Origin of the sequence: Mangrovivirga halotolerans, from assembly GCF_026241165.1 — a bacterium.
GTDB classification, from domain to species: domain Bacteria; phylum Bacteroidota; class Bacteroidia; order Cytophagales; family Cyclobacteriaceae; genus Mangrovivirga; species Mangrovivirga halotolerans.
This window is the reverse complement of the sequence record NZ_JAPFQN010000003.1, coordinates 461372-519042: the sequence shown is the minus strand read 5'-3', so window position 1 is coordinate 519042 and position 57671 is coordinate 461372. Positions and strand designations below refer to the sequence as shown.

Sequence of the window (57671 nt, the reverse complement as noted above, 5' to 3'; positions counted from 1 at the left end):
AACTCTTCTTTTTACTTTCTATAAGATATTAATAATTAATTAAACGTTTATCTTCAACGGCTTTTCCTTGTCTTATATTTATAGATAACAGAAGTAATAATTGTTGAGTAAACTATAGCAGATATAAATATCACTATCACATGCCCTATTTTCACTTCCTTATGCTCGGCCATGATGATTATTCTTATTATAAAAATCACCACTGCTATCACCAAAAATAATACTGTCATTAAACTACTACCTTTTTTCTTCACTCCAGTTTTTTCAAGTTTTAAGAACCAATAAAAAAATATTATAAGACCAATCGCAGTACTAACGTGTTGAATCATGTAGAATATTGGATATGAAGTTCCAAAAATGGGTATCCCCTTTTTAAGAAATGGAAAAACGCCTACCATAAATCCATTCCCATGAGTAAATGAATCCCAAACCACGTGTGTTAACGCACCAATCAAAACACTTACTATAATCCAAATTGCATTTTGTTTAAAATAGGACCACCACCTGAACTCTCTGTATTTCACCATTCTTTCAGATATAAAGGGTGGTGAGTTATCGATTATAAACTCTTTACACAACTGATGGTAAATAAAACAAAAAGCTATCCCTACAGGAAGATCAAAGTAGAATGCGCCTAAAAAGTCATGACTAAATTCACTTTTCAGACTCATTCGTATAAAATATTCAAAATCCGGAGTCATACTGCCTATTATCAGGCCAGTTAAACTTAACAGCTTAATTCCCCTTAATGGTAAAACAGCAATAGTATGTGATAAAGTAAACGGCATGTCTAATTTGTATCAATTGTTAAATTACAAATGAAATACTTAATAACAATTCATCATGATTATTAACCACTGAAATAAATATCATTTTGTTAATCTTTTTTTATTCAACATTTTTATAAAAATTATTCAATCAAAAAATACTATGTTGTTTTTTACTCTAATTAAACATCGGTTTCTGGAAGCTTTTCGCTCAAAAATCCTTTCCAAAAACCTGGCAATAATGCTTGTTATGGCATTTTTGTTTATTTATTTCAGTTCTGTATTTATATCATTAGGATTTTTTCTTGGAGATATATTAAGAGGTATTTATCCAGACAATCCAATTCTAACGAGCTTTTTTACAGTTATAGTTTACTATTACCTGGCAGAAATTCTTTTAAGATATTTCCTAATGGATATTCCGGCGGTAAAATTCCAGCGGTATATACTTCACCCATTTAAAAGAAAAAGCCTTGTTAATTCAGTATTACTTTCATCTGTTTTCGATGCTTTTTACTTGTTTCCTTTAATGATTTTTACTCCATTTATTTATCAGTATGACCTGGATAATAAATGGATGATTTGGGTGACTTTACTTATTATGAGCACAGGTAATCACTTTTTCGCTCTTTATCTAAAAAAGAAAGGTGGTTCGTCTCCATTTATCGGAATTATTTTATTACTGATTACAGCGGCTATTATCTATCTGGATTCGATTAAAATTATTCCGATTACGCCAAATATCGCTGAATATTTAACAAGAGCAACCGAGGAGCCACTACTATATTTAGTTACTTTATGTTATCCGGTTTTAGCATATTTAGTCTCATTCTTATGGATGTATAACCACGCATATCTGGATGAAATTTCTATTAAAAAGTCGAATAACGATCGCCTGACCACAAACCTTTCTTTTGGTAAGAAATATGGTAAGATTGGTCAACTGATGGAATTGGAAACTCGTTTGATTCTGAGAAATAAGCGAACCAAACAGCCATTATTTATTTCGTTTGTCTTCCTGTTATACGGACTTATCTTTTACACTAATGACACTTACAGTGAGCAGCAATGGATATTAGTATTCGCAGCCATATTTGTAACCTCTATGTTTGCTATGCAACACTTACAATTCACCTGGTCATTAGAAAGTAGTTATTTCGATCATCTGATAACAAATCCAATTTCTTTCAGTGAGTATATGGAAGCGAAATTCAGGCTTATTGCTGCTTATTGCGGAGGTTTGACTCTACTAAGTTTAGGATATGCTTTTCTTGATCCTGCATTAGCATATCACCACATATTCGCATATATATTTGCAATGGGCACCCTGGTTCCAATGTATTTCTTTTTCTCAACATTTAACTCCAAAAGAATTGATCTTGGAAAAGGAGCTAGCTTTAATTTTCAAGGTCAAAGCGGTCATCACTATCTTGCTATTATCCCGGTTCTTGCCGGTCCATGTATTCTCTTTTGGTTGATATCTTTGGTTTCATCTGAATTAATAGCATGGATATCGTTGGGAATGATTGGAGTGATAGGAATAAGCCTTCGGAAGTTATTTTTCAAAGCAATCGGAAAGAGACTTGAAAAAAGAAAATATATTATGTCAACCGGATTTAAAGAAAACTAAAATGGAAAATATAATTAACGCATTAAATATTAAAAAGCAATACGGAGATCAAACTGCTTTAAACATTGAATCTCTTACTGTTAAAAACGGCGAAATATTTGGCCTTGCAGGTAATAATGGCGCTGGAAAAACAACTTTATTTAGCTGCCTTTTAGATTTGATCAGACCCACTACAGGTGAAATCAGCATTAAAGATAAGCCTGTAAACAAAAATTCTGAATGGAAAAAAATTACCGGCAGTTACCTGGATGAAAACTTCCTGATAGATTTTCTAACACCAATGGAATACCTGAAATTTGTAGCTGGATCTCATGATGTTAATTCTAATGACATTCCTCAAATGCTGGAGCCATTTAAGAATTTCATGGGTGAAGAGTTATTGAACTCAAAAAAATACATTAGAGACTTATCAACGGGTAATAAAGTGAGAGTCGGAATTACTGGGGCAATGTTTTGGTCTCCTGAATTATTAGTTTTAGATGAGCCTTTTGCACATCTTGACCCGTCATCTCAAATAAAACTCAAAAATTTACTTAAAGAATACAATGAAAAAACCGGAGCTGCAATTTTAGTGAGTTCTCATGATTTAAGACATGTCACTGACCTGTGTTCAAGAATTGTTTTGTTGCATGAAGGTTTGATCAACAAAGACATCAAAACATCAACTAATACCCTGCAAGAACTCGAAGAATATTTCTCAGTTGGGTAAAAATTGAAATCTCAAAAAAATCATAAAAAGGCCTGATAAATTTCAGGTCTTTTTTTGTCAACTTTCTTGAAATCTAATTGTTACTTTGGTCACTTATTTTACTAAATAAACTGAGTAAATTTATTATAGTATAAAAAAAGAAAAAATTATAAATAAAATTTCAAACGATTGTAAACCTATTAAAAGGCAAAATCGTATTTATAATTGAAAATATACTATGGAAAATTATTGTTTAACTTTAAACAGTTGTAGTTATGAACATGTCCCTGCTTTCATACTCCAAAACAATCCTATCAAAAGTTAAGTGTTACCCAAATATCTACAAAAAAGAATATAAGAAAGCCATTAAAAATCTTGATCCTCATGAGGCAAGAGAACTTAAGGAATGGCTTCAGCAGCAAGAGGTTGAATTTGCTGAAATACCGGCCTGATTGAAGGCAAAACTTTAGAATTATCTAGCTATCTGAGACCTTTTTAAAAAAGTTAAAAAAATCAGGGCTGAATATTCAGCCCTGATCAATACTCTATATCAATTCGGCATCCAGGTTTATTTTAGCATCGAGTAGCTTCGATATCGGACAATTATCTTTAGCATCATTTACCATTTCAGTAAATTTATCATTTTCCACTCCAGCTACTTTAACCTTTGTGATAAGAAATACCTCTTTAATTGCACCATCTTCAAGAATTACCTGGGATTCAGTATTGATTTCTTCAGCTTCGAAATCATTTTCCTGTAACACAAAAGCAAGTTTCATTGAAAAACAGCCAGCATGGGCTGCTCCGACAAGTTCTTCCGGGTTTGTACCTTCCCCATCCTCAAACCTGGATGAAAACCCATAATTACTGTCTTTTAATACCCCGCTTTGGGTTGAAAGTTTTCCTTTACCAGTTTTACCAGCTCCCTTCCAGACAGCTGTAGCTTTTCTTTTAATTTTCATATCAATTTATTGGTTTATGATTGATTAAATAAATGCACTTTTTCCTGTGATAGCCCTGCCAACTATCAATGAATTAATTTCTTTTGTTCCTTCATAACTGTAAATCGCTTCAGCATCCGCAACAAATCTGGCCACATTATACTCTAGGAGAATTCCATTTCCACCCATCACTTCTCTTGCAGTACTAACTATATCCCGGGTTCTGAGAGTACAAAACACTTTAGCAAGACTCGCATGTTCATCTTTTAATTCACCATTATCCTGCATCTGCGACAATCTGTAACACATATTCTGCATTGCGGTAAGATTACTCAGCATCGTAACTAAATGATCCTGAATTAGCTGAAAGCTACTTATTGATTTCCCAAATTGCTTTCTGTCGTGAGTATATTGAACTGCATATTCATAAGCTCCTCGGGCACATCCTACCGCCTGCCATGCAACAGAGGCTCTTGTCATTCTCAAAACAGAAGCAAGGTCTTTAAATGAATTTGCTTTTTCGAGTTTTGATGAATCAGGGACCTTGCAGTTTTCCATCGTGATAGTGGCATTTTGCACTACTCTGAGAGCCATTTTATCCTTAATTTTTTCAGCTTTAAAACCCGGTGTATCTGTTTCTACTATAAACCCTTTCACTTGCCCATCATCTAAATCTCTGGCATAGATGATTACAATATCTGAAAATGTTGCATTACCTATCCATTTCTTCTGGCCATTTAAAACCCATGAATCACCTTCTTTCTTTACTGTAGTAGTCAATCCTCCCGCTACTGCTGAGCCTACTTCAGGCTCAGTGAGTCCAAAGGCTCCTATTTTTTCAAATTTCTGTAGTTTTGGCAGCCAATACTCCTTTTGTTCCTCTGATCCTAACAGGTAAATCGACCCCATACATAGTCCGCTTTGAACCCCAAAAAAAGTTGATATGCTTGTATCTGTTTTAGCCATTTCCATAGCCACAAAACCTTCTAAAAGAAAACTTTTACCCGGGCATCCGTATCCTTTGTAAGTCAAGCCACAGATATTTAAATCTGCGAGTTTGGGAATTAATTCTTTTGGAAACTCATCTCTTCGCCAGTAATCATTAATGATTGGGGCTACTTCCTGATGCATAAAATCCCTGACTTGCATCTGAATTTTTCTATCCTCCAGTGGTAATGTTGAATGTAAATTATAAAAGTCACCGTCTATCCAGGGTAATTCATTATTCCCATCCCCTCCTTTCAACATCTTCATCATTTGCTTGAGCTGGTTATCATCCAGCTTATCTAAAGCAGAAAGAGCTTCATTAAAATCAATTTTTTTTGCTAAAGCATTTACTTTATCAACATCCAGACTTTTAACAAGACGAATAATGGATTTGAATTTATTAAGCATAAGGTTTATTGATTTTTATGATAGAATATTAGATCAGAAGTTCTGAGTGATATACTATAATTTAATCCATAAAAATCAGAAATGTTTAAATTATCTTAAGTATTCCTACTACAAGAAATCTATTAGATATAAATCTTAAGTATAATTATTTGTTGATTTTGGGAAGGCGTAAAATAAAAGTACTACCTTCCTGAGGGTGAGATTCTGCAGTAAGAGTCCCGTTTAATTTTATAGCCAGATCATGACATAACATCAATCCTATACCCACTCCCTGAGTAAGGCCACTTCTTCCTGTTGCTTTCCATTTAAACAGGTTTTCTATTTGTTCGGATGGAATACCAAAACCAAAGTCCTGAACTTCAATAATTAACTCATCGTTAGTTTTCCTGGCATTAACATGAACGATGCTATTATCCTTACTAAATTTCATTGCATTGGATATGAGATTTCTCATAATAAATAAGAATGCATTCTTATCTGTTAGAAATTTCATTTCTTCTGGAACATCAAGTCTTACATCAAGTTGTTTTTGCCTGGCAAGGTTATCGAAAGAACTTACAGATTCAATTAGAATATCTTTAACTGTAAAGGATTCCGGAATTAATTGTTGGTCATCTATACTACTTTTAGCCCAATGCAAAAGATTCGTCAGCATTTCATCTGTTTGATCAAACCGCACTAGCATTTCTGCAGTAAGGAATTGTAATTCCCTGTCTGATATGCCACCCATTCTCATTAACTCCAACATTCCTTTAAGAGATTTTAATGGAGCCCTGTAATCATGCGAAATTATTGTAAATAACTCATCTTTAATCTTTACTAACTCCTGAAGTTCTTTGTTTGCTCTCACCTTTTGTCGATAATACAAGGAAAGAACGATGATAAATCCGATTAAAAGAATAATCAATCCTGCAAGAAGGAAATTATTTAGTTTGGTTCTTGCCTGAACTTCCCTTGCGAGATTCAATTCACTTACTTTATCTTCTAATTGTCTTGACAACTCCAGACTGGCTACCTTAAGTTTCTCATCTTTCAGGTTTAAAGAATCTCTTAAATTATTGTATTGCTCTATTACGAGCAATGCCTCTGGCAACATGCCTTTTTCTTTCAGTAGATTATACTTAACCTGGTAAAAATCCATTAATAAAGGACCTCCGGAATAAGATTGGGCAACTTCAATACCCGTATCTAATGTAGTAAGAGCTTTAGCTGTATCTCCTGTACGTGTATATAAATCAGAAGATTTTAGCAAAGTATATGCAATACCATAATTATCCTTGATGTGTTCCTTAATTTTTAAAGAAAGGTCGAAATAATATTCAGCAGAATCATAATCGTTCATTTTCAAATATGATTCTCCGATGTTATTATAAAGATAGGCCGTTCCTCTGCTATCATTGGCCTGTTCCATATACACTAATGATTTTTCAAAACTAGCAAGAGCTTTCTCCGGTTGGTTGATCGCCAGGTATAACAGCCCTTTGTTATTATCAATTCTTGAGATGTATTCATACAAATCTATCTCTCTGGCCAACCGTTCTGCTCTGTTATAGTAATCGAGGGCCAGTTCTTTTCTCTCCATCTGATAATAAAGTAAGCCTATAGCATTAGTGATCACCACCTGCCCCCTGACATCATTAATTTCTTCGTATGACCTTAGACCTTTTAAATATAATTCTGTAGCCTGTGAATAATTCCCAAGCATATAATTAAGATATCCCAAAGTCTGTAATGCAGCTGCCCTACCTTTTGTGTAATCCACTAAAATAGATTCATTCATAACTGCTTTAGAAATATCGAGGGAAGTAGATATATCTGATGATTTTATCTCCCAGGCATAAGCATTTAAAGAATCTATTGCTTCGATTTTCTCATCATAAGTAAGTCCTTCGAAGAATAAACGATCTATCTGAGTTTTTCCTTTATAGGGAAATACCGAAATAAAAAATATTAAAAGAAAATTTAAAAAAAATCTTTTCACAATTATTGTACAGGGGTCTTTCCTCCATCAACTGATAAACTCACTCCGTTAATATACGATGCTTTATTGGAAGCTAAAAATACAACAACATTTGCAATTTCCTCAGGATCAGCAAACCTACCTGCCGGAACTGACTTCATCATTCGGTCTTCCATTTCCATATAAGTGATTCGTTCGGCTTCAGCACGACTTTCGATTAAATTCTTTAACCTGTCAGTTTTAGTAAGGCCTGGTAGTATATTATTCACAGTAATGCCAAATCCCGCCAACTCTGCCGACAAAGTCTTTGACCAGTTAGCTACCGCTCCTCTTATGGTATTTGAAACGCCTAAACCCGGAATAGGTGCTTTTACAGAAGTGGAAACAATATTTATCACTCTGCCAAATTGTTGATTTTGCATATGAGGCAATAAAGCCTGAAGTAAAATCTGATTAACAATAAGGTGTGCAGAAAAGGCATTTTGATAAAGTGCCGGTTCCGATTCGAAAGCCAGACCGGGCGAGGGCCCCCCGGTATTATTAATGAGGATATCAATATTTTTCCCTTCGTTTAAATAGTTGTTCACCGCTTTTTCTACCAAATGAGGTTCATTGAAATCTGCTGAGATCACATCATGAACTTGCCCCATTGATGTGTCTAATTCTGCTGCAACTTTCTTCAACATTTCCTTATTTCGTGAAATAAGTGTTATAGATGCTCCCGAAGCAGCAAGGCCAATAGCAATTGCTTTGCCAATACCTCTGGAGCTTCCACAAACTAAAGCTCTGCGATCTTTAAGCAATATCTCCATGGATAAACTTTTTTATTCACAAATATTGTTATACGATATTAATATAAAAATACATATCTAATTAGTTTTTCGAATAAAGAATTAAACATTAGAATGAATAATCAAAATTATTAATAATATATTTGGCTTAATATGGAAATAATTGGAAGACTTGAATTGGTTGATCTCCCTGAATTACATTTAGAGAGAATTGAAGCTAAAATTGACACTGGGGCATATAGAAGTGCAATTCACTATAAAGATCTAAAGGTTGAAACCATTAATGGCAAAGAAACTCTGATAGTAACTCTTGATCTAATGGGAGATAAACCTATTGAAAAAAAATTCACTGACTTTAAAGTTACAAAGGTAAAAAGTTCCTTTGGTGATCGATTAAAGAGATACTTTATCAGAACTAAAATCAAAATTGGCACTAAGTCCAAAATGGTTGATCTCAGCTTTAGCGACAGATCAGATATGAGATTTCCAATTTTGATAGGAAGAAAAGTTCTGGCTAAAACATTCCTTGTTGATGTTTCAGCCAAACATTTACATACCCCTCATCACGATTAACTATTGGTTTCAATAAATTTGATGATCTCACCGGCAACATCTTTTTCTGTTGCCTTTTCGATTCCTTCCAATCCCGGAGAACTATTAACCTCAATAATAAGTGGGCCTCTTTCTGACTGAAGCATATCCACGCCAGCTACACCTAATTTCAAAGCTCTGGCAGCTCTTACCGCGGCGATTTCCTCTTCTCGAGACAACTCAATAACCTCAGCAGTACCTCCTCTGTGAAGATTTGACCTGAACTCTCCAGATTTACCCTGCCTTTTCATTGCTCCAACTACTCTCCCATCGACTACAAACGCTCGTATATCTGCTCCTTTTGCTTCAGATATAAACTCCTGAACTATTACCCTGGCCTTTAAACCATTAAATGCCTCCAACACTGAACTTGCAGCCTTTCTGGTTTCTGCCAAAACAACACCTAGTCCCTGGGTTCCTTCAAGCAACTTTATAATCAAAGGAGCTCCTCCAACCTGAGCGATAATAGATTCAACGTCTCTGGAATAATTGGTAAAGACAGTTTTAGGCAAACCTAATCCTGCACGGCTCAACACCTGAAAAGATCGTAATTTATCACGTGACCTAACCAAAGATTGGGAATCAACTGTAGTGAAAACATTCATCATTTCAAATTGTCGTACTACGGCAGTACCATAAAAAGTAACTGAAGCTCCAATTCTTGGAATTATTGCATCGACATCTTTTATCTCTTCTCCATTATAGAATATTTGTGGGTTTTTCTTTTCAATCAAAATATTACACTTTGTATGATTGATAACACGAGCATTGTGTCCACGGGCTTCTGCAGCCTCTACTAATCTACTTGTTGAGTAAAGAGATGGATTGCGTGATAAGATTACTATATTCATTGACAGGTTTTGTTTTGGCGGCAAAATTAACCGCACTTTTCAATTATCCCAGAAATTGGTTGTCTTTAATTTAATTAAGCTCTATGAGTTTCCAAAAGGTTCTTTTGAATACTAAATATTTTTTTTTGAATTCTGATAAATGAACTTTCACCATCAGTAAAATTTACCAACTCTTTAACGGGTATCCATTTCAATCCTTTTGACTCCTTATTGCTTTTTACCTCACTTAAATTATCAGTTATCCATAAAAACCTCAAATCAAAATGTTGATGTTCAGGCTCATTCTTATTTTCAGGAATAGTATGGATATCCAAGTCAAAAGGAATAATATCCATCAATTTCGAACTAACGGCATTGGTTTCTTCATGTAGCTCTTTCATGGATACCTCAGGCAAACATTTATTTCCATCTGCATGGCCACCAGGCTGCAACCAGCGATCCAGCTTTTTATGGTGGAGTAATAAGATCTTTTCAGCTTTTGAATCGATCAAAATTGCTGAAGCAGTAAAATGTGCTTTTAAAGATTCCCTGATGTAAGCTTTAGGTTCTTCGTAATGTAACCTAAGCATTCTTTTTAAATATTCCTTTTCCAATGGATCTATAACATTCATTTGATCCAGAGCCAGGGGAAGTTCAAACACCATATTAATTGATGATAATATTTGCTTTATTTAGTTTGGCATTTTCTAAAGGACCAACAATATTTCCTGTCATGTAGTTATTAAGATCCCCCTTCTCTACATTGACAAAATATTTATCAGCATCTAAATCTTTTATGGTAACTCTCCCTTTTTTATCAGTCTTGTAAACTTCTTTGATGTGATTTTCAGAGGCTTTATAATCCTCTTCATTTTCATACACCTTCACAGTTGCACCTTCTACCGGATTGCCCATCTCATCTAATACAGTCAGCTTTAATGAAGTGTTAAATATCTGATCTTCCGTATCAGCTGTATTGGTAAATGAAAAATTAGCAAATGAGATTGTCGCGAGAAAGACTATTAATAAAATGTTTTTCATAACCCTTATAATTAATTAATAATGAAATAGTTAGTTATTTTATAATTGTGTATATTAATATATAATTAATTTAATATTAAAAACAGGTTCAGTACAGAAGTTATTCATCGACCCACATGGAAACTATAAAAAAGCACTCAGACAATGTACTATCGGCACCTGATGCAATAATTACAGAAAATTTCTTATTCTGTTCTGCTCAGATCCCGCTCGACCATACTAATGGTCATTTATCAGGTAACGACATCGAAAGTCAAACATTGCAAGTAATGTTAAACTTAAGGGAAGTTCTTGAATTAAAACAGTTAAACTTCGTTGATCTGGTTAAAACGACAATTTTCGTTACTGATATTTCAGAAATTTCAAAGATTAAAAGAACGTATGAATCTTTCTTTAAACTTCAGCAACCAGTTTGTTCGGTAATAGAAGTAAACAGATTGCCAATGAATGCTAAAATAGCTATCGAAGCAATCGCTAAACTTTAAGACTCCCGGGTAAAGACCCATTCAGATTTTTTAGATAATTCTTCATCAAAAGAATATCCCATTCCCTCAAATGATTTTATTTGTTCGGGATCATAAATCTTATTCTTTATTATAAAATCAGCCATTTCACCCCTTGCCTTTTTAGCAAAAATCGCAATTACTTTTGCTTTCCCTCCTTTGATTTCTTTAAATACAGGTGTTACTATATCAGCCTCCAGCTTTTTCTTATCTATCACTTTAAAGTATTCATTGGAAGCCAGGTTAAGCAAAATTTTGTACTGATGATTTTTAAATTGCTCATTCAGTTTTTCTGTTGGCCTGTCTCCCCAGAACTTATACAAGTCCCGACCACGCTCATTCTCCAGCTTAGTTTTCATTTCCAGCCTATAGGGTTGAATCAAGTCCAGAGGTTTTAATAAGCCATATAAGCCAGATAATATCCTTAGGTGATCCTGGGCAAAATCAAAATCACTTTCTGAATAACTTTCCAGATCAAAACCAGTATAAACATCACCTTTAAATGCTGCCAGGGCTTGCTTGGCATTCTCCTCATTAAACGGAGTTTTGAATTCATCATACCTCTGAGAGTTTAACTCAGCGAGGTTTTTGGATATATCCATCAGTGATTCGAGTTCCGGAACAGAAAGCTTTTTGAGCTCTTTGACTAATTTTTTAGATTCATTCAAAAATTCAGGAACTGAGCTATCTATTTTAAAATCAACATCAGAAAAATCCTGTGTTTTCGAAGGAGATATTATCGTGATCATAAAAGTCTTTTTTATTTATTGTTCACAAAAATAACGGTAAAAAGCAGTTTGCTGTTTTGAAAATTAAACTTCAAATGAAAATTAATCTATCTCAAAACGGTTACACCACCCCGCTGTTTGTAATATTCTCCATCATCAAACTCACTTCTAAAGGTCGCCACGTATACATATGACCCAACTGGAACATCTTTACCATTATGGGTGGCATCCCATTCAAAATCTATATCATTAGTATAATATATCAATTCTCCCCATCTGTTGTAGATCACTAACTCAAAGTCATTTGGTGATACAAATCTCGGGAAGATCTTGAAGTTTTGATTATCTTCTATACTACTATTCGGTCTTATGGCATTAGGCGCTCCAAATGTTGGAGTACAATTATCAGCAACTAGTACTGAATCAGTAACTACGCAACCAAAAACATTTTCCATTGTCACAGAATACTGTCCTCCTGGCCTACCCACATCGGTAGTATATTCCGGAGAATTGGTTCCTACCGGAGTTCCCTGGTAAAACCATTCATAGGTTACAAATTCATTATCAAGATCTGCTATCAAGGTAGTTGTAGACAACTCAGGATTTTCTGCACCGATCTGCGAACAGATCTCAGCCCGATCCTGAAGCTCACTAGTTCCAACAGGATTTCTGTTGATTATAAAATTCTGTCTTAATGAGCAACCATTTTCATCAGTAGCTTCCACTGAAATAATTCCACCTTCTGCGCTAGTTATATATGTTGGCGCATTATTATCAGGAATAGGATTTCCATTCGTCCCAAACCATTTGTAAGTCAAATTAGATTTATTCAATTGTATGTTAAAAGTAATATCACTTCCATCATTACATTGAACAGTATTGCTAGCATCAAGGATTTCTAATGGTTCATAAACATCCACATCAGTAGAAACCTGATTTTCACAGCCTGTGGTTAAACTTATAGCTGTTAAATTATATTCACCTGAGGCAGCAGGGTCTGTAACAGTTAAAGAAGGACCAGTATTAGTTGTGCCATCAGGACGAGTCCATCTGAAGGAATAACTTTCTGTAGTTGGACTTGCTGAAGCCAATAAGACAACCTCTCCTTCACAAGCATTTCCATCCTGATTTATTATAGCAGCAGGGTTATTATTAACCTGGATAAATTCAGTATCGGTTACGGTACAACCTATAGCATCTGTCACTTCTACCATATAATCTCCCGATTGAGTTATTTCAATTGTTTGACTTTCACCATTTGGGAAAGCAACTCCGTCTCTAAACCATCTAAAGGTTTTATCTATATTATCTCCTTGTATAAACACTGCATCAACAGTAAAGGTCTGACCCGCATCACGGCAAAACACTGTTGACTCCGGCTGGACATCTATTTCAATATCAGATGGGTTTTCCAGATCTATATCACTGAAGGTATTATCACAAATACCATCAGCTAATATTTCATAAAATCCATAAGGAATACTACCGGTCAACGTAACATTACCTGAAGGATCAGTTGTTTCATTTATATCAAACAGCGCGTTTCCTGATTGATCAAAAAACCGGAAAGTATAATTTTCATTTGGCGATAAGGACTGTATTTCTACAAGGTTATTCACTTCCTCACATGCAGGAGTAAAGCTTATGGCAGGTGTTAATAATTCGTTTTCAATAGTTTGTGTTTCCACCGCCGAACAACCTGTGCCTTCATTAGTAGTTGTAACAGCATATAAACCTGTACTAAGGTTTTGAATTTCGATTGTTGGGTCTGGCCCATCCACTCTTTGTGGAGAACCAACTGCTGTATTATCAGAAGAATTAAATACTTCGTAAATAAAACTTCCAGATGACTGAAGATCCATATCAATAATTCCGTCAGCTGCAGCAGCATTACATACTGAAACATTTTGACCAAGACTTAAAATAAAACTTGGAGTCTCATTTACCTGAATTGTAACTGTATCTCTTACGAGACATGGTTGAGCTGGATCGCTTGCCGGATCCCTTACTTCAACAACATAATCGAATAACCCGGGAATTGAAGTATCTACATCTTGAGTATTGGTGTTATTTCCCAGATCTGAACCATTTAAATACCAGTTATGTAAATCAGTCCCGGCTATTCCTGTGTCAAAAGTTAATTCCTCACCTTCACACAAAGCTGCATCAGGACCAAGATCTAAAGGTATGGGTTCAATAACCAGTACTTCTCCCCTGGTCTCACAACCACCCTCATTAATTATACTATATTCATAAGTGCCGATATCCGGAACTGCCAATGTTGCTGTACTGTCAATCACTACTCCTCGAGTCGACCATGTATATAAGACAATATTATCATCACCATTCGTTGCATCCAATGTTAGTGGTGGTTCATCGCACAATACCTGGCTTGGAGCAAGCATCGGATCGGTAGGTAACTGATAAACCGTAACCGTATCTGTTAATATATCATCAGGAATAATTGTTCCTCCACACCTGGTTAGTCTTAATGTAACAATATAATCTCCTGGTGCAGAATACTGATGTTGTGGATTCTGCTCTGTTGATGTATTACCATCACCGAAATTCCAGGTATAAGTATCTATATCATATCGATAATTACCAGTAAATAATGTAGGTGAACCAAAACACGCCGGCCCGCTCACAATAGACGGAGCTTGCCCTAAACTAACTCCTCCCTGTCTGTTCCTGGGTAATTTTTTACCTACAGTTCCACCGACATCTAATCCCTGGTCAAAATTAATTGTAGATACCATTCCGGTATCAGCTGCAATCACAGGAAATAATTGCGATTGCCCTTCTATTGCAAGATAAATAGTTCCATTAGGAGCTGTTTGCAAAGCTCCAACACTACCTCCCGGTGCAGAACCAGTAGCATTTAAAGCTGTTAATGAAGCTTGGATTTCTGATGCATCAAAAGATGTGAGATCAATTTCATAAACCGTTCCATCACTAGTTGAAATTGCAAGCTTTCTACCTCCACTATGAAATTCAAGTCCAAAAGGTGTAGAACCGAGATCTATTCTTACCGGATCTGATATAACACCTGTTGAATCATCAAACTGAAATATTTCAACCGCATTTTCTCCTGGTACCGTAGTTGCTAACCAATTAACCGCCGTACTGTCTACCATTCCGCCTAAAAACAGTTCCATTTCTCCGGTAGAACCTGTTCCATGAACTGATCCCACTTGAGATTTAACAGGCTCACCGACACCCTCCGCTGTTATTTCCCAGGCAAGGAAACTATTTGTTTCTAATTCGTGAGCGATCACCCATCGATCTCCATTGGAAACCGCAAGTGCATCTGTAACATCATTAAAAAGATAAGATGACTGTTCAGTCGCTACGGCCTCACCTATTTGAGTATTTTGAATTTCAGTGAGATCAACCAAAGTCATTCCTAATCTATAAGTACCATCTGTACTCGAACCATAGGGTTCAGTAGTAAAAATGTATTTCATCGATTCATCACCCGGAACATCAACAATAATAGTTGATTGTGATGCTACACCATCTTCAATAGAAGTACCACCAGACATAAAATCATGGCTTATCGAGTTGTCCATACCGAATGTATTATAGACATTCACTCCATCAGTATAAAACCAGACTCGACCCAAATTATCAACATAAGTATCTCCTCCTAATAAATTATTAGTCAGACCTCCGGGTGAAACCTCTGGTCCGGTTTCAAAATCAAAATATACCCCTGCTCCATCGCCAAAAAACCAGTAGGAATCCTGCTCATTCAAAGTATCACCAACTACTGTCACTTGTGACCGAGCAGAAGTGGCGCATTCTGTTATTTCATCCTGAATTGTAACCCAATAAACTCCTGAACTATCAACATCTATGGTAGGAGAAGTTTCATCTGTAGACCAGTAATATGAAAAATTGCCTGAACCTCCACTCGCCATTGGGTCAAGTGTAATTGTTCCGGGGCATATAGTTGTATCTTGTAATTGAGCAGTCAGTCCCTGGGAATCCTGAATAGCAACAGGAAGGCTTGTCATTACCGAATCGCCTCCATACCAGGCAGTCATAGTTACATTTACATTACCCGGACTATCAAAAATAATTCTTGGAATCATCTCCCTGCTTAATACCTGTCCATTAGAAGACCAAACAATACTATCTGGAGATCTCTCAAACTCAGGATATAAGAAAGTTTCTAATTCTGAACACGCACGAGTATACCCAAAACTTAAATTCGGATTAGCAAGGTTATATCCACCAAACTGAGGGAATCCACTTCCATCAAATCCTGAACCAGATAATGTTGTCAGTCTCTCAACATCGAAAAAGAAGTTTGTACTATCCGGATTATTAAATCGGTATGCATCTACAGCTCCTGAACCAGTTCTTCCAAGAAAATACATATTCCCATCAGGACCGAGTCCCACTCCCAGTGTTTGATTAACTGTCTGATTCAGGTTATCTAACAACCCGGTCATCAATACATCCGGATTCTGCATATCGTACCTGTACATATTATCCGCGCCTGTATCGTGATCAAAAGATATATATAAAAACCTTCCGGATGGAGACCACGCCATACTTACAGCTTCTCCACCTTTTGAATTTAAGTTCATTATATATTCATCGAATGTTATGGTATTTGTACCAAGGTCAATATCTGCAATAAAAGGATTGGGCAACGAACCCCCAGTATTGACAGCCAGTTTCCCGGTTGGCCCGTGAAACGCAAAACTATCAACTGTAAAATTATTAAGTGAAGGAAAAGAAACATCCTGTGAAGACACTATTCCATCAGTTAAGTCGATAGAAGAAACAGTAATGGTATTCGTATTAGCTTCTTGTGTAAGAAGGTAATATCCTCCTGAATCATCTGAAACCACCAGTAAAGCCCCTGATCGGTTTGTCAATGGTGTTGAAGGCTGATTATCAATAGATATAATTTCCCCTAGTGGTTCAGCAGCTGTTCCATTGCCCGGTAAAGACATATCTACTATCGCATATAAAACCTCCCCACCTTTGATATAATAAACATAATACTGCTCTGGCTCCCCTAACCTTGGAATAATAGCCACTGGTTGGGTGGAAGAATTATCTCCACCTGGCATTACACCCGCCATTTGATTACCATCTGCATCTATTATCAGATTACCATCAGTATAAAATAAAACCTGGCCAGTTTGAGGATCAGTTAATACTGCCGATCCACCTGAACCAAGAGGTGTTTGACCACTATTTAATTGGAAATCTCCACCAGAGAAAGAAATAAACTCAGAGCTATTTCCAAAATACCATATACTGGTTGAGAGATCCTGACTCACCCCTGAAAAAGCGATTATAAAGAATATCGCTAATGCTGGTGTGATTTTATGAAATCTAAAAAATGAAAGTAAATACATATTATATCAATTTCCGGTTAGAGGAATTTATACGAAAATATAACAAAAAAACGTATTGTAAGTATTGATAATTATAGTTTTGTCAACTAGTTTACTTTGAATATGTTTTTTTGTATGAAAGATTACAATAATTTATTAAAATTGGTACAAAAATTGTGCCGTTTACTAAATAAATATTTTGCTTACCAATTATTAATTTTACGTTTTTAAATTAACGTAATTTGAAGAGCAAAGTCACGGAAACAATAAAATAGCTGACCTGATGAATAAATTTTTTCTGATAATAACCGGAATTCTGGTGACCCTGACGATTAGTGCACAGGACCCACAGTTTTCTCAATTTTATTCTCATAATTTATACCTTAATCCTGCTTTTACAGGTTCTCATCATATGGGTCGGATAGGCGTTATTTATCGTTCTCAATGGCCTTCGATAAATGCTACTTTCGAAAGCTATTCAGCCTATTTTGACGGATATATTGAAAAATACTACAGTTCAGTCGGCTTGATGATCCAACGTGATCGCGAAGGTCTTTCAGGGTTGACTTCCACCTCGATCAATGCTCTTTATAGTTACGAACTCTATCTAAATGATAATCTGGTATTCAGACCGGGTGTCGATATTGGTTACGTGATAAGAGGTGTAAACTTCACCGAGCTAACTTTTGGAGATCAATTTGATCAAAATGGATTTATAAGTCAGGAATCAGCAGAATCACTTAATACCGGAAATAACGTTAATTATTTCGATTTAGGACTGGGTGGCCTTTTATATTCATCAAGTTTCTTTGTTGGATTTTCTGCTCACCACCTGACTACTCCTGATCAAAGTATTCTTGGGGATGAAACAAGCAGATTACCAATTAAAATGTCTGTTCACGGTGGATATGTTCTTCCTTTTGCAAACAACCGCTCTGGCAGAGAAAGAAATATTACTCCTACTTTCCAGTACAAACGTCAGGGGAACTTTCAACAGTTAGATATCGGAACTTATGCAACATTAGAACCTCTGGTCCTTGGTGTATGGTATCGCGGTCTACCAATCGAAGGTGACGGAGGAATTAATCTTACTGAATCCATTGTTGGTCTGGTTGGACTGATGCCAAATGAAAACCTTAGAATTGGTTACTCTTTTGATTTCACCATGTCTAAAGTCGGCCTTGATGCCGGTGGAGCACATGAAATAACCATAAACTATCTGTTTAAAATGCGCGACCACCCTTACAGACCTCCGCGTAGCGTAATGTCTGTTCCTTGTCCAAACTTTTAAACTTGATAAAAATGAATATCGATCCGCAGGTATTGCTGATAATAATATTAGCATTAATAATTCTGGGCTTCATATTTGAAAAGACCCTTTCTTATATAAATTTAAAACACGGTGAAAAACCAGTTCCTGAAGATCTGAAAGATGTTTTTAGTGAAGAACAATATCAGAAAAGCAAGGAATATAGAAGAACCAATTACAAGTTCGGCTGGATAAGTGGTAGTTTCTCTTTGATAGTTACTGTATTGTTTATTGGATTAGGAGGTTTTGGTGAATTAAACAGTTACCTCCAATCTCATTTTACATTTTCACCCATCGTTCAGGGTCTGGTTTTTTTTGGAATACTTTTTATTGCTTCTGATCTTATCTCAACCCCATTTTCCTGGTATCATACATTTGTGATAGAAGAAAAGTTCGGATTTAATAAGACAACTCAAAAAACCTTCTGGACTGATAAAATAAAAGGCTATCTTCTGGGAGCTCTCCTGGGAGGTATTTTACTTGGAGCACTTTTATTTTTATTGTATCAATTAGGTACAGACTTCTGGTGGATATTCTGGATCGTAATAACCGTATTCATAATTTTCATGAATATGTTTTATACCACATTGGTAATGCCTTTATTCAATAAGTTCACACCATTGGAAGACGGAGAGTTGCGAACCTCTATCGAAAACTATAGCAAAAAAGTAAATTTCCCTCTTACAAACATTTTTGTGATCGATGGAAGTAAAAGATCGACCAAAGCAAATGCATTTTTCTCAGGTTTTGGTAAAAATAAAAAAGTAGTATTATACGATACTCTTATAGAAAACCATTCAGTAGAAGAGCTGACTGCAGTATTTGCACATGAAGTAGGGCATTTTAAGAAGAAACACATCATTGGTAGTTTGATTCTAAGCATACTTCAAACCGGTCTGATGCTTTTTATTATGAAAGAATTGATCTTTTTACCTGAATTATCACAGGCACTGGGAGCGGATTCCTTAAGTATTCATATTAATCTAATCACATTTAGTCTGCTCTATAGCCCGATATCAGCTGTTTTAGGTATAGGCATGAACATTTTCAGCAGAAAAAATGAGTTTGAAGCGGATCATTATGCTAAAACCACTTATTCGGGAGGGCCTCTAGTTACTGCACTTAAAAAATTGTCTTCTGATAACTTGTCAAATCTGACCCCTCATCCTTTTTATGTATGGCTGAATTATTCACATCCGCCACTAATTAAGCGGATTAAAGCTTTAAATGCCTCTTAACCCTTGTAAGTTTATCCATCATATTAAATAAATTTTGTATCAGGTTATCATTAATATTGCAGTACATTAATTAATTCATATCTCATATAATATGAAATACAATTTTTTAACCTTTACGATTCTTTTACTTTTTGCTTTCACAGTTTATGCTCAGCAAGGAGATGTTGAAAAAACATTATACAGGGCTGATCAGTACTTCAAGATCGAAAATTACAACGAAGCATTAAAGTATTATGAACAGGCTATCGAAATGGGTGCTGACGATGCAGTATCTCTTTACCGCTATGGAGTCACTCTTTCAAACCTGATTGATGTTCAGGGACAAAAAAACGCCTTAAAATATTTAGAAAAAGCTGTAAAGAAGGATGAAGGAAAACTACCTGTTGAAAAACACTGGTACTTAGGCCTTGCTGAATTACGAAATGAAAATCCTGTACAGGCGATAGAATCATTCAATAGATTTCTGGATGAAGCAAAGCCAAATAATAATCTCAGGAAAAAAGCAGCTCTGTATAAAGAAATGGCTTTCAATGCTCAAACTTTTCTATCAAATCCAAAATTAGTTGAGTTAAAAAGCTTTAGCACAGTCGTTAATTCTGACCTCATTGAATACAACCCTGTAATATCAGCAGATGAGTCAGTAATGGCATACACTGTATTTGACCCTTTCACTAAAGGAGCCAAAGAAAAAATCTTTATAGTCACTAAAAAAGATGATGGAACCTGGGGCAAACCAGAGGAAATTAACATTAAAACCACTGGCAATATTGGTACGGCAGGTATTTCTGCTGACGGTAGACAGCTTTTAGTTTTTGTGGGAAATGAATCTGATCCTGGAGATCTTTATACATTACATAAAATTAAAGGTAAATGGCAGTCACCTGTATCATTAGGTAAAAATATCAATAGCCGATATATGGAAACTGCTGCATCATTAACTTCAGATGGCAAAACAATCTATTTTGCAAGTAACAGGCCTGGTAGTATAGGCGGTTTTGATATTTATAAGTCTGAAAAAAATGAAAACGGCGTCTGGGGACAAGCAAAAAACTTAGGCCCTGTTGTTAACACCGAATACAATGAAGAGGCCCCATTTATTCACCCGGATCAAAGAACATTATTCTTTACTAGTGAAGGGCATAAATCAATGGGTGGTCGCGACATCTTCCGTACTGTGAAAGCAAATGGAGAATGGCAAACACCAGTTAACCTTGGATACCCTATTAACACCACTACCGATGATAATTATTTCACTCTTTCTGCAGATGGTGAAACAGGCTACTTTTCTTCTGATCGAATTGGCGGACAAGGTGGACAGGATATTTACTTCTTTGAAATGCCAGAGGGAGGAAATAATATTGCTTTGACATTGATTAAAGGGTTAATACTTGATGGAGAAACTAAGAACCCAATCAATTCAAAGATCAAAGTCGTTGAGAAAAGTTCAGGAAATAAGGTGGAATATGTATATTCTCCGAATGAAAAAGGTGAATATTTAATAATATTTCCTCCGGGAAAAAGCTATGACCTAATAGTTGAATCAGAAAATTACTTACCGTACACTATTGCGATTGATGTACCGGATCAGGAATATTTCTACGAGTTATACCAGCGCATTTTACTTACTCCGATAAAGCAATTTGATGTGGTAGTTGGTCAGGAGGTTAAAGTGAGCAACGTATTCTATGATACTGAAAACGAAACTAAAATTTCACCAAGAATGGCAAATGAGGCAAAGCTGATAAAAAGTGATAGCCTCGATCTTTTAGATATCATGGATGGCATCATTGCTACTTCTGATACTATCGCTCTGGATTACCTTATGACTATAATGTTTGCTACTAATCCTGTAGAAGAATTTGACTTCGATGACTCAAGTAATGATAAGATCCAACATGCATCTCAGAAATATTACTACGATGAGAATGGTGAGGAGAGTCTGGAAAAGCGCATGATAGATGGAGAGCCAATATTCAGTTTACCGACATTTAACGTTTCAAAAGAAGCATCTGATGAAGACGGAAAAAAGATTTCCGGATCAGATTATGATGAGAGTCTTCTAAATGAAAAAGTGTCAATTTACTTTAATGTTGGGGAAGCTGATATGCAAGAATCTGATAAGGAAAAGCTAGCAGAAATGCTCAAATTAATAGATGACAACCCTGTATTAGGACTTGAAATATCAGGTTACGCATCACAGGATGGAGACGAAGAAACAAATAGAAAATTAAGTAATGAAAGAGCTAAAGAAGTTCTGAATTACTTCAATACACGAGGAATTGTTAGGAGAAGAATCATAGCGAAAGGATATGGTGCTGTGGACAATTCAAATTTATCCAAAGAAGAAAGTCGAAGGGTAGATGTTCGAATTGTAGATCTTAACAAGGAACAATCGTTATAAAACAAACAAGGCTTACCTAAAAATCTGAAAGGACATCTCTAAACAGGGATGTCCTTTGTTTTAATATAGAATAAGTAATTATTAACAAGAATTAACTGACATATCCTCAATAATTTCTTATTTTCGCCCGAGTTAGTGAACCTAAAAACAATTCATGAAAGATTTTAGAAGGATAAATAACATCACGGGATGGCTACTTTTTATCATTGCCACCATTGTTTATACTTTGACCGTTGAAGAAACTGCAAGCTTTTGGGATTGCGGAGAGTTTATTGCTGTATCATATAAGCTTGAAGTTCCTCATCCTCCAGGAGCTCCTTTATTTTTAATGCTTGGCAGGTTTTTCAGCATGTTTACAGATGATGTAACCAAAGTTGCGTTTTCAATAAATATGCTGAGCGTTATTGCCAGTGGATTTACAATATTGTTTTTATACTGGACAATAGTATTATTTGGAAGAAAGCTTCTAAGTGCTAAAATAGGCCAGGAAACTAAAGAACAAGGATTTCTACTAATCGCCTCAGGAATAGTTGGAGCATTAGCATATACTTTTAGCGACACTTTTTGGTTTTCGGCAGTTGAAGCTGAAGTTTATGCTCTTTCATCTTTCTTTACCGCTTTTGTGGTTTGGGCAATGCTTAAATGGGAACTTGTTGATGACCAGAGAATGGCCAATAGATGGTTATTACTCATTGCCTATATGGTCGGTCTTTCAATTGGTGTGCACTTATTGAACCTTGTAACAATTCCTGCCCTTGCTTTAATAATGTACTTCAAATACCGGGAAAATAAGTCTTCTTTAAAAGGAGGCCTGATCGCAATTATTCTGGGTTTAGTAATTGTAGGGATTATTCAGATAGGTATTATCCCAGGATTACCTTCTATCGCAGGTAAATTCGAGGTATTCTTTGTCAATAGCCTTGGCTTAGGATTCGGATCTGGAATCATATTTTTCTGTTTATTATTATTTGGCGGACTGATCTTTGGTGTATGGTTCACTCAAAAGAAAGGATTGGTCAATCCTAACACTATACTTCTTGCATTAACTTTTATTTTAATTGGTTATTCCTCTTATACAATGGTTGTGATTCGTTCAAATTACAACCCACCAATAGATGAAAACGACCCTCAGGATGTAATGTCTTTCGTTTCTTATCTAAAAAGGGAACAATATGGCAGCCGACCTCTTTTGTTTGGTCCTTATTACAACACTGAATTACAAGACCAGGTTTCAGGCGAGCCTGTTTATGTTAAAGGAAAAGATAAGTACGAGATTGCTGATTATAAAGTAGAAAATGAATGGGCTGAAACTCATTTCTTTCCAAGAATATGGAATTCTGAAGCCCGATACCAGCAGCAATACAGAGCCATGCTTGGTTTACAAAAAGGTGAAGACCCGAACTTTGGAGACAACCTCTACTTTATGTTTAGTCACCAGATAGGACATATGTACCTGCGTTACTTTATGTGGAATTTTGCTGGAAGAGAAAGTGATATTCAGGATGCAGGCTGGATGACTCCATGGCAATCTGACGCAGGACTCCCGTATGAAATTAAAGAAAACAAAGCCCGAAATCAGTATTTCATGCTTCCATTATTACTAGGGTTGCTAGGACTGGTCTTTAATTTCTCAAAAAATCAAAAAACCGGAATAATCATCACATTATTATTCCTATTGCTAGGTGTTGCCCTGGTAATGTATCTTAACTCTCCTCCTTCAGAGCCACGAGAAAGAGATTATATTTATGCAGGTAGTTTCTACGCATTTTGTATTTGGATAGGCTTTGGAGTCATGGCTATTGCAGACATTTTCAAGAATGCTATAAAAAATAGTACTGCCAGAGTAAGTTTTGCCTTTATAATATCGATGATTGTACCTGTGATCTTAGCCGCAGAAAACTGGGATGACCATGACAGAAGTAACAGGTATTTCTCTGTCGATGCAGCAAGAAACTATCTGGAATCATGTGCTCCAAATGCAATCTTATTTACAGGTGGTGATAACGACACCTTCCCTCTATGGTACCTTCAGGAAGTTGAAGGAGTAAGAACTGATGTTAGAGTAATTGTATTGTCTTACTTTAATACTGACTGGTATATTGAACAAATGCATCGCCAGGCGTACGAATCTGATCCATTGCCATTTACTCTTTCAATAGATATGATCCAGCAAGGTGGTCCTGTTGATTACCTCCCTTACGTTCCTTCGAATCAAAAGATCGATGAGAATGGAGTGAATATCAAGGAATATCTTAACCTGTTGAATAAAGGCTCAAAATCTATAATCACCACATTTGACGGAAAAGATTATGCTCGCTTACTATCAAAGAAATTTTTCTTACCTGTTGATTCAGCAAAAGCTGCTTCAATTGTTCCGGAAAAATATCACAGCGGCTTAGTTAACAATATGTGGTTTAACGTGAAAGGAAATGGTCTGTACAAAAATGATTTCATGATCCTCGATCTGATAGCTGGCAACAATTGGGAAAGACCAATTTACTTCAATTCAACTTCTATGAGATCTGTACGATTCGATATTCAGGATTACCTGGTTCAGGAAGGATTAACCTACAGACTTGTACCTGCAAGAATGAATAACTCTGATTTTGTAGAAGCTACTGACACTGACCAGATGTATAAAAATGTCATGGAAAAGTGGAGATTCAGAGAGTTGGATAATCCTGATTCGTATTACAATGAAGATTACAGAGGATTTGTTCAAAACCACAGATATGCCTTAAATGCTTTGGCTGAAGGACTGATAAATGATGGAGAAGTTGAAAAAGCTCATGAAATCATTAATAAAAGTTTGAATGAAATGCCTGATAAAGCTGTGCCATATGACTTTTCACTATTACAAACAGTTGAAATACTCTTCAAGCTTTCTTCTTTAGGAGTAAGTGGTGCGCATGAACAAGCTGTTGAAATGACTCGAATAGGCTCTGAAAGAATGGCTGATCTTTCAAAATATTATATCGATCAGACATACCAACTCAGAGAAGCTGAAAGACAGCTTATGGGATTAAATGTATTGGCCAACCAGGCTAAGAATAACGGTGAAACAGAACTTGCCCAGGAGATCAGTCAGAAATTTAATACCTTGGCTGGGAGAATCGGCGGAAGATGATAAATTATAAATTATAAGACATAAAAAAAGGTAGCAATTGCTACCTTTTTTTATGTCTTATTTTATTTCCTCTACTCTTTATATCCTATATAAAACAGATCCAGCGCCTTCTCCGGATCATCAATAACCAGGTAATCTTCATGACTGATTCCGGTAACCAGTCCGGAATTTTGTTTGGAAAGATTATTTCTGTTTATCCTGTTTAAAATATCATACGGAATTCTCAATATCGATGCTGGGAGTTTATACTGCAAATCAAAAATATCAAAGCGAGTGATCTTTTCAACTGACCTTTTATTTTGCTTATAGTAATCCCATACTTTTTCATTACCCCCAATACCTTTTGTCTCCACTTTATCAAAATATTTCGCCATAAGGCTTTCTAGTTCTTTGGGAGTATACTCTCTTTCATGCCATGGATTTCGAGTAAGTGTATAGTTGATATTCGGAGTGGTAACAAGTAGCTTACCTCCTGGCTTTAGAAGCCTGTATAACTCTTTTAAGAAAAGACCATCATCTTTAATGTGTTCGATCACCTGAAAAGTCACAATAGTATCAAACTGCTCACTCTCCCATCCATCAAATGGTGGAATATGTGCCTGCACAAAATCTACTTCAGGATATTTAGCTGATAGTTTATCTATCACCTCACCGATTTTGTCAACTGCCTTATAATTAGTGGCTTTAGGTTTTAATAACTCTACACCTCTTCCTTCTCCACACCCTACTTCAAGCAAACTTCCAGACACAAATGGCTTGGCAGCATAATAGGCCTTTAACAACCTGCTGTGAATGGGGTTATCAGAAGAAATAGTATCAGAAGCGATCTCTGTAGTATACGTTGCCATATTAGTTTAATGATAATTAGCAAAATTAGGCCTTTTTACTTTGCCAAAACAAAATAAAGCAAATAACTTATGTTAAAATTTATAAGTATGAAATTTTTAATCAGTCTCAGCACTATTTTTCTGGTGTTTTTAAACGGTTTTTTTGCTAATGCTCAGACACTTGACTCACTTGATCTTTCATTTAAATATTATCAGGGTAAGGGTTTTGAATATGAAAGCAGAATATACGTCACTGAAAATGAAACAAGAAAAGCCATTTTATTTGTTCAAATAACCAACTTGTCTTCCAGTGAAAGGGATGTTGCATTTTCAACATCAGCACATAATGATCTGGATGAAAAAGTACCGGATCAAATTAATTATCAAAAAAACCAGGTATTAAAGGGGGGTGAAACCATTCATGTTCAACTGGAACAGGAGTTAACCGATGATCAGAATTGGGTCTTTCTTGCAATGCGAATTAACAACCTTATGTATCCTGACCTGTTTTTAGTCGGAGAAAGGTTTATTTTCAATTCTCCGTCAGTGTTCCCTGCTATAAATGGCTCTCAAGATATCACAAGCACCTATTTTAAAAAAGGTGATGAATTAACCTTTAATACTTTCAACAATGGGGTCAATGTCGATTCACTATTAATTTACCAACTCGATTATGACTTCAAACCTGCTTACCCCCCTATGTTTGAATCCTTTAATCAAAATGAAGGTGGCCCTGAAAATATAAATTCCATCAAAATAGGGATTTCTCAGACATTCAGATTTGATTCAACCGGATTATATCAATATAAAGAATCTGAAGAATCAATGGAAGCCCAGGGATTCAGGGTGGAAGAAAGTAATTTCCCCAAACTTCAAACTGTGGAAGGTTTAATCGGACCACTTCGATATATCTCTTCTAATAAAGAATACAATGAACTGGACTCCCTGAAATCTAAAAAGGCACTTGATCAGTTCTTTCTCAGAGCTTTTGGATCTCCAGGCCGGGCAAAACCAAAGATCAAACTTTACTTCAACCGCGTAGCTAAGGCTAATTATTATTTCACAAACTATAAGGAAGGGTGGAAAACTGACCAGGGAATGCTCTACATTATTCTTGGGTCACCAACCAACATTAAAAAAGATGGCAATTATGAAATATGGTCTTATAAAAAGGGACTTAATTCAACGCTATCATTTACCTTTGTGCAAGTAAAAGATCCGTATTCAGGTTATCATTTTGTTTTGATAAGAAAAGATGAATACCAAAATGATTGGTTTAAAGCAATTGATACCTGGAGAGGTAGATAAAATATATGAGAACAGGTCCAAAGAAAGAAGATTACATTTTCGGTACAAGAGCAATTATTGAAGGAATAGAAGCTGGCAGGGAGGTTGAAAAATTGCTTCTTCAAAAAAATGAAAGAAATCAGTTAATGCAAGAGTTGGTTAAGCTTGCAAAAACCCATGAAATCCCTGTTCAGTATGTGCCACAGGAAAAATTAAACCGGATAACCAGGAAAAATCACCAGGGTGCTATAGCATTTATTAGTCCTGTGAAATATTTACCAATGACAGAGGTAGTAACCAGCCTCTACGAGGAAGGTAAAAATCCGTTTTTAGTGATACTGGATCGTATCACTGATGTTAGAAATTTTGGTGCAATTGCAAGAACATGTGAGTGTATGGGAGTAGATGCAATAATTGTCCCTTCACGTGGCAGTGCCATGATTACTGGTGATGCAGTAAAAACATCTGCTGGAGCCCTTAATCATATAAAAGTATGCAGAGAAAATAACTTAAAAGAATCCATAGACTTTTTGCAGGATTATGGGGTGAATGTAGTGGCTTGCACAGAAAAAACTGACAAGGAAATATCCACAATAGATCTTACCGGCCCAATAGCTCTTTTAATGGGATCAGAAGAAGACGGTGTCTCTCCTGAATACCTTAAGAAAGCTAATGAAGCTGGTAAAATACCAATGAGTGGAAATATTAGTTCGCTAAATGTATCCGTAGCTGCCGGAATGGCGGCCTATGAAGTTGTCAGACAAAGGCTGGATCATAAATAATCTTCGCCCCAATTGTCTTTCACTTTTTTAGCATAATGCTTTATCTTGGCAGCGTCGCCTTTTGGTGTAATCAACAGTACATCTTTGCAGTCTGTTATCAGGTAATTTTCAAGACCATCAACCAGAACCACTTTATCTGAATCACAGGTTTTAACGTAACAGTTATTTGCATTTAAAAATGTTACTTTACCGTCTGCCACGTTTCCGTTTTCATCAGTTTCTTTCATCTCATGGATAGCATTCCAACTACCAAGATCAGACCATCTGAAATCACCCTTAACCACATAAACGTTTTCTGATTTCTCCATTATTGCATAATCGATGGAGATATTCTTACAATGTGAATAAGATTTTTTTATGAATTTAGATTCTTCAGGCGTATCATACAGACCTCGCCCTTCTGAAAATGTCTCTGCGATATCCGGAGCATAATTCTCAAAAGAATCTATTATTGATTTTACGTTCCAAACAAATATCCCGGAATTCCATAAAAAATCTCCGGATTCCAAAAATTTAACTGCAAGCTCTTCATGAGGCTTTTCAGTAAATGTTTTCACCTTTTTTACTCTCCCCTTTCCTTCAATAAACTGAATATAACCATATTGAGTCTCAGGTTTATGAGGATTAATCCCAATAGTAAGTAATGAGTCTGTTTGTTCAGCTTTCTCTATTGCAATTTTCAAGGTATCGATAAACACATCTTCATCAAAAATAGCATGATCAGCAGGAGAAACTACCATAACAGAATCAGGGTCGCGCTCATTTATTTTATATGCAGCATATGCAATGCATGGCGCAGTATTTCTACCTAATGGTTCCCCCAAAATCTGATTATCATTTAAATCAGGCAATTGGTCTTTAACCTTGTCGACATAATCAGCATTTGTTACTATAAGAATGTTTTCAGGGTCTACTATTTTCAAAAATCGTTTATAAGTCATTTGAAGTAAAGACTCTCCTACCCCAAGTACATCCAAGAATTGCTTAGGTTCTGCATTTCTGCTATATGGCCAAAAACGGGACCCAATCCCTCCAGCCATTAAAACAACATAAAGTTTCTTATGCATATTTTTTTTATTGAAAGGGAAAACATTCCCTTATCCTAAATTTAATTAAATAATTCCTTCTCTCAAAAGATCATGCAAATGTACAAAACCTACAAATTTATCTTCGTTAGTTACAATTATTTGTGTGATATTATTTTCTTGCATTACATTAAAAGCCTTTACGGCATACTCTCCGGCTTCGATCGTCTTTGGGTTTTCCCCCATTACATCAGAGGCTTTCAATCCATCCAGGGAAGGATTTTTTTGCAGCATCCTTCTCAGGTCACCATCAGTAATTACTCCCACAATTTTTTCGTCTTCACTGATCACAACTGCTGCACCCAGCCTTTTGCTCGAGATTTCAATTATACAATCTTTCAATGGAGTATCCGGACGGACAATCGGCTTTTCATTAGCCGGGTATATATCATCTACCTTTAAATAAAGTTGCTTTCCGAGAGCTCCACCTGGATGATATCTACCGAAATCCTCACTGGTAAACCCTTTTGCTTCTAAAAGTGCTACTGCTAGGGCATCGCCTAGTGCTAAATGAGCTGTAGTACTGGTGGTTGGTGCAAGATTATGAGGACAGGCTTCCTCTCCAATTGTAGCATTGAGAGTAAAATCAGAATGCTGAGCAAGAAAACTTTCAGTATTACTCACGAGTCCTACAAGAGTACAACCTGTTCGCTTAATCAATGGAACCAGAACTTTTATTTCGGGCGTATTACCACTTTTTGAAATACAAATCACAAAGTCATCCGGCTGTACCATCCCAAGATCACCATGAATAGCATCAGCTGCGTGCATAAACAATGCAGGAGTACCTGTTGAATTCATAGTTGCAACAATCTTATTTGCAATTATTGCACTTTTGCCAATTCCAGTGATTACAACCCTGCCTTTTGACTCAATAATTGCCCTTACTATCGCTTCAAACTCGTCGTCAATGAGAAAAGCAATGTTTTTTATTGCATCTGACTCATTTATAAGTACATTTTTAGCGATTGTTTTTATATTTTTTGCTAAATTCAATGTCTGAATAATGTTTAGTTTCAAATTTTGTAAGACAAATTTTTGATTTTTTTTTCAAATAAGCTAGAGATTAAGGTAATACCATTATATGTCGGAAGTTAGTACAGATTTACTGCGATCCACTTTAAAGGAAGTTTTTGGCTACCACCATTTCAGGGGAAATCAAGAAAATATTATTAATAATATTATCAATGGCAAAGACACTTTTGTCATTATGCCCACTGGTGCTGGTAAGTCTCTTTGTTATCAACTTCCTGCTGTGGTTCTTGAGGGGACGACAATTGTTATCTCGCCATTGATCGCACTGATGAAAAATCAGGTTGATCAGCTAAGAGCTCTTGGGCTTAGTGCCTATTTTTTAAATTCTTCATTAAGCAAAAGTGAAATCACCAAGGTTAAAAAAGAAACTTTGGCCGGAAATACCAAATTATTATATGTGGCTCCGGAATCTTTGACAAAAGAGGAGAATATTGAATTCCTTAAAAAGATCAATATTTCACTTGTTGCGATCGATGAGGCGCACTGTATATCAGAATGGGGACATGATTTCCGTCCTGAATACCGTAGAATTAAAACAATTATTGGTGATCTGGGAGAAATGCCTGTTGTTGCTTTAACTGCAACGGCTACTCCGAAAGTTCAGATAGATATTCAGCGGAACCTGCAAATGGATAACGCTACGGTCTTTAAATCATCATTTAACAGGCACAACCTGTATTATGAAGTCAGACCTAAACAAAATATCAAAAAGCAGATCATTCAGTTTTTAAAACCCAGAAAAGGTCAGTCTGGAATTATCTATTGCCTGAGCAGGAAAAAAGTGGAAGAAATCGCCCAGTTCCTTGCTGTCAATGGATTCAGAGCTGCCCCATATCATGCAGGGCTTGAAAGTTCTGTAAGGATGGCCAACCAGGATGGTTTCCTCAGTGAGGACATAGATATCATCGTTGCAACAATTGCCTTTGGAATGGGTATTGACAAGCCTGATGTTCGTTTCGTGATCCATTATGATACTCCTAAGTCTATCGAAGGATATTATCAGGAAACAGGACGTGCCGGAAGGGATGGCCTCGATGGCCATTGCCTGATGTTTTACAGTTACAACGACATCCTGAAACTTGAAAAATTCAATAAGGACAAATCCGTGACTGAACGTGAAAACGGAAAAGTTTTGCTTGAAGAGGTTTCAGCCTATGCAGAATCTGCGGTATGTAGAAGGAAACAACTTTTACATTACTTCGGAGAGTCTTGGGATGAAGCAGAATGTCAAAGTACTGCCGGTTGTGATGCATGTAATAATCCGCCTGAGTCATTTGAAGGCCAGGAACATATGGTTACTGCATTAAAAGCTGTCTCAGAAACAGGTGAAAGATTTGGTATCGGCCACCTTGTTGATGTAATCCGTGGATCTGCGAATCAGTATGTTTTATCGTACGGCCATGACAAAACATCTATTTACGGAAAAGGAAAAGAAGAATCAAAAGAATTATGGTCTTCAATTCTACGTCAGGCACTGATCTTTGAATTCATTGAAAAAGATATCGATAATATCGGGGTACTTAAGCTAACCGGTAAAGGAAAAGACTTTTTAAAGTCACCTCATGATATTAAAATCACCAAACCCCACGATTATAGTCAGCTCACCAGGGAAACTGAAGAAGAAATGGATGAGCCTTCAGGCCCATCAAGGGGTTACGATGAAAACTTATTTTCTCTTTTGAAAGACCTGCGTAAAAAACTCGCAGCTCAAAAGGATTTACCTCCTTATGTTATCTTTCAGGATAATTCATTAGAGGAAATGGCTACCACTTATCCTACTGACAGAGATCAGCTTACAAAGATCAATGGCGTTGGAACAGGGAAAGTCACTAAGTTTGGTAAACCATTCATCGAGGCGATCAAGAAATATGTTGAAGACAATGATATTATCAAGCCTGATGATATTCTTATCAAAACATCCGGGGATAAATCCAAACACAAGATTCATATAATTTCTCAGATAGACAGAAAAATTGATCTTGAAGAGATCGCTGAATCACGAGGCATCACCTTTGAAGCCTTACTTGATGAAATAGAGAATATTGTTTATTCAGGAACCAAATTAAACCTTGACTATTACATCGAGGACTACCTTGATGAGGATGCTGAAGAAGAACTATTCGATTATTTCATGGAGGCAGAAAATGACAGCCTTGAAGATGCCCTTGACGAATTTGACGAAGATGAATATTCAGAAGAAGAAATTCGACTTATTAGAATTAAGTTTCTATCAGAGGTAGCTAATTAACCCAGATACTCTCTGACATCAACAATTTTCATATTGAGAGCCCGGGCTGCAACAATTCCGGGTTCTCCATCTTCAAACACCAGGCAATCAGAAGTTTCAACCCCCATCAACAAGGCGCATTTTGCAAATGTTTCCGGATCTGGCTTACCTTTTGAAACATCATCAACTGTAATGATATGATCAAAATACGGGGTCATATGCAATGTTTCTATGGTTTTCATCCCCATCTGCCTGCTACTCCCCGTTCCAATAGCCATCGGTAGCTTACCATGCCATTCCCTTACAATCTCAAACACCGGCTCGATACGGTTGACGAGATGGAAGTTCTTTTTAAAATTTTCTCTTTTTCTTAAGGTACAATCAACAGGATCCATGTCATCTAATTGATACATTTCCTTCAGTCTTTCGAAGGTAGTGATTGTTGGAGTACCGGCCCAGTCGTAAAATAACTGCCTGGAAAAATCTATTCCATAACTATCAGTTACTTTTTTGTACGCTTCATAATGTACTTCCATGGTATCGGCAAGAGTGCCGTCCAGATCAAAGATTAATGCTTTGGCACCGGTTTTTTCAGGTAGATCGATCATGGCGCAAAAATAAGTAGGCAGATCCTTAATCACACTCAATTGTTAAAAATATCCCATACCATAACCAATATTTATCAATTTTAATACCTGAAGATTATATGGTTATTATATTTGTAGAAATAATACTTATTCGGCATCTGTTTTTCTAAATGCAGATTAATATTAAGACCGTAATAACTCAATAAAAGCTAAAAAACAAATGAATATACTTGTAGTCGGATCTGGTGGGCGTGAACATGCTCTATCCTGGAAAATTGCAGAAAGCAAACATTGCGATCAGTTATTTATCGCTCCTGGAAATGCTGGAACTGAAAATATCGGAAAAAATACATCTCTAAATGTCAATGACCATAATGAGGTTGCTGATTTCATTATAGACAATGAGATCGGAATGATCGTTGTAGGACCTGAAGCACCACTAGTTGACGGTCTTAGCGATAGCCTTAAAGCGGATAATAGATTGTCTGATTTAATTATAATCGGGCCAGAAAAGGCTGGAGCAGAACTGGAAGGAAGTAAGGACTTCAGTAAACAGTTTATGTTAAGAAACAACATCCCTACAGCTAAAGCGCAAACATTTTCTAAGGAAAACATTGAGAAAGCCTATAAATATCTGGAGACTCTTTCTGCTCCTTATGTTTTAAAGGCAGATGGTCTGGCAGCTGGAAAAGGTGTTGTAATTGCTCAAAGTATTGAAGAAGCAAAAGAATCATTAAAGGAAATGCTTCTAGATGCGAAATTTGGTGACGCGAGTGCCCAGGTTTTAATTGAAGAATTCCTGTCTGGTATTGAGCTATCCGTTTTTGTATTAACAAATGGCAAGCAATATATCGTTCTCCCTGAAGCTAAAGATTATAAGCGAATCGGAGAAGGTGACAAAGGATTGAACACTGGGGGAATGGGGGCAATCAGTCCGGTACCATTTGCTCAGGGAGACTTCATGGATAAGGTTGAAGAACAAGTCATAAAACCCACTATAGATGGTTTAAATAAAGAAAACATTCCTTTCCAGGGCTTTATATTTATTGGTTTGATGAATGTAGAAGGGAATCCATATGTTATTGAATATAACGTAAGAATGGGTGATCCTGAAACTGAAGCAGTTATACCAAGAATAAAAAGCGACCTTGTAGAAGCATTTATAGCAACCAATGAGCATACACTTGATCAATACAAACTGGAAATTGATGAAGACACTACTGCTACAGTGATTCTAGTTTCAGGTGGCTATCCTGAAAGTTATGAAAAAGGTAAAATTATCAATGGTTTATATGAAGATCATGAAGCGAGTATTTTTCATGCTGGTACAAAATCTGAAGACGGGTCTGTTTTAACATCCGGAGGCAGAGTTTTGGCTCTTACTGGCAAAGGAAAATCAATGAACGAAGCCTTGAAAAAAGCTTATGCATCAGCAGAAAAGATCTCCTGGGATAAAATCTATTTCAGAAAGGACATTGGTTTTGACCTGTAAATCAGGATTATTGTAAAGCTTTACCTTACCAAATAAGGAAACCGCAAAAAAATTAGTATTTTAGACATTGGGAGTTGTGAATATAACAGATAATGTTTGCCACAACGATGTGTATGAACCGGTATTTGCGGACAAAGGAAAAAATTAATTATGGCTTGTAGTACATGCGCAACTAAAAATAAAGATGGTAGTGTTTCAGGATGTCAGAACAACGGTGCTTGTGGCACGGGTGGTTGTAACAAAATGAATGTATTCGACTGGTTGTCGAATATGGAATTACCTTCAGATCAGATATTCAATATAGTAGAGGTTAGATTCAAGAACGGAAGAAAAGAATTTTTTAGAAATTCTGACTACCTGGATCTTACAACCGGAGAACCTATTATTGTTAACGTACCCAATGGCCATCACTTAGGTCATGTATCTCTTCAGGGGGAGTTGGTTAGACTTCAGATGAAGAAAAAGGGTGTAGAGGAAGACAGTGAAGAGGTAAGAAATATCTACCGGAAAGCAACCGATAAAGATCTTGAAAAATACGAAGAGGTCAAAAACAGGGAAATGCCTACTCTTTACAGAACCAGGGAAATAATCAGAAATCTTGGTCTGTCAATGAAGCTTTCAGAGGTTGAGTACCAGGCTGATAATTCTAAAGCAACTTTCTTCTATTCTGCTGATGACCGGGTTGATTTCAGAGAATTAATTAAAGTTCTGGCAGCAGAATTTAAGATCCGCGTTGAAATGAAGCAGATATCTCTTCGACAGGAAGCTGGTATGCTTGGCGGCATTGGTTCTTGCGGAAGAGAATTATGTTGTTCAACCTGGCTTACTGAGTTCAAGAGTGTTTCAACCTCTGCAGCAAGATATCAAAATCTGTCTTTGAATCCGGGTAAATTATCAGGTCAGTGTGGCAGACTTAAATGCTGTTTGAATTATGAGCTTGAAACCTATATGGATGCTCTGAAAGATATCCCGGAAATGGAAAATGAAACCATTGAAACCGAAAAGGGTAAAGCACGCCTTCAGAAAACTGATATCTTCAGGAAAATTATGTGGTTTGGTTTTTCTGATGAAAACACCTGGCACCCTGTAGAAGCAAATAGGGTCAGAGAAATAATTGAACTTAATGAAAAAGGCATTAAACCTGCTACCTTGTTTGAAGATGAAATCGAACTTAACCTGGGAAGTAGCCTTAATAGCGACCTTGAACGATTAGATAAGAAACTTAGTAAAGGTAGTAAACCGAAGAAAAAAAGAAAGAAAAGAAGAAAGAAACCGGAAAATCAAAGCCAACAGCAGCTTGCAGCAAAGAAAAAGCCAGCAGGCAATCAGCCTAAGAGTCAGGGTGGCGGACAACCGGCAAAAAAACAAGGTTCTAAATACTCCAGGCAAAATCATCCAAAGGCAGAAAATAAACCTCAGGGGGCTTCATCTGAAGGTCAGGACAAAAAACCGAAAGGAAAGCCAAGAGGAAATAATAAAAACAGAAGATTCAAAAAAGGAGGAAGAAAAAACCCTAATAATAACAACAACAAACAATAATGAAATCATTTTTTTATTTGACAGTTACATTGATGCTGACTCTTTCAGGCTGTGACACCACCAGAGTATTTGAAGAATATAATGACTTTGAAAACAATACCTGGAATCGTAATAATTCAATAAATTTTGAGTTTCAAATAACTGATTCAGAATCTCCCTATAATTTATTTTATAACATCAGGAATACGAACGAATATCCATTTCATAACTTATACCTCGGTGCTGAGTTAACTAACGCTGAGGGAGAGGTATTAATTAAAAATATGGCAATGGAGAATCAGCCTGATGAAATAATGATCTTCGACAGAAAGTCAGGAGAACCTTTGGGAGAAAGTAGTATTGGAGATCTTTATACAATACAGACACCTTATAAAAAATCATTTCAATTTCCTGATACCGGAACTTATAAAGTCAACATTACTCATTTCATGAGAGACCAGGAATTAACAGGATTACAAGCTGCCGGATTTCGAGTAGAAAAAATTAAAGAATAACAATATTTAAATGAGGCTGATCAATGAATGATCAGCCTTAATTTATCATTTACCTTTTCAGAATCCAGCCAATAATTTCTGGAATAAAAATGATTATACTTCCATTCTTTTTCCTTTAAAGCAATAGGCAGATAAGCAAACCAGTCTTTTCCACTAACCCCTTCATAAAATTGCTGATCATCTGTCAAAATTAAAGCCTCATAATCTCCCGTTTTGGATATCACTGTTAAATCAGCAAAAGGCATTTCTTCTTTCAATATAAATTCATGAGCATTTTCAGAAGATAGCTGCTTAAGCTTATCAGTAAGATAGACTCCTGATTTACTCACATCATACTCTATTCGTGAAGGCTTAAATTCGCCATCTGAAACTGATTTAGCGTACTCCAGGTATTTCTTTAACAGCTTTGGTCCCGGGAATTTTGATGTTTTGACTTTTAACTGTTCAGGAAGAATAGAAGTCACAATAATAATTCTTTCTTTTGCCCTGGTAACCGCCACGTTCAGTCTGTTTTCTCCCCCATCCTGATTTAACAAGCCGAATTGCATCTTCATTTTGCCTTTGGCATCAGGAGCATATGCTGTACTAAAAATCAAAATATCAGTTTCATCACCCTGAACATTCTCTATATTCTTTACAAAATAATCTGAAGGCAATCTTTTTCCTTTCATTATTTCAGATTCTATCAGATCATTAATAAGATCTTGTTGTCGGGCATTGAAAGTTACTACTCCGGCTGTCTTACCTGGATAATCATCAGGAATTGAGATCAGCAGATCAATCACTTTTTGTGCCTCGACTTCGTTTTTGTGGTCAGACCAGGTACCTTCTACCTTTATATAATCAATTGCACCTTCATTTTGATTCACATCCTTTAAATTAGGAAGTAGCCTTAAATTATTATTATAAAATTCCTTATTTGAAAAAGAGATTAGATCCGGGGTTTTACTTCGGTAATGGCCTTTTAATTGTACTGAAGGCAAGTATCGTTTAGATAGATCCAGCAAGGAATCGATATTCAAATCCGGATGATCCAGCTCATCGTCATCCCATCTCACTTTATATAGATCATGAGGCCTCAACTGCTTTTCATCTCCTGCTACAACTACCTGACTTCCCCGGTAAATAGCAGGAAGTCCTTTCTCAACAAAGCACTGACTTGCCTCATCAAAAATAACAAGATCAAAAACCTTTCTATTAAAAGGAAATACTGCAGATACCGTTTCCGGTGAAGCCAGCCAGCATGGAAGTAATTTAAAAATCTCTTCTTCAAAATTTTCAACTAATTTCCTGATGGGCCAAATCTTCCGTTTCTTAGTCACCTGGTGCTCCAGATCACGATAAGTAATCCGATTATTTAACCTGTTAAATTCAAGATCTTCATAGGTTCTTTCTCTGACATTCAGCAAAGTGATTTCAATAACTAATTCCTGCTTTTTCTTTACAAGATATTGAAGCTCTTTGATCATCTGTTTAAACTTAGTCGTGCTAACTAATCGCAATACCGGATATTTAACTTCAATATGCTCTATCCAGGATAAATAAACAGAATTAAGAAAAACAGCCTCAAAATTCAAATTATCATTATTTTCTGAATTTTGATACTCAACTACTTTGTTAAAAACATCCTTCTCATGTGCCGCAAATGATTCCCAGAGCTTATCAAACTCACACAAATCGTCAAAATCATCTAAAACTGCTCTTTCTACTTGCCTGATCCTTTCGGGTTCAGACATTAGCCTGTTAATTAATTTTTCAGTAAAAAAAGTAGTCCATTCTGATTTATATTCAGGGATAACAGCAAATTCATCTAACAACTTTTCAAGCGACGCCTTAAGATCTTTAAAGGAAATATTTTCCAGGTTAAAATATTCCTTAAAGTTTCTAAGGTTTGAAAATTCAATTTTAGCAGTTAATGCCTTTTTCTGGTTGAAAAACCAGGTCTGAAAATTCACCTTTTCATAAGTCTCAGGCAGATCGCTAAGCCACTTTTTATTCTTAATATCCGAGAGGTTGTGCTCCAGATTTAATCTGTTATCTATTTTTTCGACCAAAATATTAAACCCTTCCCGATCATATCTTAGTCCATTAGCGGTAATAACTCGTTTAATAAAAAATTTATCTTTAGAAAAAAGCCTCCACCTGATCCATTTAAAAATATTTCTTCTTTTGGTCATCGCTTCTTCTAAAGCTTCCTGAAAGCGCCCTAACTCAGAAGCTTTTAAGGAGGTCTCCGGACCATATTTTTTAAAACAATCAATTATTACCCTTTCTTTTCCGGACAACCATTTAAGATCTGATTTACCATCGGTGGAGTGGTTTACCATTCTCACGAAAGCTTTATACACCTGCTTACTTTTAATCAGGCTTAATAAATTTTCTATTTGCTCTCTTGAATTATAGATATATTCAGCTTCATGAAAGGAAAGGTCTCTTTTCAATAATGCATTACTAACGTCCTTTACTTTTTGTGCTGCATCTGGCATCTGTCCCAGATATTTCAATATAGTTTGTCTGTCATGAATTGATAAATCTGAAAAGGACTTTCTGGAACTCAATGGATAATTATCCTGGGTAAATTTAGAACCGAACGAACGAATAGATTTTGATTTCTGTAAAAACCCCTCAGTTCGTAATTGATCAAATTCACGGTAATATTGCCTTAAATCTACTTTGGGTTTATTAAGATCTGTTTTTAAGTACAAGTCTTTAATAGAAAGGCCAAATTCTTCAAGGTCGAACAAAGCAGATTTATAATCCTCAAGTTCTTCATTTATTTGATCGATTCTACGACAAGTTTGCAGAAAATCTCTTTCCAGCTGAATTGTATCCAGCCCGTTATTTAATCTTTCAAACTCTCGCAGGTTGTTGATAAGACTATCAATTTTATAATAAATATCCCTCCTGTCTTCTTTAAAATCATGTACTAAAGCTGAAAATTTATCTAAACCTATTTCAGACAACCTTTTGTAAACAACATCAAGAGCTACTCTTTTCTGACAAACGACTAAAACATTTTTACCTCTTGAAATATAATCGCTAACCAGATTACAGATCAATTGTGATTTACCTGTACCAGGAGGGCCATGTACAACTACACTATTTCCATTTTTAACTGTTTTAATAGCATCTTCCTGGAAGGCATCCACCTGAAAAGGCAGAAACAATTCCTCTTCTTTAATAGGAGAATGATATCCTGAAGCCGTTTCTTCATGAAGGATATTTTCAATTTTCTTAGTCATAAAAAATGACTCGACATCCTCGTACTCATTTTTTTCTAACCACTTCAAATAATCAGGTACTTGATAAGAACCTGTTTGAGGAAACAAGCCGAGAACTGCGTTCATTTCCAATTTAATTTCTCCGGGTGATCCTGTTTTTTCTATTTCAGGCTTTAATTTTTCCTGAAAAGTTTCCAATTCGGTGGTAAAAGTATTGGTATTAAAATTTAATTCTATCGAAGAATCTTTAAGAAGTGAATAGATTCTGGTTTTAAAAGAAATATCATCTCCCAGAATATCATCTAGAACCTTGTCCATTAGATTTTCATCAGGTGCCAGATCATTATAGTAGGCATAAGCAAGAATAAATGCCTTATTTAATGTAACTGACTCTTCAGATCGTGGCTTTAAATACCAGTTATTAGATTCCAGCCAAATTTTTACAGGAAAATAAATGAGTGGAGTCCTTAAATATGTTCCATCTGTAAATTTCCCTTCGATAAATGGCCAGCCTATATAAAGATCTCTCGCTCCTCGTTCTTCATAAACAAAGTTGTCCATTCGCTGTAATTTTCTAAGCCTGCTGCTTAATTCATTACTTTCTCCATCTCGAGGATCTATAAATGGACATAAAAATATCTTTTTATCCCTTTTTATTAGACTTTCAATTATATCATATGACTTCCCCTGGGCTGTTACTGCATGAAACTCATGAATATCCAGAAACTGGGCTTTAGGTAGCCGTAGCATCTGCAGTGTTCGATTGGAACCACTGATATTAGTTAATTTTTTAAGGTATTCACGAAGAAGCGTATTCATGTATAATTGATCTATAAAAAATCGAAAATAACAAAAGTACAGGACTAAAACGTCAGGTAAGGTAAAATCCTTGTAATTGAGGCGGAATCAATCGCATAAATTTTGTAAAAGTCTTCTTTTCTAAATCCATTTTCATGCGACTGATAATAAGATTTCATCAGTTTTGCCTGTTTGAACGAAAGATATGGATGTGAAGCCAAAGAATCAATAGAAGTATTTGTAATTGATAATTTTCTGGGTTCAAATCCATTTACTATGGAGGCATGCTTCAATAATTCATCAGCAACAGATTTTTCAAGTCCCCAAACTTCATAAAGTTGATTTGCAGAAATAAAGCCTCCCAGTGAATTTCTGTATTTTATAATTCTCTGACTAAGAACACTACCTATTCCATAGATTTGCTTCAAGTCAATTGTATCTGCCTCATTAATATCAAAAGAGTAAATCTCTTTTGGCTTAAAGGGTTGATGATTTGATTTTGACGAATCCTTCACATAAGGCTTGCTTACCTTTCTCTGGGGCTTTAGCTTATTGCCATATTGATCTTTATAATAAGGATGTATCAAATTATATAAACTATCATTCAGTCCATAAATCTTTTTAAGGTCAGCTCTTTTATAAAACTTCCCTCCCTTATTCCGATAGTTTATTAATCTGTCAGCAAGATAATCGGGCAAACCGGAAGATATCAATTCTTGTCTTGAAGATATATTTGGATCGAGTGAATTATTTTCAATTTCAGATGAAATCTTCTCTGATGTTACATTTGACGAAACAGAACCCTCAATATATTGATATTCAATGCGATAATCGTTATTTTCGAAGAAAATATCTCCCCATTTTAAAACAAAAATATAGGAGATCAGTAAAATAGCTAAGAGGAGGAACCCGGAGGCTTCACTACGATTAAAATAAAATGAAGATAAGAACCTTCTTAAGGTACGGGTGATAAATCTCATGGTTGATAAAGATATAATTCAGTATTAGGAACGCCTGAAATATGACAAATCTATTTAAATTTGATTTAAATTGTGCGTTTTTACTACATTATTACGTGATTTTACGTATTGAAATGTATCTTTGCAGGTAGTATTTTTGGTTATGGTGAAAAATTTTAAATCATTAGCATTATCTTATAAAAACACTCCTTTAGAAATAAGGGAAATGGTTGCTTTGTCAGAAACTGAGATTAAGCAATTATTAGCTCGTTTTAAAGAATTGACTAATGCAGAAGACTTTCTTATTTTAAGTACATGTAACAGAACTGAATTTTATTACAGTTCTGAAGAAATTCTTAATGATCTCATAATTACAGAATTATCTTTACTTAAAGGCCTGTCCAATTCTAAAAAGCTAGCTGAGTATTTCGAAACGATTGCCGATAACAATTTAGCAGTTGAAAGATTATTCAGAGTTTCAATGGGACTTGAAGCCCAGGTAGTTGGCGATATTCAGATATCGAATCAGGTTAAAAGAGCCTACCAATGGTGCGCAGATGAAGAAATGGCTGGCCCGTTCCTTCACAGATTAATGCACACAATATTTTTCACCAATAAAAGAGTAGTTCAGGAAACTCCATTCAGAGATGGGGCAGCAAGTGTATCTTATGCTTCAAGTGAATTGGTAGAAGACCTGAAAAACACCATGGTTAACCCAACGATTCTTGTAGTTGGCCTTGGGGAAATTGGTATTGATGTTTGTAGAAATCTTGCCGGAACTACTGATTGTGAAATCATTGTTGTTAATCGCACTCAATCAAAAGCCGAAGCAATAGCTCTTGAATGTGGTTTCAAAAGCGATAAATTGGAAAACTTACCAGACCTTGTCGATAAAGCACAGATTATTATAAGTTCTGTAAGTTCACAAGAGCCAATTATAATTCCAGGAATGATTAAACATTCGGTTGTTGCTAAATATTTCATTGATCTTTCCGTACCAAGAAGTATTGATACTTCCGTAGACAATATCTCGGGATGTATGGTATATGGAATTGATGATATTCAGGCCAAAGCAACAAGTGCTCTTGATCGAAGGCTTGAAGCAATTCCACTGGTAGAAGATATCATAACCGAAAGCATAACCGAATTTAATGACTGGGCTAAGGAAATGGTGGTTTCACCAACGATCAAAAAATTCAAAAGCGCTCTTGAAGACATAAGAAAAGAAGAGCTTGCCCGTTATCTGAAAAAAGCTTCTGAAGAGGAGATGAAAATAGCAGAGCAGATCACAAAGAGTATGATGCAAAAAATCATCAAGCTTCCTGTGATCCAGCTTAAAGCAGCCTGTAAAAGAGGAGAGGCTGATACGCTTATTGATGTGTTGAATGATCTTTTTAACCTGGAAAAGGAAGAACAGAAGAACCTTAAATAGATTTTTTTAATGTCTTATCTTAAAATATTTTTGTTACCGATCGTCATGCTGACGTTTGGTAGTTCTGTCATTTTTGCCAATTACGAAATTTTTAAAAAAGATGGCAAAGAAGGATTACTAAATCCTGATGGTAAGGTCGTGATCCCTGCAAAGTATGATAAACTTGGTTGGAGTAACGGTTCAACTCAAATTATCGACAACAAATACCTTGGATATAAAAAGAATAACCGATGGGGCATACTCGAGATCGAAGAGCAATCAATTCCCGACCCGGTATATTATTCACTTTACCCTGTGCTTGATAACTATTTTATAGCCGCCAAACCAAATAACAAATCTGAAATAACCTTTGGTCTCATCAATATTAAAGGAAAAGAGCAGATATCCTTTGATTATAACTTTCTAGAGGCGTCAGCAACTAGTGAATACCTTATAGCTACAAAATGGATTGACGGAAAACAGTTTAAAGGAATTGTAGATAAAAAAGGACGCATTCTGTTATCGTTTAAATTTAAATCCATTGAAGAAATAATTGATAACAACTTTATTCTTTCAGAAGATGGAGATTCGTTTTATTGCTATGATTTAGAAGAAAACATAACAACCTCTGCGGTTTATGATAAAATAAATATTTTAAAAGACAGGATTCTTGTTGGAATTCACAAAGGAAAAAAAGGTCTTCTGGATTCAAATGGAAGGGCACTGACTGATGTTATTTACTCTTCGATATCGCTTGATGGAAATGAAATCATCCTTCAGGAAAGTAATAGCATCCACATATTATCAGAATTAAATAAAGAACAAAAGCTACTATTGAATGACCGGCTAATTCCTATAAAGAATAACACGGGATATATAGCTGCTTCGGGAAGCCAATGGCAATTATTAGATGAAAATTTTTCGCCAGTTAACAATATCTGGTACGATTCAATAGCTTTTAGTCATTCTGCAAATTACCTGATTCTTAAAAAAGGAGATAAATATGGAGTGGCAGACAAGTCACTAAGTGTTTTTTCTGATTTCAATTACGATTTTATTGAATCAGCCGGCCACTATTTTGTCGGAGCAAAGCATAATGGTCAAAAATTTGTCTACACCATATTAAATGAGAGGCTAAACCCAATTAATAGCGAAAAATATGATTCTGTAAATATTAATGATAATGGGGGATTCATTGTAAGTAAGAATGGCAAGCAGGGATACCTTGATAAAAACGGGAAAAAGATAACTGATGTTAAGTATTCATATGCAGGGCATTTTGTTGGTGACCTTGCCAGAGTTAAATATCAGGATACTTTCGGAGTCATAAATACAGAAGGGGAATGGGCTTTAATGCCTTATTATTCTTCATTAAAAAGAGTGAACGAGGAAACTTTCATTTTTACAAAAAAACAGCAATATGGAGTTTTTAACCTAAATGATGGAATCCAGTTTGAAACAGGAAATAAATTAACCGTACATCCAGCAGGTATTCTTGAGGAAAGTTCTGATAAAATTAAAGACCTCTATAAATTAAACGGCAGAAGATTATTCCCTTATTCCTTTAATGAAATTCAAACGATTAATGATACCTTATTTTATATTTATAGTGAAAAATATGGTCGTTTTCTGCTAAATAACAAGAGTGAAAATTATAAAAAGCTAGAAAAGGAAATAATTGAATTCGGCGGATTCAGAGATGGCTTTTATTCTGTAAATATTGATGGACAATGGGGATACGTTGATACAGAAGAAAGATTAAGAATTAGTAACAGATATGATACTGTAGGACTTTTCTCTCAAAACATGGCTCCAATTATGATTTTAAATAAATGGGGATATATTAATTTAAGAGAAAAGATAGTGATACAACCAAGATATGAATCGGTTATATCACACAACAACCTGATAATAGTTAAAAGACAAGGACTTTGGGGACTGATAGACAGGCAGGGCAATGAAATAATCGAATGTGATTACAACGAGATTAAAGGTCTTCCAAACGAACAACATTATCTTGTTAAGCGAGGGAACTATTTCGGACTGGTTAACACTGAGGGTTCACAATTACTCTTCCCTAAATTTGATAAGATCATTCCACTTGACAATGGTGATTACAGAGTTCAAAAAAGAGGTAAATGGGGAATTTACGATTCAAACGGAATGAATATCGTACCTGATATTTATGATGAATTGTATTACGATAAGCAAAACAAGCAATATGTCGGTATGACAGAAGGAAAAAAAACCTCAGAACCTGTCGCTAAATATCTTTAGAAAATAATCAAAAAAAAGCCTTCCGATTTGGAAGGCTTTTTTTTTAGATTCTAAATTAATCATCTTTATCCTTATCCTTACGTGAATCATCTGGCCCGGCAATTGAATTTCTCATGTCGGTATCAGATTGGATATTTTTCATTTTGTAAAAATCCATTATTCCAAGATTTCCTTGTCTGAATGCCTCTGCCATTGCTTTAGGTACTTCAGCTTCAGCTTCAATTACCCGAGCTTGCATCTCCTGGGCTTTAGCTTTCATCTCCTGCTCTACTGCCACTGCCATCGCTCTTCTTTGTTCAGCTCGTGCCTCTGCTACTTTCAAGTCAGCATTGGCCTGATCAATTTGAAGTTTTGCACCAATATTATCTCCAACATCAATATCTGCAACATCAATTGATAAAATCTCAAAAGCTGTTCCAGCATCAAGACCTCTTTCAAGTACTAATTTTGAAATATTATCAGGGTTTTCAAGTACTTCTTTATGTGTTTTAGCAGAACCAATTGAGGTTACAATACCTTCACCCACACGAGCAAGAATTGTTTCTTCACCAGCACCTCCTACTAATCTTTTTATATTAGCTCTTACTGTCACTCTGGCTTTAGCTATCAACTGAATACCATCTTTAGCCACTGCCGCAACAGAAGGAGTATTTATAACTTTCGGATTTACTGAAGTCTGAACAGCTTCAAATACATCTCTACCAGCCAAATCGATAGCCGCAGCTTGTTGAAAATCAAGAGCAATATTTGCTTTATCAGCAGATATTAAAGCATTCGTCACTTGCGGCACATTACCACCTGCCAGATAATGAGCTTCAAGCTCATCCCTGGTGAGAGATAAACCTGCTTTACTTGAGGTAATCATTGCATTAACAATAACTGAAGGAGGAACCTTCCTTAACCTCATAAAGAATAACTGAAAAAGGTTAATATAAACCTTTGATAAAAGTGCTGACAACCACAGTCCAAAAATCTGGAAAAACATCAGAAAGAATATCAATCCAATGATGGCCAGCACTACATAAACAACGATCATTACATTCATAAAAATACTTATTTAAAAAGGTGTCTATTTTTGTTTTACCATTACTTTTCTTCCTCCTTTTTCAATGGAAATAATTTCAATTGTCTTCCCACTGTCAAGAAACTGACCTGCAGAATACACTTCATACCTTTCTCCCTCAAATTCAGCTTCACCTGATGGTCTTAATGCTGAAACCGTAGTTCCAACCTGTCCGACTTTCAGTTTTATGTCTGCATCACTTCTTATTTTCCCAGATACAGATGAACTGACAGAAAATTTTTGCCAGACCTTTAATTTAAAGGCAAGAAAAACCATTCCTGAAAAAATAATTATAGAACTCCCAAGTATTATATTACCTGCTGTATCTCCGTGATCAAGATATGCTATTACAATTCCGGTGACCACAACTCCAAGCCCTAAAAACCCAACAATAGTAGTTCCGGGAATGAAAATAATCTCAGCTGCTATCAGAAGAAATCCAAGCAAGATCAACACAAGTACGGGGATCCATTCAGCCATAATCAATTAATATTTTAATAAAAGTAAAAAAATTGCCTTTGATCGAATAAAAAAAAACAACAAATAAATTCCCAATAAAAAAAGACGGCTAAAAAGCCGCCTCTATATTACTAAATTTTTATTTCAGACCTAGTATGCTCTGGCAAAAATAACCCGTTGTTTACTTGGCTTACCAGTATAAATGCATTTACCTTCTTCCATTTCATTGTCTAAAGGAATACATCTTATAGTTGCTTTCGTTTCATTTTTAATCTTTTCTTCAGTTTCAGGTGTGCCATCCCAGTGAGCTTTAATAAAACCACCTTTCTCATCGAGTATGTTTTTAAATTCCTCAAAAGTATCTGCCTTTCTTATATTCTCATCTCTGAAATTTCTAGCGCGCTCAAAAATACTATTTTGTATTTCATCAAGCAGATCTGGAATTCTGTTTTCGATACCCTCTATTTCTACTGTATTTTTCTCCTTAGTATCTCTTCTGGCAAGTTCAACTGTTCCGTTTTCAAGATCACGTGGGCCGATAGCAATTCTTAAAGGCACTCCCTTTAATTCATATTCAGCAAATTTCCATCCTGGCTTATGCGTGTCTCTATCATCAAATTTGACAGAATACCCCTTATCTTGTAAAGCCTTTTTAATATGGTTAGCCTTCTCTGAAATAGCCTGCAATTGTTCTTCCTTCTTATATATAGGTACAATCACCACATGTATCGGAGCGAGGTTTGGAGGCAGAACAAGACCTGCATCATCACTATGAGCCATAATTAATGCTCCCATAAGACGAGTACTCACACCCCAGCTGGTGCCCCAGACATACTCTAGCTTACCATCCTTACCAGTAAACTTCACATCAAACGCCTTTGAGAAATTTTGTCCCAGGAAATGACTTGTACCTGCCTGGAGAGCTTTACCATCTTGCATAAGTGCTTCTATACAGTAAGTTTCAAGAGCTCCTGCAAATCTTTCATTTTCTGATTTTAAACCTTTAATCACAGGTACCCCCATGAAGTTTTCAACAAAATCAGCATAAATATTAATCATTTGCTCTGTTTCCTGAATCGCTTCATCTTTTGTAGCATGGGCAGTATGGCCCTCCTGCCATAAAAATTCCGAAGTTCTAAGAAACAATCTCGTTCTCATTTCCCATCGCACGACATTTGCCCACTGGTTAACCAATATTGGCAGGTCTCTGTATGACTCTACCCAGTTTTTGTATGTATTCCAGATTACTGTCTCTGAAGTAGGACGAACAATCAGTTCCTCCTCCAGTTTAGCCTCAGGATCTACTACTACCCCTGAACCATCATCAGCATTTTTCAACCTGTAATGAGTTACAACTGCACATTCTTTCGCAAATCCTTCAACATGGTCAGCTTCACGACTTAAATAAGATTTTGGAATAAAAAGCGGGAAGTAAGCATTGGTGTGACCAGTGTCTTTAAACATTTTATCAAGGGTTTGTTGCATTTTTTCCCAAATGGAAAAACCATATGGTTTTATCACCATACACCCTCTTACGGCTGAATTTTCCGCCAGATCAGCACGTTTTACTAGTTCATTATACCAGGCTGAATAGTCTTCGCTTCTCTTTGGCAGTCCTTTACTCATAAACTTTGGTACGTTTTTTGTGTTATATTAGACAAATGAAATTTGTTTCGGCAAATATAATTCTTTCCGGATAATTATATCCATTATTGCGTCGGAACGTTTATATTAATGAAAATCAATTAAAAAAAGGGGTTATTATGAACCAATATATTTTTACAAGACGATTAGCAATTATAGCCTTGGCTATAATTAGTTTTACTGTCGAAGCCCAGGTTGTTGATGATATGTATTTTACACCTGCTGACAGAAAAGAAAAAGCGAAAAAATCTGAGAATAAAAACGTTGAGGTTAAAAACAACCAGAAAGCCAGCCCGGATTATGCAATTCTGCAAAACGGAACATCTGAACAATCATCAACTACTCAGATAAACCCGGATTATTTAGGAAGGTATACTAATGAGGTAGTTAGTAATGCTAATTCTGAAGAACCAGAATATTACAGAAATACTGAAAACAACCTTAATAATGTAAATTCCTATAATGCCCAGGGTCAAACTACGCAATACAATAATGCGAATGGAAGATCTCAGGAAGTTTTACAAGATGGTTCCAGAACTATAATTGTTAATAATTACATTCCGACAACTTATGCAAACATGGGTTATCGCTATAATAATGCATTCTATGACCCATGGTATGATCCTTATTTTTATGGAGGATCAGGATGGAATTTTAACATCTCTTTTGGAATAGGTTTTGGATGGGGATGGAGCAACTGGAATCGTCCTTGGAGGAACCCATATTATGGTTACGGTGGTTTTTACGATCCTTGGTATGATCCATGGTATGGTGGATATGGTGGATGGTATCGTCCTACCTGGGGATGGGGATACAGCAATGGCTGGTATGCTTATAATCAAGGATTTAACAATGGATACTGGTGCGGATATAATGCTGGTTTGTCTAACAATTACTATGCTTATAACAACGGAGATTATTATGTAGGCAATAAAAGATTGTCCGGAACAAGACCAGGCGGATCAAGCAGTTCTAATAATAGCTATATTTTAAGTCCTAGAAGAACAGCTACATCCAGTGACAGGGACCAAATTGGTCGTAGCACAAATGGAAGAACTACTGCCAATTCGAGAACTACTAGTGCTCGTACAAGTGCTACCAGGGATAACAGGCTAGCTTCTTATGACAGAGACTCATATAGCTCGAGAAATACAACAAGCAGATCATCTTATACTGCAGGAAGAACTACACTAGCTTCCTCAAGTGACAGGTCTTCTGCAAGAACAAGAGATTATACTAGCAGATCTACAAATAGATCAGGCTATACGCAAAGTACTACTAGAAATTATAATTCTGATAGAAGCAGAAACTATAACACAACTGATAGAAGTAGAAGCTATAACTCTACAAGGTCTACCAATAGTGATTACAGAACTAGAACCTATCAGAGATCAAATAGTTCAGATACTTATAACAGAAGTAACAGATCTACACCTTCTAGAAATTACAATAGAAGTGGTAACTCAAATAGAAACTATCAGAGATCTACCCCTTCAAGAAATTATAACAGAAGCGGTGGAGGATCTTCAAGAAGTTACAATAGAAGTGGTGCATCATCCAGAAGCGGTGGAGGATCATCTTACAGAAGCTCTGGATCATCAAGAAGTAGTGGGTCATCATATAGCAGAAGTTCCTCGTCTAGTAGCAGCAGAAGCTCTTCATCTAGCAGAGGCTCATCTAGAAGTAGCAGAGGCGGAAGAGGTAATTAATTGATCAACCCCTTAATTGATTTAAGAAAGGTGCTTTACATAATGTCTGACATTAGATAGAGCACCTTTCAATTTATAACCTGATCAACTAAACATTTCTACATTCGATATGATTTCTTTAAATAAGATTTATATAACCCTTCTTATTCTAATATTTAACATTTCATTATCAGCACAAACCTATGTTGATATTGTTGAACAAGCATCAAACACTGAAATAAGTGGAACGGCAAGAATGCAGGCCCTTGGTGGCGCTCAAGTATCTTTGGGTGGTGATGTCAGCAGTTTATATTCAAACCCCGCTGGTCTTGGTTTTTTTAATAAGAGATCTTTTGCCCTGACGGGAGGATTAAATTTCATCAGCTCAAAAGCTAATTTTTATAATTCTAACACTAAGGAAAGTGATTTCAGATTTAACACTCCCACACTTGGGATTGTATTTCAAAGTGATGGCAAAAATAATGGATTAATCAAATCTCATGGATTTGGCATATCACTAACTAGCAGTTCGATATTTAATCGAAATGAGTACTTCACATCATCGAATTCTAATGAATTTAATTCAGATTTTTTTGATTATATATATAGCTTATATGATCCAAATCAGTTTAATCCCGAATTCGCTGGTTCAATTCCTGAATTAGCATATAATGCCTTCCTGGTAGATGAAGACGCTCAGGGCTTATATTATATAGAAGATATAGATGGTGAAATATATCCCCCATTACCCTCTTCAATAACATATTCTGCAGATACGAAAGGCCAAAATAGCAGCTTCAATACTTCTTACGGTCTAAACATTAATGACAGAGTTTATCTTGGCGTAGGTCTGAATTTTCAGTTTTTTGATTATACTACTGAAACTTTTTATACAGAAACCAGGAGTGATGCTGCTCTTAGAACAATGAACTATAATCAATTTGTAGACACTTATGGCGCAGGGATAAGTGCAACACTGGGTATTATTACAAGGCCAATCAACAATCTAACATTAGGACTTTCTTATCAAACAAGAACCAGTTATACAGTAAATGAAGATTTTGAAATTCTGGTCCAAGGCATTTTTAATAATTATGAATATGATACCGGAGATGAAATTATCATTTTAACAAATGAAACTGCTTCAATTTCCAGCTATGATTATATTGAACAACCAAATTACCGGTTTACTACTCCAAGTAAAACCAGAATAGGAGCAACATATCTATTTGGGAAAAAAGGTTTTATAACTTTTGATGCAGAGCACGTCAATTATTCCGGAATGGAATTAAAAAATGATTCAGACATCAATTTTGACGGAGACAATCAATTTATAGAAGATAATTATCAATCAGTATGGAATATTCGAACAGGGTTAGAGTATAGACTAACAAACAAACTTTATTTAAGAGGAGGATATGCTAATTATGCTAATCCAAGAAAAGATAATATAAACGCAGCTGCCAAGAAAATATATAGTGGAGGTATGGGTTACAGAAGTGAAAATGGATTTTTTATAGATTTCACTTATCAGTATAAGTCTCAAACAAATATCTCCAGAGCTCCTTTTACTCTTGCTGAACCGTATGCTTCTGAAGTAAATAGAACTGCACCTTCAGCAAAAATGGATAGGTCTACTTCATCGATACTAGCAACAATTGGTAAATCATTTTAAAATAAAAGAGAGCAGTGATTGTCACTGCTCTCTTTTATTTTTTACTGATTTGTTTTTTGATCACCCTCTTTATATTTAAGGTAGTTTTCTATAGCCAGGAAATATGATTGAGCAACTTCCTTCAACCTTTCATTCTTCAATAATTGCTCATATGTCAACCCTGATCTCGTCAGCTTTTTAATTTCATCAATATTATCCTGATATAAGCTTTCCCCATACACGACAGCTCCTTTTACTGCCCGGGTTAAATATAAATTCCTGTGATAAACTCCCTCTTCGCCTGAATATATATTCACATATTCTATATGACGCAGGCTATTATCTTCTGGTAAAGCAGGCACTTCTAATGTTTCTTCATGATCTTGAATATATGAACTAGCTAATTCTTCACTTCTGTCCATATCATCACTTAACAGTAATCTTAAAAAATCGATGCGCTGATCAACCTTCTTCAATTCATTTTGCAGAAAACTACCCGGAATAAAAGCCATAGCATAATTTTCTTTTGTAGGAGTAGTATATCCTTTTTCATCCCTTGGATTATCTTCTTTGGCATTGTAATGAATAACCACAGTAAGGTCAGCTTTGTAATTGTTGATCACGTCGGCACGACCAGTAAAATCAAGGTATTTATATAACTTAAAAAAAGCATTTTTTGGACCTGGATCAGCTTTTAAGCTTGCGCACATACTTTCAGGCAATTCGTCTTCGCTACACATTTCATCCCTTACCCTTATGAAATCTTCTTTATACCATTTGTCAAAACTTTTCCCGACAGCTGATTCACCCTGAACCCTGGTTAGCTTGACACTTGCCAACTCATTTTCCAGCATTTCTCTTAAAATTTCGGCTGTAGCATAGGTCAATTGTGCTTCATAAAAGAACAAATCTTTTCTTTGTCCGATATCTTCACCTTTAATTTTCAAAAATTTAGCTTCTTGTTTAGCTTCCCTTTCACTTCCGGCAAAATGTCCCGGATCAATTGCTACCCGAAGTCCTGCAAATCTAGTAGGTCGGTCTAAAGAAAACTCATCGTATTTTTCAGCGATAGATTTTGGGAATGCTGATGTTCCTTTTCTCTGATAAAAATCAATCGCTTCTTCCCTAGAAGCATTATATATGATCTTCAAAAACAGCGGAATTTCAGTATAATACAATCTAAACTCTGGTGGTCTTCCGGTTCTTTTATCAGAAGGATGTTCAAATACTTCTAAATAATTTTCTTCGAAATTAAAGTGATTTTTAAGACTTTCATGTTTGATAAGCTTCGGGAGATGTCTTTCAATTCTCTTCTTATATAATTCAATATCAACATCTTGAGCAGTACCATTAACAGTAAACAGAAAGACAGTGAGTAGTAATAGGAAAAACCTCATAGTGAGTAAAAATTTGATTTGACAAGTAGAATATTTTAAAAAAATATATCAGAATATAAAATTATTGATTCATTTCTGAAAGAATTAGTTCTGCAATTTCTTTTTCATTTAATCCTCCGGTATCCACAATCAGATGTGCATCTTCATAGAATAGCCTGCGGTCTTTTATTAATGCTTTATATTTAGATTCAATATCAGCAGTATTAAAAAGTGGCCTGTTATCCTTTTCAATAATGTTATTTTCGATTCTTTTAACCAGCACATCTACATCAGCTTTCAGGTATATCAACAAACCGGTATTTTTCAAAATCTTAAGATTATCATTGTAACAGGGAGTTCCTCCTCCTGTTGATATTATAGTACCGGAATTTATTTTTTCTGAAAGCATTTGTAAAGCCCTGGTTTCCAGATCACGAAAATAGCTTTCTCCTTTTACTGCGAATATTTCTTTTATTGAGCTTTTCTCATTTTTTTCAATCCATTCATCAAGATCGATAAAATCATATTCAATTGAGCTGCTTAATATTTTACCTACAGATGATTTACCTGAACCAGGCAATCCTATCAGATAAATCAGGCGTGATAACTCCATAAATTTTTAGCTTATTCTTACCCTAGGATCAATCAAGGCATATAATGCATCAACCAGAATATTTACAAAAACGAAGATCAATGCGATAATCAAGACGGCACCCATTACCACAGGAAAATCAAGACTTTCCACAGCTTTAATGGTTACATATCCAAATCCTTTCCAGTCGAATACAAGTTCTACGAAGAAAGCTCCGGCCATTAAGGAAGCCAACCAACCAGAAACTGCTGTAATCACAGGATTTAAAGCATTTTTTAAGGCATGTTTCACAAGAACCTTCTTATAAGGTAATCCTTTAGAATAAGCAGTTCTTATATAATCTTGTTTTAAAACATCAAGCATGCTACTACGGGTAAGCTGCATAATGATCGCAAGAGGTCGTATCCCCAGTGTAAATGCAGGGAGTACCAGATTTTTTAAATTCAATGTTTTTCCACCGAAAGGACTGTAATCATATAGTTGTCCTGTCAGCCCTAAACCAGTCCAGTCAGCAAGATAATAACCAAAAATCATCGATATAATTATAGCTGCTACGAAAGACGGAAGAGAAATTCCAAGAACAGAACCTGCAACCAGGAAATTATCCAGAAATTTATGTTGATTGACTGCAGAAACAACTCCGATAGCTATACCAAAGATTGTGGCAAAGGCCATTGCAGCAAGAGCAAGCCAAATAGTTGGCTCAAGATTCTCCATAAGAAGCTCTCCTACTCTTTTATTGGTCTGAAATGACCTTCGTAAATAAGGGGCTTTCAAAACCAACACCTCCTCACCCAGGTTTATTAATTCAGTATATTCATATTTATCCTGATTCTGGGGAGTATCTTCATGGATAGAAATTGGGGAAAGGTCCTTTAAATAAAGGTAAAACTGAACTGGCAATGGTTTATCAAGACCAAATTCTTTATTAATTGCTTCTATGGTAGTTATATCTGATCGCTTTCCAGCAACCATTCTTGCAGGGTCTCCGGGTAAGAGGTGAAAAAGGAAAAACACAATCACTGTCACCCCCATCATAACCAGCAAGCCGTATCCTAATCTTCTACCTATAAACTTAAGCATTAAAAAAAATTATCTTTGAATGATTATCAGATGGCTAAAATAGTCGAAATTAATTCGTTATTAAAGTCAATGTAGTAAAAAACTCCTCTAATCAATTAAACTATGGATATCAGCCGGTGATGGAGTATCATTATGATGCCATTTACCCTTTACAACACCATTTTGTAACAGCATTATTCCGGGATTTGATCTGACCATGGCTTTTAAAACTGTATGATCTGTGAAGTAATATGGAACTCCTAATTGCACTTCATGTCTGAACTTATCAAATTCTCCCGGTCCAACTGCTGTTAGCACCATTGACTCTATTCCTGGTTTTAATCCTGAAAGGAGACTATTTATTTCGGAATATGCTTCCTTATCTGTTTTTTCGAGGCTTTCAATAATGATCAACAACTTTATACCTTCAAAGGTTCTTTGTGTTACATCATCTCCAGTTATCGATTCTACACTGTAATCTGTTATTTCAGGTTCTGATTCATCTTTATTAATTACCTCATTTGACACATATTCATATCCTTCATCCTGAATATATTTCCGAGACTTTATCTCCTCCCCATCCTTTACAAATGTATATTCAAATATTGGATTTTCTGCCGGCTGCATGTTTTCAGGAATACTTTCTCCTACAGCATATGGTCGAAAATCGATATAGGGCAAATGATTTATCGCATAAATCCCGACAATAGTAAATATAACAGCTGATGCGATCAAAATTGCATTTGCAGTAAATGACCGGAACATATTCACAAAGTCCTTTCTATTAAAGAATAACCATAAAGACATTATTAAAAGGACAATATCTTTGTAAAAAGATTCCCACGGGGTTAAAGGTATTGCATCTCCAAAGCATCCACAGTCGGTAACTTTATCAAAATATGCTGAATAGAAAGTAAGAAAGGTAAAGAATATGATCATTACCAGTAACACCTTGGTGGTAAGCTGCATCTTGTAGTTAATTAACAAGGCAATTCCAACCAGTATTTCAAAAATAATAATGATAAAGGCAATCGGTAATGCTGCTGGTACCAGGTAGATGAAAGGATTAAAGAAATCTTCTGCAAAAACCTGGAAATACTCAGTCATTTTAATTGCAGTACCCTGGGGATCATTTAGCTTTACCAGGCCGGAAAAAACAAACAATGCACCTACAAAAATTCTAAAAAGATTATTTATAAACGTTTTCATAAAGCAAAAAGTATCATTTTACAAACCCACTTAATATAAGAGCAAAAACTGAATAATTAAGCATATCCTGATAATTAGCTGAAACCCCTTCCGATACAAGGGTTTGACCTTCATTATCTTCAATTTGTTTGACCCTGTAAACCTTCATTAGTATAATATCGGTAATTGAAGATACTCTCATATCACGCCATGCCTCACCATAATCGTGGTTTTTACGCTGAAGGAGTTCCAGAGTTTCGTTTGCATATTTATCATACAATTCCATCAATTCCTCAGCGGGAATCTCTATTCTTTCATCTTTCGCCAAGCCTAATTGAATCATAGCTATTATACTATAATTTATTATTGCAACAAATTCATCTTCAATAGCTTCATTGATCTGTTGCATTCCTTTATCCTGAATGGACCTGATACGATTTATTTTTATATAAATTTGATCAGTAATCGAAGGCATACGCATAATTCGCCATGCGGTACCATAGTCTGTGGCTTTTTTTTCAAAGAGCTCCCTGCAATGAGAGATCACTTGTTGGTATTGATTTATGGTTTTTTCTTCCAAAACTCCGAATTTTGTTCAACGGCGAAAGATAATAATTTTAGAATAATGACACTTAACATAAAAGGAAAACTATTTGATTTATCCTCACCAATAGTAATGGGGATCATCAATCTTACCTCTGATTCATTTTATAAAGGGAGCAGGACAGATGAAAATTCCTTATTAGAAAAAGCAGGAAAAATGATTGATGAAGGAGCTAAAATCCTTGATTTAGGCGCATACAGTACACGACCCGGAGCTGCTGATATCCCTGTTGATCTAGAAATTCAAAGAATAGAATCCGCTGTAGCGATCCTTAAGAAACATTACCCCGATACAATTTTATCTGTTGACACTTTTCGCAGTGAGATTGCTGAAAGATCCCTGAAATTGGGAGCAGATATAATAAATGATGTTTCAGGAGGGGATGCTGATGAAAAAATGTGGGATGTCATAAAAGCGAAAAATGCCCCATATATCATTATGCATATGCGTGGTACACCTCAAACTATGACATCTCTTACAGACTATGAAAATGTCACAAAAGAGGTTTTCTATTCGCTTGCCGAGAAGGTAAAAAATCTCCGGGAATCGGGAGTTTCAGATTTAATTATAGACCCTGGATTTGGATTTGCAAAAACACTGGAACAAAATTATGAAATGCTCAAAAATTTGGCTTATTTTAAGGAAATTGGAGTTCCTTTACTCGTAGGCGTCTCCAGAAAATCCATGATACACAAGCCATTAGGAATAAATGCTGATTCGGCTCTTAACGGAACCACAGCAATAAATATGGTAGCATTGGAAAGAGGGGCAAAAATCCTAAGGGTACACGACGTCAAAGAGGCTGTCGAATGCGTTAAACTTTTTAACCTGATTAACACTTGAACTTATTGTTTAAAATCGGATTTCTGAACATTAGCTGGATAGATGTCATTGATATCTTCCTGGTAGCTGTTCTTATGTATCAGCTTTATAAGCTGATGAAGGGATCTGTTGCGGTTAGAGTGTTTTTAGGTTTCCTGTCTCTATACCTTATTTACCTGGTTGTACGAGCCTCAGGAA

General features: G+C 35.8%; 45 protein-coding genes (1 of these 45 cut by a window edge). 21 read left to right on the top strand and 24 right to left on the bottom strand.

The annotated features are described in order from the left end of the window. Nucleotides 1-53: 53 nt before the first annotated feature. Entirely contained in the window at nucleotides 54-788 is a 735-nt protein-coding gene (locus OO013_RS06225; protein WP_266055836.1) for a DUF4184 family protein, read from the bottom strand. A gap of 142 nt (nucleotides 789-930) precedes the next feature. Between OO013_RS06225 and OO013_RS06220 the strand changes: the two genes are divergently transcribed. The 3 genes from OO013_RS06220 (at nucleotide 931) to OO013_RS06210 (ending at nucleotide 3537) form a co-directional block, all read left to right on the top strand. Then, a complete protein-coding gene (locus OO013_RS06220; RefSeq protein WP_266055835.1) occupies nucleotides 931-2397 on the top strand; it encodes a DUF5687 family protein in 1467 nt (488 codons plus the stop codon). 1 nt (nucleotide 2398) lies between these two features. After that, complete coding sequence (locus tag OO013_RS06215) at nucleotides 2399-3106, top strand: ABC transporter ATP-binding protein (RefSeq protein ID WP_266055834.1); 708 nt, start codon at nucleotides 2399-2401, stop codon at nucleotides 3104-3106. A gap of 254 nt (nucleotides 3107-3360) precedes the next feature. Continuing rightward, nucleotides 3361-3537 carry a hypothetical protein gene (locus OO013_RS06210; RefSeq protein ID WP_266055833.1) on the top strand — a complete coding sequence of 59 codons (177 nt, stop codon included), beginning with the start codon at nucleotides 3361-3363 and terminating at the stop codon, nucleotides 3535-3537. Between the two features lie 93 nt (nucleotides 3538-3630). Here OO013_RS06210 and OO013_RS06205 read toward each other — a convergent pair whose 3' ends face one another. From OO013_RS06205 to OO013_RS06190, 4 genes are all read right to left on the bottom strand, one after another. Further along, the gene (locus OO013_RS06205; protein ID WP_266055832.1) at nucleotides 3631-4047 is read right to left on the bottom strand and encodes an OsmC family peroxiredoxin; all 417 of its coding nucleotides are present in this window, start codon (nucleotides 4045-4047) and stop codon (nucleotides 3631-3633) included. A 24-nt stretch (nucleotides 4048-4071) separates the two neighbouring features. Next, entirely contained in the window at nucleotides 4072-5421 is a 1350-nt protein-coding gene (locus tag OO013_RS06200; protein ID WP_266055831.1) for an acyl-CoA dehydrogenase family protein, read from the bottom strand. Nucleotides 5422-5566: 145 nt separating this feature from the next. After that, a complete protein-coding gene (locus OO013_RS06195) occupies nucleotides 5567-7402 on the bottom strand; it encodes a tetratricopeptide repeat-containing sensor histidine kinase (protein ID WP_266055830.1) in 1836 nt (611 codons plus the stop codon). A gap of 2 nt (nucleotides 7403-7404) precedes the next feature. After that, nucleotides 7405-8193, bottom strand: coding sequence for an SDR family oxidoreductase (locus OO013_RS06190; RefSeq protein ID WP_266055829.1), 789 nt, complete (start codon nucleotides 8191-8193; stop codon nucleotides 7405-7407). A 132-nt stretch (nucleotides 8194-8325) separates the two neighbouring features. Between OO013_RS06190 and OO013_RS06185 the strand changes: the two genes are divergently transcribed. Further along, nucleotides 8326-8745, top strand: coding sequence for an ATP-dependent zinc protease family protein (locus tag OO013_RS06185; protein ID WP_266055827.1), 420 nt, complete (start codon nucleotides 8326-8328; stop codon nucleotides 8743-8745). Here the strand turns inward: OO013_RS06185 and rimK are convergent. The 3 genes from rimK to OO013_RS06170 form a co-directional block, all read right to left on the bottom strand. Next, nucleotides 8742-9614 (bottom strand): 30S ribosomal protein S6--L-glutamate ligase, encoded by an 873-nt coding sequence (gene rimK, locus OO013_RS06180; RefSeq protein WP_266055826.1) that lies wholly within the window; start codon nucleotides 9612-9614, stop codon nucleotides 8742-8744. The genes OO013_RS06185 and rimK overlap by 4 nt on opposite strands. 74 nt (nucleotides 9615-9688) lie before the next feature. Further along, complete coding sequence (locus tag OO013_RS06175; protein WP_266055825.1) at nucleotides 9689-10258, bottom strand: NUDIX hydrolase; 570 nt, start codon at nucleotides 10256-10258, stop codon at nucleotides 9689-9691. A 1-nt stretch (nucleotide 10259) separates the two neighbouring features. Next, entirely contained in the window at nucleotides 10260-10634 is a 375-nt protein-coding gene (locus OO013_RS06170; RefSeq protein WP_266055824.1) for a carboxypeptidase-like regulatory domain-containing protein, read from the bottom strand. 116 nt (nucleotides 10635-10750) lie between these two features. Between OO013_RS06170 and OO013_RS06165 the strand changes: the two genes are divergently transcribed. After that, nucleotides 10751-11119, top strand: a complete 369-nt coding sequence (locus OO013_RS06165; RefSeq protein WP_266055823.1) for a RidA family protein — start codon at nucleotides 10751-10753, stop codon at nucleotides 11117-11119. Here OO013_RS06165 and yaaA read toward each other — a convergent pair. Continuing rightward, a complete protein-coding gene (yaaA, locus tag OO013_RS06160) occupies nucleotides 11116-11886 on the bottom strand; it encodes a peroxide stress protein YaaA (protein WP_266055822.1) in 771 nt (256 codons plus the stop codon). The two genes, OO013_RS06165 and yaaA, sit on opposite strands and share 4 nt — an antisense overlap. 86 nt (nucleotides 11887-11972) lie before the next feature. Next, nucleotides 11973-17246, bottom strand: coding sequence for a PKD domain-containing protein (locus tag OO013_RS06155; protein ID WP_266055821.1), 5274 nt, complete (start codon nucleotides 17244-17246; stop codon nucleotides 11973-11975). 262 nt (nucleotides 17247-17508) lie between these two features. Between OO013_RS06155 and OO013_RS06150 the strand changes: the two genes are divergently transcribed. The 4 genes from OO013_RS06150 (at nucleotide 17509) to OO013_RS06135 (ending at nucleotide 25300) form a co-directional block, all read left to right on the top strand. Then, nucleotides 17509-18516 carry a PorP/SprF family type IX secretion system membrane protein gene (locus OO013_RS06150; RefSeq protein WP_266055820.1) on the top strand — a complete coding sequence of 336 codons (1008 nt, stop codon included), beginning with the start codon at nucleotides 17509-17511 and terminating at the stop codon, nucleotides 18514-18516. A gap of 11 nt (nucleotides 18517-18527) precedes the next feature. Continuing rightward, complete coding sequence (locus OO013_RS06145) at nucleotides 18528-19772, top strand: M48 family metallopeptidase (protein ID WP_305067196.1); 1245 nt, start codon at nucleotides 18528-18530, stop codon at nucleotides 19770-19772. A gap of 91 nt (nucleotides 19773-19863) precedes the next feature. After that, on the top strand, nucleotides 19864-22173 hold the full coding sequence (locus OO013_RS06140) for an OmpA family protein (RefSeq protein WP_266055819.1): 2310 nt from the start codon (nucleotides 19864-19866) through the stop codon (nucleotides 22171-22173). Nucleotides 22174-22327: 154 nt separating this feature from the next. Then, complete coding sequence (locus OO013_RS06135) at nucleotides 22328-25300, top strand: glycosyltransferase family 117 protein (protein WP_266055818.1); 2973 nt, start codon at nucleotides 22328-22330, stop codon at nucleotides 25298-25300. A 71-nt stretch (nucleotides 25301-25371) separates the two neighbouring features. On the opposite strand, the gene OO013_RS06130 is transcribed toward OO013_RS06135, so the two are convergent. Then, a complete protein-coding gene (locus tag OO013_RS06130) occupies nucleotides 25372-26148 on the bottom strand; it encodes a class I SAM-dependent methyltransferase (RefSeq protein ID WP_266055817.1) in 777 nt (258 codons plus the stop codon). 87 nt (nucleotides 26149-26235) lie between these two features. On the opposite strand from OO013_RS06130, the gene OO013_RS06125 reads away from it, so the two are divergent. Beyond that, a complete protein-coding gene (locus tag OO013_RS06125; RefSeq protein WP_266055816.1) occupies nucleotides 26236-27435 on the top strand; it encodes a GWxTD domain-containing protein in 1200 nt (399 codons plus the stop codon). Between the two features lie 5 nt (nucleotides 27436-27440). Continuing rightward, complete coding sequence (rlmB, locus tag OO013_RS06120) at nucleotides 27441-28196, top strand: 23S rRNA (guanosine(2251)-2'-O)-methyltransferase RlmB (RefSeq protein WP_266055815.1); 756 nt, start codon at nucleotides 27441-27443, stop codon at nucleotides 28194-28196. Here rlmB and OO013_RS06115 read toward each other — a convergent pair. Both OO013_RS06115 and OO013_RS06110 read right to left on the bottom strand, forming a co-directional pair. Continuing rightward, nucleotides 28187-29263 carry a mannose-1-phosphate guanylyltransferase gene (locus tag OO013_RS06115; protein ID WP_266055814.1) on the bottom strand — a complete coding sequence of 359 codons (1077 nt, stop codon included), beginning with the start codon at nucleotides 29261-29263 and terminating at the stop codon, nucleotides 28187-28189. The genes rlmB and OO013_RS06115 overlap by 10 nt on opposite strands. Nucleotides 29264-29308: 45 nt before the next feature. Next, nucleotides 29309-30277, bottom strand: coding sequence for a KpsF/GutQ family sugar-phosphate isomerase (locus tag OO013_RS06110; protein ID WP_266055813.1), 969 nt, complete (start codon nucleotides 30275-30277; stop codon nucleotides 29309-29311). 88 nt (nucleotides 30278-30365) lie between these two features. On the opposite strand from OO013_RS06110, the gene recQ reads away from it, so the two are divergent. Next, nucleotides 30366-32564 (top strand): DNA helicase RecQ, encoded by a 2199-nt coding sequence (recQ, locus tag OO013_RS06105; protein ID WP_266055812.1) that lies wholly within the window; start codon nucleotides 30366-30368, stop codon nucleotides 32562-32564. On the opposite strand, the gene OO013_RS06100 is transcribed toward recQ, so the two are convergent. Next, nucleotides 32561-33184, bottom strand: a complete 624-nt coding sequence (locus OO013_RS06100) for an HAD family hydrolase (RefSeq protein WP_266055811.1) — start codon at nucleotides 33182-33184, stop codon at nucleotides 32561-32563. The genes recQ and OO013_RS06100 overlap by 4 nt on opposite strands. Nucleotides 33185-33350: 166 nt before the next feature. Between OO013_RS06100 and purD the strand changes: the two genes are divergently transcribed. The 3 genes from purD to OO013_RS06085 all read left to right on the top strand — a co-directional run bounded on the left by purD (nucleotide 33351) and on the right by OO013_RS06085 (nucleotide 36655). Further along, the gene (purD, locus tag OO013_RS06095; protein WP_266055810.1) at nucleotides 33351-34622 is read left to right on the top strand and encodes a phosphoribosylamine--glycine ligase; all 1272 of its coding nucleotides are present in this window, start codon (nucleotides 33351-33353) and stop codon (nucleotides 34620-34622) included. Nucleotides 34623-34772: 150 nt separating this feature from the next. Next, the gene (locus tag OO013_RS06090) at nucleotides 34773-36161 is read left to right on the top strand and encodes a PSP1 domain-containing protein (protein ID WP_266055809.1); all 1389 of its coding nucleotides are present in this window, start codon (nucleotides 34773-34775) and stop codon (nucleotides 36159-36161) included. After that, on the top strand, nucleotides 36161-36655 hold the full coding sequence (locus tag OO013_RS06085) for a gliding motility lipoprotein GldH (RefSeq protein ID WP_266055808.1): 495 nt from the start codon (nucleotides 36161-36163) through the stop codon (nucleotides 36653-36655). The genes OO013_RS06090 and OO013_RS06085 overlap by 1 nt, the downstream gene beginning before the upstream one ends. A gap of 20 nt (nucleotides 36656-36675) precedes the next feature. On the opposite strand, the gene OO013_RS06080 is transcribed toward OO013_RS06085, so the two are convergent. Both OO013_RS06080 and OO013_RS06075 read right to left on the bottom strand, forming a co-directional pair. Further along, nucleotides 36676-40695, bottom strand: coding sequence for an AAA domain-containing protein (locus OO013_RS06080; RefSeq protein WP_266055807.1), 4020 nt, complete (start codon nucleotides 40693-40695; stop codon nucleotides 36676-36678). Nucleotides 40696-40739: 44 nt separating this feature from the next. Next, nucleotides 40740-41654, bottom strand: coding sequence for a ComEA family DNA-binding protein (locus OO013_RS06075; protein WP_266055806.1), 915 nt, complete (start codon nucleotides 41652-41654; stop codon nucleotides 40740-40742). A 142-nt stretch (nucleotides 41655-41796) separates the two neighbouring features. Between OO013_RS06075 and hemA the strand changes: the two genes are divergently transcribed. Then, nucleotides 41797-43065: a glutamyl-tRNA reductase gene (gene hemA / locus OO013_RS06070; RefSeq protein WP_266055805.1), complete on the top strand. Its 1269-nt coding sequence runs from the start codon at nucleotides 41797-41799 to the stop codon at nucleotides 43063-43065. A gap of 9 nt (nucleotides 43066-43074) precedes the next feature. Next, a complete protein-coding gene (locus OO013_RS06065) occupies nucleotides 43075-45321 on the top strand; it encodes a WG repeat-containing protein (protein ID WP_266055804.1) in 2247 nt (748 codons plus the stop codon). A gap of 55 nt (nucleotides 45322-45376) precedes the next feature. Here OO013_RS06065 and floA read toward each other — a convergent pair whose 3' ends face one another. The 3 genes from floA to proS all read right to left on the bottom strand — a co-directional run bounded on the left by floA (nucleotide 45377) and on the right by proS (nucleotide 48469). Continuing rightward, nucleotides 45377-46366 carry a flotillin-like protein FloA gene (gene floA, locus OO013_RS06060; protein ID WP_266055803.1) on the bottom strand — a complete coding sequence of 330 codons (990 nt, stop codon included), beginning with the start codon at nucleotides 46364-46366 and terminating at the stop codon, nucleotides 45377-45379. A gap of 24 nt (nucleotides 46367-46390) precedes the next feature. Then, a complete protein-coding gene (locus tag OO013_RS06055; RefSeq protein WP_266055802.1) occupies nucleotides 46391-46864 on the bottom strand; it encodes an NfeD family protein in 474 nt (157 codons plus the stop codon). A 129-nt stretch (nucleotides 46865-46993) separates the two neighbouring features. Continuing rightward, the gene (gene proS, locus OO013_RS06050; RefSeq protein WP_266055801.1) at nucleotides 46994-48469 is read right to left on the bottom strand and encodes a proline--tRNA ligase; all 1476 of its coding nucleotides are present in this window, start codon (nucleotides 48467-48469) and stop codon (nucleotides 46994-46996) included. A 137-nt stretch (nucleotides 48470-48606) separates the two neighbouring features. On the opposite strand from proS, the gene OO013_RS06045 reads away from it, so the two are divergent. Both OO013_RS06045 and OO013_RS06040 read left to right on the top strand, forming a co-directional pair. Next, nucleotides 48607-50196, top strand: coding sequence for a hypothetical protein (locus OO013_RS06045; protein WP_266055800.1), 1590 nt, complete (start codon nucleotides 48607-48609; stop codon nucleotides 50194-50196). A 109-nt stretch (nucleotides 50197-50305) separates the two neighbouring features. Further along, on the top strand, nucleotides 50306-51850 hold the full coding sequence (locus OO013_RS06040) for an OmpP1/FadL family transporter (protein ID WP_266055799.1): 1545 nt from the start codon (nucleotides 50306-50308) through the stop codon (nucleotides 51848-51850). 41 nt (nucleotides 51851-51891) lie between these two features. Here the strand turns inward: OO013_RS06040 and OO013_RS06035 are convergent, their stop codons facing one another. The 5 genes from OO013_RS06035 to OO013_RS06015 all read right to left on the bottom strand — a co-directional run bounded on the left by OO013_RS06035 (nucleotide 51892) and on the right by OO013_RS06015 (nucleotide 56627). Continuing rightward, nucleotides 51892-53226, bottom strand: a complete 1335-nt coding sequence (locus OO013_RS06035) for an N-acetylmuramoyl-L-alanine amidase (RefSeq protein ID WP_266055798.1) — start codon at nucleotides 53224-53226, stop codon at nucleotides 51892-51894. A gap of 61 nt (nucleotides 53227-53287) precedes the next feature. Further along, nucleotides 53288-53818 carry a shikimate kinase gene (locus tag OO013_RS06030; RefSeq protein ID WP_266055796.1) on the bottom strand — a complete coding sequence of 177 codons (531 nt, stop codon included), beginning with the start codon at nucleotides 53816-53818 and terminating at the stop codon, nucleotides 53288-53290. 6 nt (nucleotides 53819-53824) lie between these two features. Then, nucleotides 53825-54880, bottom strand: a complete 1056-nt coding sequence (locus tag OO013_RS06025) for an ABC transporter permease (protein ID WP_266055795.1) — start codon at nucleotides 54878-54880, stop codon at nucleotides 53825-53827. Between the two features lie 87 nt (nucleotides 54881-54967). Further along, nucleotides 54968-56068 carry a BT_3928 family protein gene (locus tag OO013_RS06020; RefSeq protein WP_266055794.1) on the bottom strand — a complete coding sequence of 367 codons (1101 nt, stop codon included), beginning with the start codon at nucleotides 56066-56068 and terminating at the stop codon, nucleotides 54968-54970. 13 nt (nucleotides 56069-56081) lie between these two features. Further along, entirely contained in the window at nucleotides 56082-56627 is a 546-nt protein-coding gene (locus tag OO013_RS06015; RefSeq protein WP_266055792.1) for a DUF1599 domain-containing protein, read from the bottom strand. Between the two features lie 45 nt (nucleotides 56628-56672). Here OO013_RS06015 and folP point away from each other — a divergent pair, with 45 nt between their 5' ends. Together folP and cdaA are read left to right on the top strand one after the other, a co-directional pair. Then, on the top strand, nucleotides 56673-57494 hold the full coding sequence (folP, locus tag OO013_RS06010; protein ID WP_266055791.1) for a dihydropteroate synthase: 822 nt from the start codon (nucleotides 56673-56675) through the stop codon (nucleotides 57492-57494). Then, nucleotides 57491-57671, top strand: the beginning of a protein-coding gene (gene cdaA / locus OO013_RS06005) for a diadenylate cyclase CdaA (protein ID WP_266055790.1). Its footprint extends 710 nt past the window's final position; only the first 181 of its 891 coding nucleotides appear in the window; its start codon is at nucleotides 57491-57493; its stop codon lies off the right edge, out of view. Before folP ends, cdaA begins: the two co-directional genes overlap by 4 nt.

What these genes read in the sequence shown, in the direction of transcription:
- OO013_RS06225 (WP_266055836.1), bottom strand. Translation starts at nt 788, where the DNA reads ATGCCGTTTACTTTATCACATACTATTGCTGTTTTACCATTAAGGGGA.
- OO013_RS06220 (WP_266055835.1), top strand. Translation starts at nt 931, where the DNA reads ATGTTGTTTTTTACTCTAATTAAACATCGGTTTCTGGAAGCTTTTCGC.
- OO013_RS06215 (WP_266055834.1), top strand. Translation starts at nt 2,399, where the DNA reads ATGGAAAATATAATTAACGCATTAAATATTAAAAAGCAATACGGAGAT.
- OO013_RS06210 (WP_266055833.1), top strand. Translation starts at nt 3,361, where the DNA reads ATGAACATGTCCCTGCTTTCATACTCCAAAACAATCCTATCAAAAGTT.
- OO013_RS06205 (WP_266055832.1), bottom strand. Translation starts at nt 4,047, where the DNA reads ATGAAAATTAAAAGAAAAGCTACAGCTGTCTGGAAGGGAGCTGGTAAA.
- OO013_RS06200 (WP_266055831.1), bottom strand. Translation starts at nt 5,421, where the DNA reads ATGCTTAATAAATTCAAATCCATTATTCGTCTTGTTAAAAGTCTGGAT.
- OO013_RS06190 (WP_266055829.1), bottom strand. Translation starts at nt 8,193, where the DNA reads ATGGAGATATTGCTTAAAGATCGCAGAGCTTTAGTTTGTGGAAGCTCC.
- OO013_RS06185 (WP_266055827.1), top strand. Translation starts at nt 8,326, where the DNA reads ATGGAAATAATTGGAAGACTTGAATTGGTTGATCTCCCTGAATTACAT.
- rimK (WP_266055826.1), bottom strand. Translation starts at nt 9,614, where the DNA reads ATGAATATAGTAATCTTATCACGCAATCCATCTCTTTACTCAACAAGT.
- OO013_RS06175 (WP_266055825.1), bottom strand. Translation starts at nt 10,258, where the DNA reads ATGGTGTTTGAACTTCCCCTGGCTCTGGATCAAATGAATGTTATAGAT.
- OO013_RS06170 (WP_266055824.1), bottom strand. Translation starts at nt 10,634, where the DNA reads ATGAAAAACATTTTATTAATAGTCTTTCTCGCGACAATCTCATTTGCT.
- OO013_RS06165 (WP_266055823.1), top strand. Translation starts at nt 10,751, where the DNA reads ATGGAAACTATAAAAAAGCACTCAGACAATGTACTATCGGCACCTGAT.
- yaaA (WP_266055822.1), bottom strand. Translation starts at nt 11,886, where the DNA reads ATGATCACGATAATATCTCCTTCGAAAACACAGGATTTTTCTGATGTT.
- OO013_RS06155 (WP_266055821.1), bottom strand. Translation starts at nt 17,246, where the DNA reads ATGTATTTACTTTCATTTTTTAGATTTCATAAAATCACACCAGCATTA.
- OO013_RS06150 (WP_266055820.1), top strand. Translation starts at nt 17,509, where the DNA reads ATGAATAAATTTTTTCTGATAATAACCGGAATTCTGGTGACCCTGACG.
- OO013_RS06145 (WP_305067196.1), top strand. Translation starts at nt 18,528, where the DNA reads ATGAATATCGATCCGCAGGTATTGCTGATAATAATATTAGCATTAATA.
- OO013_RS06140 (WP_266055819.1), top strand. Translation starts at nt 19,864, where the DNA reads ATGAAATACAATTTTTTAACCTTTACGATTCTTTTACTTTTTGCTTTC.
- OO013_RS06135 (WP_266055818.1), top strand. Translation starts at nt 22,328, where the DNA reads ATGAAAGATTTTAGAAGGATAAATAACATCACGGGATGGCTACTTTTT.
- OO013_RS06130 (WP_266055817.1), bottom strand. Translation starts at nt 26,148, where the DNA reads ATGGCAACGTATACTACAGAGATCGCTTCTGATACTATTTCTTCTGAT.
- OO013_RS06125 (WP_266055816.1), top strand. Translation starts at nt 26,236, where the DNA reads ATGAAATTTTTAATCAGTCTCAGCACTATTTTTCTGGTGTTTTTAAAC.
- rlmB (WP_266055815.1), top strand. Translation starts at nt 27,441, where the DNA reads ATGAGAACAGGTCCAAAGAAAGAAGATTACATTTTCGGTACAAGAGCA.
- OO013_RS06115 (WP_266055814.1), bottom strand. Translation starts at nt 29,263, where the DNA reads ATGCATAAGAAACTTTATGTTGTTTTAATGGCTGGAGGGATTGGGTCC.
- recQ (WP_266055812.1), top strand. Translation starts at nt 30,366, where the DNA reads ATGTCGGAAGTTAGTACAGATTTACTGCGATCCACTTTAAAGGAAGTT.
- purD (WP_266055810.1), top strand. Translation starts at nt 33,351, where the DNA reads ATGAATATACTTGTAGTCGGATCTGGTGGGCGTGAACATGCTCTATCC.
- OO013_RS06090 (WP_266055809.1), top strand. Translation starts at nt 34,773, where the DNA reads ATGGCTTGTAGTACATGCGCAACTAAAAATAAAGATGGTAGTGTTTCA.
- OO013_RS06085 (WP_266055808.1), top strand. Translation starts at nt 36,161, where the DNA reads ATGAAATCATTTTTTTATTTGACAGTTACATTGATGCTGACTCTTTCA.
- OO013_RS06080 (WP_266055807.1), bottom strand. Translation starts at nt 40,695, where the DNA reads ATGAATACGCTTCTTCGTGAATACCTTAAAAAATTAACTAATATCAGT.
- OO013_RS06075 (WP_266055806.1), bottom strand. Translation starts at nt 41,654, where the DNA reads ATGAGATTTATCACCCGTACCTTAAGAAGGTTCTTATCTTCATTTTAT.
- hemA (WP_266055805.1), top strand. Translation starts at nt 41,797, where the DNA reads ATGGTGAAAAATTTTAAATCATTAGCATTATCTTATAAAAACACTCCT.
- OO013_RS06065 (WP_266055804.1), top strand. Translation starts at nt 43,075, where the DNA reads ATGTCTTATCTTAAAATATTTTTGTTACCGATCGTCATGCTGACGTTT.
- floA (WP_266055803.1), bottom strand. Translation starts at nt 46,366, where the DNA reads ATGAATGTAATGATCGTTGTTTATGTAGTGCTGGCCATCATTGGATTG.
- OO013_RS06055 (WP_266055802.1), bottom strand. Translation starts at nt 46,864, where the DNA reads ATGGCTGAATGGATCCCCGTACTTGTGTTGATCTTGCTTGGATTTCTT.
- proS (WP_266055801.1), bottom strand. Translation starts at nt 48,469, where the DNA reads ATGAGTAAAGGACTGCCAAAGAGAAGCGAAGACTATTCAGCCTGGTAT.
- OO013_RS06045 (WP_266055800.1), top strand. Translation starts at nt 48,607, where the DNA reads ATGAACCAATATATTTTTACAAGACGATTAGCAATTATAGCCTTGGCT.
- OO013_RS06040 (WP_266055799.1), top strand. Translation starts at nt 50,306, where the DNA reads ATGATTTCTTTAAATAAGATTTATATAACCCTTCTTATTCTAATATTT.
- OO013_RS06035 (WP_266055798.1), bottom strand. Translation starts at nt 53,226, where the DNA reads ATGAGGTTTTTCCTATTACTACTCACTGTCTTTCTGTTTACTGTTAAT.
- OO013_RS06030 (WP_266055796.1), bottom strand. Translation starts at nt 53,818, where the DNA reads ATGGAGTTATCACGCCTGATTTATCTGATAGGATTGCCTGGTTCAGGT.
- OO013_RS06025 (WP_266055795.1), bottom strand. Translation starts at nt 54,880, where the DNA reads ATGCTTAAGTTTATAGGTAGAAGATTAGGATACGGCTTGCTGGTTATG.
- OO013_RS06020 (WP_266055794.1), bottom strand. Translation starts at nt 56,068, where the DNA reads ATGAAAACGTTTATAAATAATCTTTTTAGAATTTTTGTAGGTGCATTG.
- folP (WP_266055791.1), top strand. Translation starts at nt 56,673, where the DNA reads ATGACACTTAACATAAAAGGAAAACTATTTGATTTATCCTCACCAATA.